Genomic DNA, 55988 nt, shown 5'->3' on the forward strand with positions numbered 1-55988 from the left:
TCGCGGGGGGAGAGCTCGATCCATTCGTAGCCCAGCTCGGCCACCACGGCGGGGAGTTCGAGCAGGGGGATGTCGCGGATCATGTACGGGTCGAGGGCGATCTTCACGTCGAGTGCTCCTTGGTGGTGTCATCGGCTGTGGGATGCGAGGGGCCGCCGTAGTCGTCCCTGTTCCCGGAGTTGGGTCGTCGGGGGCTTCGCGGTGAGCCGACGATGGTGTCGATGTCGCGGCCACCGCGCCCGCGAGCGGGTCGGAGTCCGTCACGTCGGCGTCGACCACGTGCACGCGCTCGGAGCCGAAGCCCGCCACGGCCTCTTGCAGTGGCTCCGGACGGCGGCCGGGGACCGCCACGCGCGCTCCCCACTCGAGGAACGCACGTGCGGTCGCCCGGCCGATGCCGTTACCGGCTCCCGTGACGAGGACGATCCGCCCCTGGTAGGGACAGGCGGCCCAGGTGATCACGACGGCAGCGACTCCCGCAGGGCCGCGTCGGCCGCCTTGAGTACTTCGGCGGCCGCGGCGACGCCCTCGACCGGACCGAGTTCGGTGTCCTCGTGCTCGATGTTGACCATCATGTCCGGGTCGACTTCGTGGAGGGCGCGCAGGAACTCGGTCCAGTAGGCGACATCGTGCCCCTTGCCGAGGGCGACGAAGTCCCAGGCGGAGTTCTTGGGCCACTCGTTGGCCCATTCGTCGCCGCCGAGGTTGGTGCGCGGCTCGTCGGGGGACAGGCGCCGGAAGCTGTTGTCGAGCACCCCGTTGAGGACGGCGTGCTCGGGGTTGACGCGGACGTCCTTGGCGGCGGCGTGGAAGACGAGCTCGCCGAGGTGACGGACGACCGCGACCGGGTCCATCTGCTGCCAGAACAGGTGCGAGGCATCCAGCTCGACGCCCACGTGGGTCGCCCCGGTGAGGTCGATGAGCTTGTGCACGTCGGCGGAGTTGAACACGACGTTCTGCGGGTGCAGTTCGAGGGCGACCTTGACGTCGTGGTCACGGGCGAGCCGGTCGGTCTCGCGCCAGAAGTCCGCGACGATCTTCCATTGGTGATCCAGCACGTCCAGTGCCGCGGAGTTCCAGGCGTTGACGATCCAGTTCGGGCGGGTGGCGCCGGGCTCGCCGCCGGGCAGGCCCGACATCGTGACGACGCGGTGCTGTCCGAGCCGCTCGGCCAGGCGGATGGAGCGGCGGACGTCTTCGGCGTGCTTCTCGCCGATGGCGGGGTTCGGGTGCAACGGGTTGCCGTTGGCGTTGAGGCCGGCGATGGAGACGCCTGTGCCCTCGAAGAGGCCGAGGAAGTCGTCCCGTGCGGTGTCGCTGACGAGGATGTCGTCGAGCGTCGGCACGTGCATGGCCGGCAGGAAGCCGCCGGTGTTGATCTCGATGCCCGTCAGGCCCAGATCGGCGATGACCTTGATCGCCTCCGGCAGCGGCCGGTCGTGCAGGATCGCGTTGTAGAGGCCCAGCTTCATCGTGTGTTTCCTCAGTCCTTCTCTTCGGCGTCGAGGTGGGGAGAGCCGGGTCGGGTCACTGGATGGTGACGGCCTTGCCGCCGGCGTCGGCGGAGGCGACGACCGCGTCGAGGACGCGCAGGTTGTGCAGCCCGTCGGCGAGGGTGGGGCAGGGTGGCAGCCGGTCCAGGCCCGCGATCTGCTCCAGGAAGGCCCGGGCCTGCCAGACGAAGAACTCGTGCTGGCCGTGGCCGACGCTGGGGAAGTCCATCGGCAGGCCGCCGGCGATGTAGGGGTGGCCGGGGCCGACCACCACCCGTCGGTAGCCGTCCACGGGGTCGGAGGCCGTCGAGTCCGCGATGGTGAACTCCGCCGGACGCGACAGTTCGAAGGTCGCCGCGCCTCCCTTGGTGAAGACCTCGAAGCCCAGGGAGTTGGCCAGCCCACGGGCGATGCGTGAGACGGAGAAGGTGCCGACGGCGCCGGAAGCGAATATCGCGGTGAAGGTGGCGATGTCCTCGTTCTCGACGGGCTCACGCTGCTCGCTCACCTGTACATCGGCCGAGTGCCCGACCGCGGTGCCCAAGGGCACGGGCCGCTCGTGCACCTGGATGGACAGCACGGCCCCCTGCACGCTCTGCACCGGTCCGCAGAAGTACTCGCCGAGATCGATGAGATGGCTGCCGATGTCCGACAGCGCTCCGGAGCCGGGGCCGCCCCGGTAGCGCCAGCTCATGGGCGCGTCCGGGTTGTGGCCGTAGTCGCACCAGTAGTGCCCGTTGAAGTGCTGGGCCGGCCCGAGCGAGCCTTCGAGCACCTGCTGCCGAATGGCGTTGACGGCGGGGGAGCGGCGGAAGGTGAAGCCGGTGGCCGCCACCAGGCCGGTCCCTTCGGCCGCCGCCACCATGGCCTGGGCGTCGGCCACGCTCGGCGCGAGCGGCTTCTCGCACAGCACGTGCTTGCCCGCTCCCAGCAGGGCCTCGACGATCTCGCGGTGCAGGTGGTTGGCGACCACGACGCTGACGGCGTCGATGTCGTCGGCCTCGACGATGGCCTGCCAGTCCGTTTCGGCCCGCTCGTAGCCGTAGCGGCGGGCGGCCTCGCGGGCGAAGGGCTCGTGGGCGTCGGCGACGGCGACCAGGCGCACCTCGGGCAGTCCGGCGCCGTACAGAGTCGCGGCCTGCCGGTAGCCGTTGAGGTGGGCCCGGCCGGCCATTCCGGCTCCGATGACCGCTACCCCGATCGGCCTTGTGCTCATGGTGATTCCTCTCCGGCGCGCCGCCGCACCGTGACTAGGGGGACGTGGGACCGAGCGTCATGGGTCCCGGTTCCGGTACCGTCCCGGCACAGTCGGCCATTACCTCGTTTAAAACGCTTTAAGTGCTGGTACTATCGGCGGCGTCGCAGACAGATGTCAAGGGTGTTGCCGCAAATACGCGGGAGGTCGTGTGGACGAGCTCGGCTCCGTTGCCCCCATGGGCGCCAATGGTGCGATTCCGCGTCCCCGGCTGGAGGACGTCGCCGCGCGCGTCGGCCTGTCCACGGCGTCGGTGTCGCTGGTACTGCGTAACGCGCCCGGTCCCAGTGAACGCACCCGGCAGCGAGTCCTGAAGGCGGCCGCCGACCTCGGCTACCGTCCCGACCGCACCGCCAGCGCCCTGGCCAGCAGGCGCAGCCGGCTGCTCGGCGTCATGATCGACGTCCACAGTGCCTTCCAGGCCGAGTTGGTCGAGCACCTGCACACGGCCGCCGAGGAGGTCGGCTACGACCTCGTCCTGAGCACCCAGACCCGGACCCGTGACGAGAACACGGCAGTCGAGACGCTCCTGGCCTTCCGTTGTGAGGCGCTGATCCTCATCGGTCCGGTGGCTCCCGCCTCCGTCCTCGCCGAACTCGACCGCAAGGCTCCGGTCATCTCGCTGGGTCGCCGGATCACCGGGGCCGGTCTCGACGTCGTACGCAGCGCTGACGACGCCGGAGTCGGCCGGATCGTCGACCACCTGGTGGGTCTCGGTCACCGCGCGATCGCGTACGTCGACGGCGGGAAGGGTGTCATCGCCACCGACCGTCGCCGCGGATACCGGCGCGCCATGCGCCGCCATGGTCTCGACGCGCAGATCAGGATCCTCCACGGGGACGTCACCGAGGAGGCCGGGGACAAGGCCGGCCGGCATCTCCTCGGCGACGGCGAACTGCCGACCGCCGTCGTGACGTTCAACGACCGCAGCGCCGTCGGCCTGCTCACCGCCTTCCAGCGAGCCGGGGTCGACGTCCCCGGCGATGTCTCCGTCGTGGGTTATGACGACGACACCCTGTCCCGGCTGACCTGCTTCGATCTGACCACGGTCAGCCAGAACGCCGAGGAGCAGGCCCGTCAGGCCGTCCTGGCCGCTGTCGAACGCCTTGATCGGGGCCGCACCGAGCCCCGTGAGATCGTCCTCGCCCCCTCCCTCGTCGTTCGTGGAACCACGGCGCGGCCGCGCTGATCCCGTTTCGAACCGCCTTGCGTGAGCTGGTCGTGGTGCCCCGCCGCTCGCGGGGTGCGGCCGCGCGGGGCGGCAAACGCATGGCCGATACAGCTTTTCGCGAGTGAATAACGGCGTGGCGTCCATTTCTGACCAGAACCTTGACACCTTTCCGAAACAGAAGCATGCTCTGGCCATCACTTAAAGCGATTTAAAGGATCGCGGAACCCTTAACCGCCACTCAGTCCGGCGTCGCGCTGACGGGCGCCGCAATACCCCCGCGACGAGCCGTTCCACTCATCGCCGACACCGCTGTGCCCGATCGAGCGGAACACCCGGTGCCGCGAGCGTGCCGGTCCTCCCCGCGCATGCGTGCGAGCCGGTTCGCATCCACCACCACACCCCGAGACAGGCCAGGCTCCGATCACGCCCCGCCTGGCATCACACGAAGGAGCACCCCAGCACATGGAACGCACGCAAACCCGGCGGCCTTCCGGTCGTCGTCTCTCCAGAAGAGGCCTGACCGTGGTGAGCCTGCTCGCCATGGCGGCCACCGCGCTGACCGGGTGTGCCAGCGGCAAGTCCTCGGGCGGCGACGGGGGGCAGTCCACGGCGCCGGCCGGGGGCGGAGCGGCCGCCGCCAAGAGCAACGGCAAGAACTCCATCATCGTCATCGGTGGCAAGTCGGACGACCCGTTCTTCTCCGCGGTCAAGCGTGGTGTCGAGGACGCGACGAAGCTGGTGAAGGCGGGCGGCGGCAAGGTCACCTACCTGGGCCCGGCGAACTACGACAACCTCGGCCCCGACGTCGCGAAGCTGACGCAGACGGCCATATCGCAGAACCCGTCGGCGATCCTGGTGCCGGACTGGGTGCCCGGGAACCAGGACTCCGCGATCAAGCAGGCCATCGCCAAGGGCATCACGGTGTTCATCTACAACTCCGGTGGCGTCGAGGCGGCCAAGAAGGTCGGCGCGGTGAAGTACATCGGCTCGGACGACTACGAGGCGGGCAAGGCGGGCGGGGCCAAGTTCGCCGAAGAGGGCGCCAAGCACATCCTGTGCGTCAACACCGTGCCCGGCTCCGCCAACCAGGAGGCCCGCTGCAAGGGCATCAAGGACGGTGCCACGAGCAAGGGCTCCTCGTCCAAGCAACTCCCGCTGCCGTCCTCCAACTTCGGCAACCCGTCCGCCGTCACACAGGCGATCAAGGGCGCGCTGCTGAAGGACAGCAGCATCGACGCCGTGGTGACGATCGGTGTCGGGGACGCCGACAGCGCCGCCGCCGCGATCAAGCAGGCCGGCGTCGGAAGCAAGGTCAAGCTGGGAACCTTCGACCTCTCGCAGAGCCAGCTCGACCGGATCAAGGCCGGCAACCAGCTGTTCGCCATCGACCAGCAGCCCTACCTGCAAGGTTTCTACGTCGTCTCGGTCGCCAACCAGTACCTGTCCTACGGCGTGCTCCCGCCGCAGAACCCGCTGCTGACCGGGCCTCTCCTGGTCACCAAGGACAACGTCGACGCGGCGCTCACCGGCGCCAAGGCCGGCGTCCGCTGACCCACCCGACGGTGCCGGGTCCGGCCCGGACCCGGCACCCCCTCCCTGAGTCCTGCCTCGCGGCACATCCGGATCCACGAAGGTGACACCATCCCGATGACAACCTCACTTCCCGACACGACGGCCGGGACGAAGACAGCCGTCGTCCAGCCGAAGCAGTCCGAGAGCCGGCTGAGTCAGCTGTGGCACCGTCCCGAGGCCGGCGCGCTCATCGGAACCATCAGTGTCTTCGTCTTCTTCGCGATCTTCGGCGGGGAGAAGTTCCTCGCTCCCTCGGGCGCGGCGAGCTGGCTGAACATCGCCGCCGAGCTCGGCATCATCGCCATCCCGGTCGGCCTGTTGATGATCGCCGGTGAACTCGACGTGTCCGTCGGCTCGGTACTGGCCGGCAGTTCGATGACCCTGGCCATCGTCTCCGGGCACTGGGGCGCCCCGATGATCGTCGGCATCGTGTGCGCGCTCGGCCTGGGTCTGCTGACCGGGCTGCTCAACGGGATCATCGTCACCCGGACCAACGTCCATTCCCTGATCGTCACGCTCGCCACGCTGTCCGGCATGGCCGGTCTCACCCTGGGCCTCTCCCGCGTCACGACCGGCACCACCAGCGTCCCCATCAGTCCCGACCCGCTGTCCAAGTCGCTGTTCGGGCAGCTGATCGGCGGCCAGTTCGAGGTCGCGATCTTCTGGTGGATCGGGCTGGCGGTGCTGGTCGCGGTGATGCTCCAGGCGATGAAGTACGGCAACTGGATCTTCGCGATCGGCGGTGACAAGGAAAGCGCCCGCGCCACCGGCATCCCGGTCAACCGTGTCAAGATCGCTCTCTACATGGCGAGCGGGTTCGGTGCCGCCCTGGTCGGGGTGATCCAGACCATCCTCTACAACGGCGCGCAGGTCGCCAACGGCCAGTCGTTCGTCTTCAACTCCATCATCGCCGTGGTCATCGGCGGTGTGCTGCTCACCGGAGGCTACGGCTCGGTGTTCGGGGTGGTGCTGGGGACGCTGACGTTCGCGATCGTCAACCAGGGCATCTACTACACCGGCTGGAACTCCGACTGGGCCAGTCTGATCCTCGGCATCCTGATCCTGACCGCGGTGCTGATGAACAACACCTTCCGCCGCCTGGCCCTGTCCTACAAGCCCCGCACCGCGAAGAAGGCCTGACCATGACCACCCCTCTGCTCCGTCTGACCGACGTCAGCAAGTCCTTCCTCGGCACCCACGCGTTGCAGGACATCTCGCTCGAGGTGGAGGCCGGAAAGGTGTTGTGCCTGCTCGGCGACAACGGCGCCGGCAAGTCCACCCTGATCAAGATTCTCTCCGGGTTCCACAAGCCCACCACCGGCACCATCGAGGTCAACGGGAAGCCGGTCACCTTCGACAGTCCCCGCGACGCCAGTGCCGAGGGCATCGCCACCGTGCATCAGTTCGGCGGGACCTTTCCGCTGATGGGGGTCGGCCGCTGCTTCTTCGTCGGCGCCGAACCGACCAAGGGCTTCGGCCCGTTCAGGCTGTTCGACAAGAAGCTGGCCGGCGAGATCGCCGTACGCGAGATGCAGTCGCTGGGCATCACGCGGGTCACCGACGGCAACCGTCTGGTCGGCAGCCTGTCCGGTGGTGAGCGCCAGGCCCTGGCGATCGCGCGGGCCGTGTACTTCGGCGCCAACGTCCTCATCCTGGACGAGCCCACCGCCGCCCTCGGCGTGAAGGAGGCCTCCCACGTGCTGCGCATCATCATGCAGGCGCGTGCCAAGGGCGTCGCGGTCATCCTCGTCACCCACAACGTCCGGCACGCCATGATGGTCGGCGACCACTTCGCGGTCCTCATCCGCGGTCAGAAGGCCGATGACTTCCGCAACGGCGAACGCACCCGGGAAGAGATCACCGACCTGATGGCCGGCGGCGAGGCCATGGCCGACCTCGAAGCCGAACTCACCCAACTCCAGACGGACGCCACCGCCTGATCGTCCCACGGCCTCCCACGCCGAGAGCCGCCCAGGGCACCAGCCCTGGGCGGCTCTCGGCGTGCGCGACGGGCACCTGGCCCGATCACCCTCACGGTGAAACGGCGTCGGCCGTCTGCTTCCAGGAGCGGACGGCCGAGCGGTGTCGTTCTTTGTCAGCCGGCCTTCACGCGGTGCCGCCGTAGAAGGCGGGCCGGGGCTTCATGTCCGTCGCCACGATGCGGCCCGACTGCCGTGCCTCGACCGTGGCGTTGGAGATGACGGTCGCCGCGTAACCGTCCCAGGCGGACGGGCCCGTGGGCTCCTCGCCCGCCGCGATACCGGCGATCCATTCGCGGAACTCGGTGTCGAAGGCGTCCACGAAGCGGCCCACCCAGTCCATGAGGACCGCCGTACTGTGTTGCCCGGCGGTGCGCACGCCGACCGCCGCGGGGTCGGGCAGTCGGACGAGCCCCTCCTCGCCGACGGTCTCGCACTGGATGTCGTAGCCGTACTGGCAGTTGACGAAGACCTCAAGATCGATGCGGATGCCCTTCGCGGTCTCGAAGAGCATGATCTGCGGGTCCTTCAGGTGCGGATGCCGGCGGCTCGTGGAGCGCGGCAGGACCACCTGGGCGGATACGATCTCGTCGTCGAGGAGCCAGCGCAGGACGTCGATCTCGTGCACCGCCGAGTCGAGCGCGGCCATGTCGGTGTGGTACGACTCGGGCACGGTCGGGTTGCGGTGGGCGCAGTGCACCACCAGCGGCTCGCCGATCCGGCCGGAGTCGATGACCTGCTTCATCTGGCGGTAGCCCGGGTCGTAGCGGCGCATGAAGCCGACCTGGACGAGGCGCTGGCCGTGGGCGCGTTCGGCGTCGACGATGCGCAGGCAGTCCTCCGCGGTCGTCGCGAGGGGCTTCTCGCAGAACACCGGCTTCCCGGCCGTGACGGCGTCGAGGACGTGCTCGGCGTGGGTGGGGCCCCAGGAGGTGACGAGCACGGCGTCCACGTCGTCCGCCGAGATCAGCTCGGCCCCGGTCGAGAGTGCTCGGGCGCCCACCCGGGCGGCCGCCTCCTCCGCGCGGGCGGCGTCGATGTCGGTGACCGCGGTCACCCGGGCGCCGGTCACGGTCTCCGTGAGCCGGCGGATGTGTTCCTGACCGATCCAGCCGGCCCCGATCACTCCTACGCGCACCGTCATGAGTGTTCCTGTTCCTCGAAGAAGCGTCCCCGGACACTTAGTGCGCACTTAGAGCGCTTTAAAAGAGTGTTCCAAATCGAGTACGATGCCGCCAGGAAAATGACATGTCAATAGGTTGTCGCAGCGGGGATTCGGGCAGTCCCGCGGGTGTCAGCCTGTGGGCATGCCGATCTGCTCCCGTTCCACCGACGAGCCCGGCCGGCCGTTCGGTGAAGGTGTCCTCCGCCGCGTTGACCAGTTGCAGGCCGTCGCCGGTCAAGGCCAGCAGCGACGACCGGCGGTCCGACGGGTTCGGTTGCCGGACGAGCCATCCCTGTTTTCCAGACGGCCGATGCCTTCGCTGGTCGCTCCGATACCGATGGCGAACTCGGCGGCCAGGTCCGCCACGCGGGACGCGGGGTGGTCACGGAGGTGGCGCAGGAACTCGAACGGTGAGGTGGCGATGCCGTGCCGCTCCCGGAGGGCCTCGTTGAGGGCGTTGTACGGACGTGTCTCGCAGCGGACGAGGTCGTCGAAGAGGCCCGGAAGGCCGGCAGCGCGTGCATGAGCAGGGAACAGCGGGCCATGATCGACGCGATGGTGCGGCAGCCCAGGGCCCGAGGGGCCTCGGTCGGTCGAGGAGATCCGGGCCGGGTTCAGGGCGATGATGGCCGAAATGATCGTCCCGGACGGCATCCGCACCACGGACACGACGCTCGGTCCCCGCCCCGCGCTGCTCGTCGAGCCGACCGACGGGCCATGCGCAGGGACGATCCTGTACTTCCATGGCGGCGCCTACGTGTGCGGTTCACCCCGCACCGCGCTGTCGCTGACGGGCAATCTCGTGGCCAGGACCGGGTTCAGGGCCTTGTCCCTGGAATTTCCGCTCGCTCCCGAGCACCCGTTCCCGTCCGCCATCGAAGACACGCTGAGCGCCTACCGGGCACTGCTCGACAGCGGCGAAGACCCTTCGGCCATCGCGTTCGCGGGGGACTCCGCCGACGGTGGCCTCACCGTCACCACGTGCCTTGCCGTCCGCGACGCGGGCCTCCCGATGCCTGCGGCGATCGTGGCGTTCTCGCCCGGACTCGACGCCACCCGGACCGGAGAAAGCATGGACTCCAAGGCCGGCCTCGACCCGTTCTTCACGCGCGAGACCCTGGGGTACACGGGGGCCATGTACCTCGCGGGGCAGGACCCGCCCCAACCCATGCTCAGCCCGGCCGTCCTCGCCGACCCGACCGGCCTCCCGCCGATGCTCCTTCAGGCGGGCACCAACGAGTTGCTCCTTGACGACTCCACGCGCATGGCCGCACGCGCGAGAGCCGCCGGAGTCGACGTCGTCCTCGACATCACCGCCGACGTACCCCACGTGTTCCAGTCGTTCGCCGGCGTCCTCGACGAGGCCGACGACGCACTGGACCGCGCGGCCCTCTTCCTCACCCAGCACGTCCGCACCCCGGCGATGCAAGAAAACCCCTAGGCGTCGACGATGCCCGCGTCGTGAGCGAGAAGCCCGGCCTGGGTGCGGTTGACGCAGCCCAGTTTGTCCAGCATCCGTGAGACGTAGCCCTTGATCGTGGCCTCGGAGAGGTACAGCCGTGCCGCGATCTGGGCGTTGGACAGGCCCTCGCCGAGACCGGCCAGCACCTGGAGCTCCCGCTCGGTCAGTGAGCCGGTCAGTTCGCGGGCGCGGTCACGGGCCGAGAGGCTGTCCGTGGAGGCGGCGATGAGCCGGCGGGCGGCGGAGGGCGACAGGACGGTGTGCCCGTGGGAGGCGGTCCGTACGAGATGGATGAGCTCCTCCGGCGGGGTGGACTTCACCAGGAAGCCGGTCGCCCCGGCGCGCAGCGCCCGCAGCACGTACTGGTCGGCGTCGAAGGTGGTCAGCACCACGATGTGCGGGGGGTCGGCGAGCTCGTTGATGCGCTCGATGGCGGTCAGCCCGTCCATGCCGGGCATGCGCAGATCCATCAGGATGACGTCCGGGCGGCTGCGCCGGACCGCCTCGATACCGGCCGCGCCGTCGTGCGCCTCGCCGACGACCTCGATGTCCGGGGCGGAGCCGAGAATGGTGCGCAGGAACCCGCACACCATGGGCTCGTCGTCCACCACCACTACCCGAGCCACGCTCATACCTCCGTCTGTGCGGTCGGGACGAACGCGGGCAGCGTCGCCTCGAGGCTGAACCCGCCGTCCGAACAGGGTCCGGCACGCAGCGTGCCGTGCACCACCTCGATGCGCTGCCGCAGGTGCGCGATGCCCAGACCGGATCCGGTGGCGGCGAGGGCGCTGCGGTGCCGGCCGGCCGGGGGAGTGTTGCGGACGGTCAGCCGCACGTGTGCGGTGTCGTACTCCACCCGCACCCGCACGCGGGCGCCGGGAGCGTGCTTGCGTACGTTGGTCAGCGCCTCGCGCAGCACGCGGTAGGCGGTGCGCCCGACCACCGGTGAGGCCAGCGCCGGGTCGCCTTCCTCGATCAGCTCGGTCGGTATGCCCACGGCCACGGACTCGGCGACCAGGTCGGCGAAGCCCGCCACCGAGGGGGTCTGGTCGCCCTGCGGCGCAGTGCGCAGAATGCCGACTAGGTCCCGCAGTTCCTCCAGCGCCTGGCAGCCCGCGCTGCGGAGTTCCTCGGCCGCCTGCCGGGTCGCCGCATCCGGTGCCGTCACCTTCAGGGCACCGGCCTGGAGCACCATCAGGCTCACCCGGTGGGTGACCACGTCGTGCATCTCACCGGCGAGCCGGGCGCGTTCTTCGGCGCGGGCCTGCTCGGCCAGCAGATGACGCTCCCGTTCCGCGCGCTCGGCGCGCTCGACCAGGGCATGCACCAGCCTGCGGCGGGCATCGAAGTACAGCGCCAGCAACGGCCCGACCCCGGTACGCAGCAGCCCGACCATCACGTTCGTGACGGACGGATCCCAGGGCCGCATGACGACGAGGGTGAACGCGGCGAGCGCGAGGTACGCCGTCCGGCGGCTTCGCCGGTAGAACAGCGGGCCGTAGGCGGCCAGCATGGTGGACAGTGGCGCCCATACGTTGCCCGGGTGGGCCGGCTTCAGTACACCCGCCGGTGAGATGAGCAGGGTCACCGCCAGCGTGAACGCGCCGAGCACGCCGACGACGGTCAGCGGGGCGATGCGGCGGAGGGCGAGCGAGGCGCAGGCGAGCGCCTGCACGCCCAGCATGACCCAGGCGAGCGTGCCCGGGTGGCCGGGCCACCAGGTGGCGCCGGTCAGTGTCGTGCCGGTGTCGAGCAGCACGAAGGCGGCCGCGACCGTCACGTCCACGGCGAGCCGGTGCCGGCGGTGCCACGGTCCGTCACACGCCCCCCGGTCGTCGCTCATGACGCTTACCGTAGGGCATCCGTCTCACGGCCCCGCCCCGGCCGGCAGGACCGCATACCTCCGCCTCGCGCGGCCCCTACGAAAGTCGTATGCCGAGCCTCGTGAGCAAGCCTTCGTCGGGTGAGGAACCAACCGCTCGCCCTGCCGCGCGGCGCGGGCGCCGCCTGGAATGGGGGCATGGATGCGACAGGCAACACCGCCATGACGACTCCCCGGCTCGGTCGCTACACGATCGACGCGGACAACTCGTCCATCTCGTTCAAGAGCAGACACGTTTTCGGCCTTCTGCCGGTGCGCGGCTCCTTCTCGGTCCACGGTGGCACCATCGAGGTGGCCGAGCCGCTTTCGGCCTCGCGTGTGCTCGCGGAGGTCGACGCGGCGAGTTTCCGCACCGGCCACGCCCAACGGGACACCGCCGTACGGTCGGTGAAGTTCCTCGACACCGACCGGTACCCGCTGATCACCTTCGCCTCCGACCGGGTGGACGCCACCAGGACCACGGTCTCGGGCACGCTGACCGTCTGCGGAGCCTTCCGGCCGGCACGCCTTTCGATCGCGCGCTGCGAGGTGCTCGCGGATGCCTTCACCGTCCACGCCACCACACAGGTCGACCGCACCGAGTTCGGTGTGACCGCCGCTCGTGGCATGGCCGGTCGCCATCTCGATCTGACATTGGAGATCCGTTGCGTCCGCACCTGACACCGAGGGGCGCGTACCGAGCGTCGGGAGGCGGCCATGACTGACGCGGTGGTGGTGGAAGGCCTGCACAAGCGGTACGGCACCGTACCGGCGGTGCGCGGGGTGAGCTTCACCGTCGAGCACGGGGAGATCTTCGCGCTGCTCGGCCGCAACGGGGCGGGCAAGACCACCACCATGGAGATCCTGGAGGGGTTCCGGGGCCGCGACTCCGGCCGGGTCGACGTGCTCGGTCTGGACCCGGGAGAGAAGGCCACCGAGCGCACCCTGCGCGAGCGGATCGGGCTGGTGCTCCAGGACATCGCGGTCGAGCCCTATCTCACCGTCCGCGAGACGATCGCCCGCAACGCGGGCTACTACCCCGCGCCCCGCGACATCGACGAGGTGATCGGCCTGGTCGATCTCGCCGGGCTGGAGAAGAAGAAGGTCCGGACGCTCTCCGGCGGCCAGAAGCGCCGCCTGGATCTCGCCCTCGGCCTGATCGGCAACCCCAGTCTGCTCTTCCTCGACGAGCCGACGACCGGATTCGACCCGAACGCCCGCCGGGGCGCCTGGCAGGTGATACGGGACCTGCGCGACGCGGGAACCACCATCCTGCTCACCACCCACTCCATGGAGGAGGCGCAGGAACTGGCCGACCGGCTGGCGGTGATCGCCGACGGACGGATCGTGGCCGAGGGGACCCCCGCGACCCTGGGCGGACGCGACAGCGCACGGGCCCTGATCCGCTTCGCGCTGCCGCCCGCAACGACCGTAGCCGATCTGCCCGTTGCCGCCACGCCCTGCCAGGACCAGGACGGCCTGGTCACCGTCGAGTCCGCGGAACCGACGGTGACGCTGCACCGGCTCACCGACTGGGCGCTGCGCCGCAACACCGTGCTCGCCGGGCTGAGGATCGACCGGCCGAGCCTGGAGGACGTCTACCTGCGCCTGACCGACCACCACCACGACGCGCCGAAGCACACGCCGGACAGGAGCACACCGTGAGCCTCACCGCTCCCCGCACCGCGGCCGGGCGGCCGTCGAACCGTGGCCTGCGCCTGCTGTGCCATCAGATCCGCTACGAGCAGCTGTCGTTCTGGCGCAATCCGCAGAGCGCGTTCTTCACGTTCGTGTTCCCGGTCGTGGTCATGACGATCTTCGGCGGGCTGTTCGGCGACATCGGCAAGAGCGAGTTCTACTACGGGCGATCCGCTCTCCAGTACTACGTGTCCACGATCGCCGCGGTGTCCGTGCTGGGCTCCTGCTACAGCCAGTTGGCGATCGTGCTCGCGACGCGACGGCAGAGCGGAATACTGAAGCGGGTCCGGGCCACCCCCCTGTCCGCCTCCGCGTACTTCGTGGGTCTGCTGGCGCACTGCATCCTCGTGAGCGTCGCCGACGTCCTGCTCATCGCGGCGGTCGGCAGGCTCTACGGCGTCCCGCTGCCCGCCGCCTCGCAGTGGCCCGCGCTCGCGGTCTCCGTGGTGCTCGGCGCGGCCGCCTTCTGCACCCTCGCCGTCGCGGTGGCCTCACTGATCCGCAACGCGGAGGCGGCGCCTTCGGTCGTGCAACTCGTGCTGTTCCCGCTCGTGTTCATCTCCGGCACCTACATGCCGATCCACTCCGCCGCGCTGAACGACATCGCCGGCGCGCTGCCCGTGAAACCGTTCAACGACGCCCTGCTCCGCGCCTTCACGACACACCACGCCGGTCTGCCCTGGCAGGACTACGGCGTCCTGCTGCTGTGGGGGGCGGCCGGCGCCGCGGTGGCCGTCCGACGGTTCCGCTGGGCCCCACGTGCCGAGTGAGGGGTCATGCTTCGTCAGAGGGTGGGGAGAAGGCCGCCGTCGGCCGAGACGGTGCGAGCACCGCGACAGCCCCGGCCTCATGCTCGCCCTCCTCGGGCACGAGGCCATGCGTCGCCTGAGGGACGCCCACACCGCCAACGGCCTCACGCCACGGCAGTTCCACATCCTCGGGCTGCTCCACGATCGTGGCCCGCTGGCCCAGACCGACCTGGCCGCCGAGACGGACACCGCGGCCAGCGTGCTCGTCACGCAGCTCAACCCCCTGGAGGCCGACGGGCTGGTGACGCGCACGCTTGATCCCCGTGATCGGCGCCGTCACCTGGTGGTGCTGACCGAAACGGGCCGGCAGCGGCTGCGCACCGCGGCAGCCGCCCAGCAGGAAGTCGAGGACGAGCTCTTCCGCTCGCTGAACGACTCCCAGCGCTCGCGGCTGACACAGCTCCTCGTCCTGGTGCGAGACGACCTGACCGACGGCAACGAGCGCTGCGGCACCCCGACTTCCCTCGACAGGAAGACGTCGTGACTTGGTGGTCACCCGGGCTGTGGCGTCGGATGAGGATTACGCGCGGGGCTTCTCCGGGCGCGCTTTGTCCGTCATGAGCCAGTCATGGACCGCCGCGGTGGTCGCCGCCGCCGCTGTGACTATGCGCGGTGCACGGTGACGCCGCCGAGGAGGCCCCAGGCGTCGATGCGGACCGTCGGGCCGCCCGGCTCGCTCGGACCGTCGTCCTTCACGCCGCCCAGGCGCAGCCCGTGGACCTCCACCCGGACCTCGGGGCGGACCTTGAGGCTGACGCCGCCGATCAGGCTCAGCTTGGTGATGCGCAGTTCGGCGCCGTCGGGGATGTCGATGTCCGTGAGGTCGACGTCGGCGCCGCCGATGAGGGACGCGGTGAGGGTCCGCTCATGGAGCGTGGCTCCGTCCAGGCGGTGCCCCCCGAGGAGGCTGACCTTGACATCGGTCTTCTGCGGGTTGTCCCCGTCGCTCTTCGTCATGGGAGGGACCGTACAGGCGGAGGCACTTGGTCCCGCAGTGTCCGCCGTCCAGTGCTGCGCATGACAAGTGTCATGGTTGTGGGCGACGATCTTGCCAGCCCATGGCCAGGATTTTGTTCGGAACAGAAACATTACACATACACTCACTTGCGCCTCCCACGCGCACCGGCACGGCGCACATACGTGCCAATGGAAGACCGCAAGGACAATCATGAACAACAGGCGCAGGCAGCAATTGCTTCAGTCCGTCGCGCCCCTGCTCGCCGAGGGCGAGCAGGTCGAACTCACCTCTCTGGCCAAGGTCGGCTCCGTCTCCGTGAAGCGCCGGGTGATGACCACCGCGCTGGTCGGCGTCCTCACCGCGGGCACGGTCATCGCCACGGTGCAGCCGCGTCCCATGTACTGGGCGCTCACCGACCGGCGTCTGCTGTTCTTCGACGCGAAGACCACGACGGGCCGACCGGGCAAGCTGCTCATCGCCCTGCCGCGCGAGTTGATGTCCGCCGCCCCGGTGAGCAAGGCGTTGCTCGGCCTGGGAGTGCAGACGGTACTCACCGTCGAGGGGCAGGAGCAGGGCCTGAAGCTCACCTTCCCGCCCGCCTACAAGGCCGCAGGCCGGGACCTCGCCTCGCGCGTCGCCGTCGCGGCCTGAGCCGCCGTCCGCAACGGCCATGTCCCGACGGTCCGTGTCCGGAAGGTTGACACCGCCTCGAAGGTCGCTGACCATGTGAAGACTGTGGGAGCGCTCCCATGTCGGGTGCGCTCCCCGCGTACCGGCTCCCCCCACCGCACACGCACGCCTGCTCCGCGCACCCCCGTCGTCCCCCACGTCCAGGTCGTGCGGCACCGCCCGCCCGGGCGGCCAGGCCCCTTGCCGCGTGGCCGCAGGGAAGGTGATCATGCGCATGACTTCGAGAGCCGTGCTCGCGGCCGTGGTCCTGCTGATGGCCGGAGCCGGCCCGACGGCCGTGCCCGCCGTGGCGACCGCCTCACCGGTCGCGGCGCCGCGGGCCGCCGCGGCCGGTGACGGCCCCGCGCTCAGCGTCGACGCCACCACCGGCCGCCGCGCCATCGATCCGCACATCTACGGCATGAACTTCGCCGACGAGCCCCTGGCCGCCGAGCTGCGGCTGCCGGTCCGCCGGTGGGGCGGCAACGCCACGACCCGCTACAACTACAAGCTCGACGCCTACAACGCGGGCGCCGACTGGTACTTCGAGAACCTGTACTACAACAACGACACCTCGAAGCTGCCGGACGGCTCGGAAGCCGACAAGTTCGTCGAGCAGAACCGCCGCACCGGCACCGACACCGTCATGACCGTGCCGATGGCCGGCTGGACGACCGCGGCCCGCAACAGCGCCTGCGGCTTCGGCATCGCCAAGTACGGAGCCCAGCAGGGCAGCGACGCCCAGTGGCGGCCCGACTGCGGCAACGGCGTGAAGACCGACGGCACGAAGGTGAGCGGCAACGACCCGGCCGACACCAGCACCGCCATAGGCGCCGACTTCACCAAGGGCTGGGTGCAGTACCTGGACAAGACCTACGGCGCCGCGAACGACGGCGGGGTGCGGTTCTACAACCTCGACAACGAGCCCGACCTGTGGTGGAGCACCCATCGGGACGTGCACCCGACCGGACCCGGCTACGACGAGATCCGCGACACGACGTACGCCACCGCGGCCGCCGTCAAGGACGCCGACCCGGCCGCGCAGACCCTCGGCCCGGTCGGCTGGGGCTTCAACTCCCTGATCTACTCGGGCCTCGACCAGAAGACCTGCAACGAGCAGGGCGGCGACTGCTGGTCCAACCCGCCGGACCGGGCCGCCCACGGCGGAGTCCAGTTCGCCCCCTGGTACCTCCAGCAGATGAAGGCGTACGAGCAGACCCGCGGCCGCCGCATCCTCGACTACTTCGACGAGCACATCTACCCGCAGCAGTCCGGGGTGTTCGGCGGCAGCGACGACGCCGCGACCCAGGCGCTGCGGCTGCGCTCCACCCGGCAGCTGTGGGACCCGACGTACGTGGACGAGAGCTGGATCAACCAGGCCGTCCAGTTCATCCCGCGGATGCGCTCCCTCGTCGACGCCGATTACCCCGGCACCAAGCTCGCCATCACCGAGTACAACTGGGGTGCCCTGGACAAGATCGACGGTGGGCTCGCCCAGGCCGACGTCCTCGGTATCTTCGGGCGGGAGGGCCTGGACCTGGCCACCCTGTGGGACCCGCCCAAGTCCACCGACCCCGGGGCCTTCGCCTTCCGGATGTACCGGAACTACGACGGCAACGGCGGCTCCTTCGGCGACACCTCGGTGCACGCGGCCAGCGCCGACCAGGACAAGCTCGCCGTCTACGCGGCGGAACGCGGCTCCGACCACGCGCTGACGATGATCGTCGTGAACAAGACCACCGGCGACCTCACCGCGCCCGTGTCGGTGACCGGCCGTACCGCACCGGCCTCGGCCGCACAGGTCTACCGCTACGGGCAGGACGACACCACCGCGATCAAGCACCTGGCCGACCAGCCGGTGTCCGGCGGCGCCTTCACCGCCACCTTCCCCGCGTACTCCATCACCGAGTACGTGCTGCCCGCCGGGTCCTCCACGGCCACACCGCCCTCCGCCCCCGGCACCCCGACCGCCACGTCCGCAGGCTCGGACCGGGCGACGCTGAGCTGGACGGCCTCCACCGCCGGTTCCTCCCCGGTGGCGAGCTACCAGGTGTACTCCGGCGACCCGGCCACGACCGCACCGGTCGCCACGGTCGACGCACCGGCCACCTCGGCCACCGTCACCGGCCTGTCGCCGTCCACCACCTACACCTTCCGGGTCGTGGCCAAGGACACCGCCGGCCGCAGTTCCCCGCCGTCGTCCCCGCTGCGGGTGACGACGGCGGCCGCCCCGGCCTCCGCCTGCACGGTCGACTACAAGGTGATCAACGACTGGGGCACCGGCTTCACCGCCGCCGTCACGATCACCAACAAGGGCACCGCTCTCGACGGCTGGCAGCTCGGCTTCACCTTCACCGGCAACCAGAAGGTCACCCAGGGCTGGAACGGCACCTGGAGCCAGAGCGGCACCGCGGTGACCGTCAAGGACGCCGGCTGGAACGCCGCCCTGGGCACGGGTGCCTCCGTCGGCGTCGGCTTCAACGGCGCCTACACGGGCACGAACGCCGTACCCAAGGGCTTCACCCTCAACGGCAAGTCGTGCACGGCCCCCGGCACCGCGGCGGCGGCACGCGTCACGGCGGCGGTCGGACATGCGCCCGGCAGGCACGCCGTGCGCTGACGGTCCGGTCGTGCCGTCGCACTACGCCTCGCCCGAGTGCTCCTGACGTTCCGGAGACATGGCCGTGAGTGTGAGCAGTGCGCCTTCGGCACCGCCGAGCGGGATCCGCTGGGTCGTGCGTGCGCCACCGATCGCGAGCCAGGGGTTCTCGTCGGTGCCCGGGTGGAGCACGAACTCGGGGAAGTCGCTGCTGTGGAGGTGCAGGCGCAGCCGATGGCCGGGGCGGAGCCGGTATCCGACGTGTCCGAGGGACAGCGTCAGGCGCCGGCCCGGCGTGTCGATGTGCACGCGGCCGTGGGCGACGAGTTCGGCCTCGCCGTCCGGGTGGACGTCCAGCAGCTTGGCGAAGAGATCGGTGGAGGGCCCGGTCGTGGAGAGTGTCAGCTGAAGGGAGACCGGGCCTGCCAGGTCGAGCGGAGCCTCGGTCGGTTCGGCGTCGAAGACCAGGACGTCGTCGCGCTTGGACCAGTCGTGCAGACGCGGGTTGGTATGCAGGTAGGCGAAGGCGTTGGGGGCGGCCGAGGGCACCGGGTCCCCGGGGTCGTGGATCCAGCTCGCCGTGCCGGTGCCCTCGGGCGGGGCCGGGCTGAGCAGACCGGGGGTGTTCCCGTCGGGGGCTTCTGTCCCGGCGGCCAGATGCAGGGTGAGCGCCCGGCTGCCGGCCGGCGGCCAGACCGTCCCCGTACGGAAGTCGCCCTCCTCCCCGTGGACGAGGTACCAGCGCACGCGCGGCAGGTCGGCGGCACTGCCTCGGTGCCGCAGGAAGACGTCGAAGAAGTCCAGGGCGGGGTCGAGGTAGCCGGGCAGGAGAGCGCGGAACGCCTCCTGGTGGAACGCGTGGTCGCGCGACCCGTCGTCGTACGGTGCGCCCGACAGGTGGTAGTTCTCGTGGTCGATCGCGTCGATCAGCAGGTACTGCTGGTTCGCCCAGTCGGAGCGGCGAGCGAGTTCCTCGATGTCCCGCCAGTGCCAGGGGGCGCAGTTGTCGTACCAGCCGACGGTGTGCAGGACGGGGACGGCGCGGTGGTCGAAGGGGTGCCCCTCCGGCCAGCGGCGCAGCCGGACCTCCTGGGGGAAGGCCACGTCGAAGGAGGGTGAGCGGCGCCCGAGGGTCCGGAAGAACTCCTCGAACGGGGCTATCAGCGGGCGGCGGCCGGGGTCCGGCTCCCATTCGTAGGTGTCGGGGCCCACGTAGTGCGTGGCCATGTAGCCCAGGTGGATGCCCATTTCGACGTCCCGCGTGCCGTCGGCGTTGTCGACGACCTGGCCGAGTTCGGTGCCGGTCACGCGGGGCGCGATGGCGCGCAGCGCGCGGTGCCCGCCCGCCACGGCGGCCCACTGGGTGTAGCCGTAGTACGAGTCACCCCACATGCCGATGATCCCGTCGGACCAGGACTGATGGGTGATCCACTCGATGGTGTCGTAGCCGTCGTGGACCTCGTTGACGAACAGCAGGGTCTCGCCCTCGGAGCGGAACTTGCCCCGCACGTCCTGGACGGCGACGCGGTAGCCGCGCCGGGTCAGGTACCGGGCGATGAGCGGCATCGAGGCGTACGTCCCCGACTTGTCGTACGGCAGCCGGACCAGGATGGTCGGGCCGGGCTCGTCGACCGCGTCGCCGTCGGGGAGGTAGACGTCGGTGGCCAGGCGGACGCCGTCCCGCATCCGGACCCGGAACGGCAGGGCGGAGGGGTCGACGGGTGCGGGCGTGACGGTCTCGAAAGGCACGTTCACGGGGCAGCCTCACATGCTGTCGTGGGGTGGAGTCGCGGGCGGGCAGCCCGACGGATTCGCACACAGTGGCACCGCTGTATTAGATTTTCAATACCGACAAACAAAAGCCGGGCATCAGGAGTCCGATCGTCGTGGTGTGCGATGCTTCAGCCCGTCTGATGCTCGGATCACGGATCACCAGGGAGGCACATCAGTCATGGGGCGCCCGAGTCTGGCCGCCGAGCGGCGGCAGCAGGTGCTGGAGGCGGCGAGCCGATGCCTGGCCAGGAACGGGCTGGCCGGCGCGACGCTGGAGAAGATCGCCGAGGAGTCCGGGCTGAGCCGCAGTCATGTCCGGCACTACGTCGGCAACCGGGACGACCTGCTGCTCGCGCTCGTGGAATGGGTGCAGGAACGCGATGACCGGGCCTTCGCCGCCGCCGTGGAGCAGGCGCCGCCCGAGCACCGCCTCGGGGTTGCGATGGACCATCTGTTCGGGCCCTGGTTCTTGGGTGCGGGCGACGAGAGCGCGGTGATCCTGGAGCTCATCAGGGCAGGTCAGAGCGATGAGAAACTTCGTGAGGCCATGATGTCCGGCTACCGGTTGATGCTGGGTGCGATCGATTCCGGGCTGGCTGCCGAGTTCCCGGACAGTGTGCCCAGCGCGCGGCGCGGCACGGCGTACGGCCTGCTGTGTCTGGCGCTCGGCAACGCCGTGATCTCCGACCTGGATCGACCGCTCGGGTCGGGCGGGCTGATCCGCGTGGCGGGCGAGGCGCTGGTGGCGCAACTGGGTGCCGTCACGTCGGGTGGGGCGTCCCGGGGCTGACGCGGGGGAGTGGGGCGAGGAAACCTCGTCGTTACTTTGTCTTCATTGACAAGGTATTCGAGCCCTGTCACTGTCAGGGAACCGCGAAGAGCGGGACGGGCCCTGTGTCGGCCTTCCCCGGCCTCATGCCGCACCGCACCCTTCCCTGGGAGGCTTTTGTGTCCCCGAAGCACCGCGCATCCCGCTTGCCCCTCCTGGCCGCCGTCCCCCTGCTGGGGCTCACGGCATGCACCGGCGCACAGTCGGCCGGCTCCCAGGGGAGCGCCTCTTCCGGCGCCTCACCCATCGTGGACGTGACCACGGCGGCCGCCAAGGGCGACATCGGCACCCTCCACTGGGACCTGCCCACCGGGGAGCCCGCAAGCCTGGACTACGCGCACGCCGGGGACTACAGCTCCAACCTGATGGTCGCCAACCTCTGCGACACGCTCGTGCGGATGAAGGCCGACCTCTCCTACGCCCCCGGCCTGGCGACCTCCTGGAGCAACCCGAACCCCACCACCCTGGTCTACACGATCCGCAAGGGGGTGAAGTTCTGGGACGGTTCGCCCCTCACCGCCACCGACGTGGCCTACAGCCTGAACCGCAACCTCGACCAGAAGGTCGCCTCCAACAACTTCCCCAACTTCGTGAACGTCACTTCCATCAAGGCCACGGGCCCGCTCGAGGTGACGGTCAGGTTCAAACAGCCGGACGAGCTGTTCAACAAGGAGATGGCGGCCACCTCCGGCGTCATCGCCAAGGCCGACTTCATCAAGGAGAAGGGCGCCTCCTACGGCAAGGGCGCGAACGGCGTCATGTGCACCGGCCCGTTCAAGCTCGCCGACTGGAAGGCCAACACCAGCATCCGGCTCGTGCGCAACGACGCCTACTGGGACAAGGCCTTCCGTGCCCGCGCGGCCACGGTCACCGTCTCCTTCGTCGCCGACACCACCAACCTGACCCTCGGCCTGAAGTCCGGCCAGCTCGACGGCGCCTTCGGTGTGCCGGCCGCCGCCATCCCCGCCCTGACGAACACACCGACCGGCGCCATCCACCGGGGCTCCGGACTCGGCTCGTACCAACTGGCCCCCAACGGCACGCCCGCGGGCAAGGACGAACACATACGCCTGGCCCTGCTCAAGGTCATCGACCGCGAAGCCCTCGCCACCGCCGTCTTCCACAACAGCGCCACACCGCTCTACACCTTCATCCCGCCGTCGGGATGGGACGCGAAGGCCAGACAGACCTTCCGGAGCGCGTACGACGAGCTCGCCAAGCCCGGTCCCGGCGGTGATCCGGACGCGGCCAGGAAGGAACTCGCGAAAAGCCCCCTCAAGAACTCCACCGTGACCATCGGCGTCCAGGCCGGGGACGCCACGGAGGTGACCACCGTGACCCTGATCCAGGAGCAGGCGCGCAAGATCGGGCTCAAGGTGCAGATCAAGCAGATGCAGCCGCTCCAGTTCAGCACGGCCTTCTACGACCCGAAGGCACGGGCCGGGATCGACTTCCTGCTCACCAAGGGTTTCCTCAGCGTCGCCGACCCGCTGGACTACCTCGCCCTCGGCCCGGTGCCGGACGGCCAGTTCAACTGGATCGGCTGGAACGACGCCAGAACCGCCGATCTGATCGGCACGGCCCGGAAGACGACGGACGCCACCGAGCGCGCCGAGTACATCGTCCAGGCACAGGCCCGGTACGAGGCAGTCGCCTGGTCCGTCCCGCTGCTGAGCATCAACGAGGTCACCTACCTCAACAAGCGCGTCACCGGCGCCCCGCTCACCACCGCCGAGATCTTCCAGCCTTCCCTCGCCGTCATCGGCTCGGCCAACTGAAGGGGCTTGCACCATGCGCGCGGCACTCCGCACCATCACGGGCGCCCTGCTGACCCTGTTCGTGTCCAGCCTGGTCATCTTCGTCGCCCTGGCGGCCTCTCCGGGCGACGCGGCCTCCCGGCTCGCCGGCTCCAGGGCCACCGCCGCGCAGATCGCGGCGATCCGCCACACCCACGGCCTGGACCAGCCCCTGCCCCTGCGCTACCTCCACTGGCTGGCAGGCTGTCTGCACGGCGACTTCGGAACCTCGCTCCAGTACCAGCAGAGCGTCTCCTCGCTCCTCGCACCCCGCGTCGGCCAGACCCTGGCCCTGGTCGGCCTGACCGCGCTGTTCATCCTGATCGGCGGGGTCGGCGCCGGGATCCTGGGAGCGGTGAGCCGACCCGGCTCCGTCGTGCTCCCCGTCCTGTCCGGGGTCGGAGTCGCCGTCCCGTCCTTCGTCGCGGCGGCCCTGCTCGTCCAGGTCTTCGCGCTCTGGCTGGGCTGGCTGCCCGCGATCTCCACCGGCGTCGGCGGACTGCGCGGGCTGGTCCTGCCCGCCCTCGCGCTCGCCCTGTCCTGGGCGGCCTACCTGGCCCAGGTCGTGCGCGCCGCCCTGCGGGAACAACTCGGCCAGGAGCACGTGGCCATCGCCCGCTCCCGGGGACTGAGCCCGGGCGGAGTCTTCCGCCGGCACGTGCTGCGCAACGCGGCGCCCGAGATCACCACGGTGTCCGGACTCGCGGTCGCCGGCCTGATCGCGGGCACGGTCGTGGTGGAGCAGGCCTTCGGTATCGGCGGCATCGGCTCGTTCCTGGTCCAGTCCGTGGCCGGCAAGGACAGCAACGTCGTCCTGGCGATCAGCCTGCTGATGGTGGCCGCCTTCATCGTCACCACCACCGCCACCGACCTTCTGCACCGCGCGCTCGATCCGCGGATCCGTGGCGCGGCCAAGACCCGCGAAAGGCAGGCCCGATGACCGCGACAGCACTCCCACTCCCCGCGGAAAGTCCCGGATGGCCCGGACGGCGCGGCCGCGTCGACGCCGTGTCGGCCGTGCTCGGCACCGCTCTGGTCCTCCTCGCCCTCGCCGCCGCGCTCGCCCCGCTGATCGCCCCGTACGATCCGGCGGCGACCGACATCCTGGCCGCCAACTCCGGTCCCTCCCCAGCCCATTGGCTGGGAGCCGACGACCTCGGCCGCGACGTCCTGTCCCGGCTGCTGTACGGCGCCCGCCTCAGCCTGCTCGGCCCCACGCTGATCATCGCGGCGGCCACCGTCCTCGGCACCGCTCTCGGTGTCGCATCCGCATGGCTGGGCGGCTGGTTCGACGCGATCACCACCCGGGTCCTCGACTTCTTCTTCGCCTTCCCCGGCCTGCTGCTGTCCGTCCTGGCCGTCGCGATGATCGGCACCGGCTTCCTCGCCCCGGTCACCGCGCTCGCCCTCGCGTACACGCCGTACATCGCACGCGTCACCCGCACCATCGCCGTACGCGAACGCAACCTCCCCTACATCGAGGCCTTGTGCACCCACGGCCTCGGCGGCTGGGCCATCTGCCTGCGCCACCTGGCCCCGGCCGTGTGGCCGGTGATCCGCGCCCAGGCCGCGATCGCCTTCGGCTCGGCGCTCGTGGACCTGGCTGCGGTCTCCTACCTGGGCCTGGGCGTCCATCCACCCTCCGCGGAATGGGGCCTGATGGTCGCCCAGGGCCAGTCGGCGCTGCTCGGCGGCGCACCCTGGCAGTCGCTGTCCGCGGGACTGCTGATCATCGTCGTCGTGCTCGCCGTCAACACCATCGGCGAACGGGCGAGCGACTCGGACCCGGCAGGAGTACGCGCATGAGAGCGTCGGTCAAGGAAGAGGAACTGCTCGACATCACGGGCCTTCGAGTCGGCCTGGCCGACGGAAGGACCGTCCTGCACGATGTCTCCTACGCCGTGCGGCCCGGTGAATCCCTCGGCCTGGTCGGCGAGTCCGGGTCGGGCAAGTCCATGAGCCTCAAGGCCGTGCTGCGCATGCTGCCCGCAGGGGCCCGTACAGAAGGCGGCGTCACCTTCGACGGACGCTCCGTGACCACCATGAACCCGCGCGAGCTGCGTGCCTTCCGGGCCGGCGAGGTGGCGATGATCCCGCAGGATCCGCGCGCCGCCGCCAACCCCGTGCGCACGGTCGGCGACTTCCTCACCGAAGTCCTGGTGCGGGCCCGTGGTGTTGCGCGCGGGCAGGCCACCGAACAGGCGATCCGGCATCTCGCCGACGTCGGCATCGCCGACGGGGAGCATCGGCTCCACCAGTATCCGCACCAGCTGTCGGGAGGTCTGCTCCAACGGGTGATGATCGCCGCGGCCCTGGCCGCCGAACCCCGGCTGCTGCTCGCCGACGAGCCCACCACCGCCCTCGACGTCACCACGCAGCAGGAGGTGATGGCCATCCTCGACGAGCAGCGCCGCCGGCATCACCTGGCCATGGTGCTGGTCACCCACGACCTCGACCTCGCGGCGGCGGTCACCGACCGCATCGCGGTGATGTACGCCGGCACCATCGTCGAACTCGCCCCCTCCAAGGGCCTGCACCACCACGCCCGACACCCCTACACCGCAGGCCTGTTGCGTTCCCGCCCGGCCATCGGCACCCGAGCTCGCCCGGTCAGCCTCCCCGGCCGGCCCCTGTCGGCCTTCGAGGCCGGGCCGGGATGCGTCTTCGCCGACCGCTGCGCCTTCGCCGAAGAAGACTGCCGCACGCAGCGGCCACGGCTCGAAGCGCACGGAACGCACCTGGTCGCCTGCCACCGCGCGGCCGAACTCACCGCCGCCGGAAGCCTCCTGGAGACGACGTCATGATCGAGACGGTCCTTCCCGCACTCGAAGCCACCGGCCTGCGCAAAGAGTTCCCCGGCGGCCGGATCGCGGTCGACGACGTGTCCCTGACCCTCCCGCCCGGTGGATCGATGGGCGTCGTCGGCGAGTCCGGTTCCGGCAAGACGACCGTCGCCCGGATGCTGGTCGGTCTCGAGACCCCGACAGCGGGCACCATCCAAATCGACGGCGAGCCGCTGATCACGGGAGGGCCCACGCGCCTCGGCCGCGCCGAGCGCCGCCGTCGCGCCTGCCGGATCCAGCTCGTCTTCCAGGACCCCTACACCTCCCTCGACCCGCGCCAGACCATAGGCCAGGGCATCGACGAGCTGTTGCGCCTGCATGAACCCGACCGCGACCGGCGCCGCACCCGCGCCACCGATCTCCTCGACCAGGTCGGCCTGGACGCACGTATGGCACGTTCGACGCCCAGCGCCCTGTCCGGTGGCCAGCGTCAGCGGGTGGCCATCGCCCGCGCCCTGGTCTCCCGGCCGAAGATCCTCGTCCTGGACGAGGCCGTCTCCGCGCTCGACGTGTCCATCCAGGCGCAGGTGCTCAACCTGCTCGCCGACCTGCGCGACGAACTCGGCATCGGCTATCTCTTCGTCACCCACGACCTGGCCGTCGCCCAGCAGGTCACCGACGAGCTGATCGTGATGCACCAGGGCCGGGTCGTCGAGCACGGCACCACCGACCAGGTGCTCACCGCGCCCGAACACCCCTACACCCGCGACCTGTTGGCAGCCGTCCCGCGCGAGGGCTGGCTGCCGACACGTCGACCGGCAACTCCTGGCTGAACCCGATATCCGCTTGCACAGCAACATCACTGCGGGTCAACGTCGTCCGACACCTGACGATGGCAGAGAATGATGACCATGCAGACCCACTCCGTCGACCACGAACTCATCCAGGCCGCGGCAGACGTCGCGCGCACTCGATGCCGGGGCGACAACCACACCATGGCAGCCGCGGCCCGCGCCCGGGACGGCCGGATCGTCACCGCGGTGAACGCGTACCACTTCACCGGAGGCCCCTGCGCCGAACTTGTCCTCATCGGCACGGCGGCCGCCCAGGGCGCCTACGAGCTCGACACGATCGTCGCCGTGGGCGACCGCGACCGAGGGGTCGTTCCCCCGTGCGGTCGATGCCGCCAAGTCCTTCTCGACTACTTTCCCGCCCTCAAGGTCATCGTCGGTGAGAACGAGCGCATCCGAACCGTCCGCATCACCGACTTGCTGCCCGAAAGCTACGTCTGGGCCGACCACCAGCTCGAGGCCGAGTAGACCGAAGGTCAGGGCAGCACGACGATCTTGCGTCCCTGGCCGGCGGCGAACCGGTCCAGCGCCTGGGGGTACTCCGCCAGCGGCAGCCGGTGGCTGATGAACACCTGCGGATCGAGCACCCCGGCCGCGAACAGTTCCGCCGCGCGCTCGTAGCTGTGCAGTACCGCCATGGAGCCGGTGATCGTGATCTCCTGGTTGTAGATGCGGTACGGCGAAATGGTGGCCGTCGTCGCGTAGTCGGAGACACCGAACTGGAGAAACGTGCCGGCCTTGGCGACCCGCTCCAGGCCGTCCTGGATGGCCGCGGCGTTGCCGGTCGCGTCGACGACCACGTCCCAGCCGGCCGGCCGCCCCAACTCGTCGGCCGAGAGCGCGGCTTGGGAACAGCCCAGCTTCTCGGCCGTCGCCAGCCGTTCCGGGTTGACGTCGACGACATCCACCGAAGCGGCACCGGTGCGCTTGGCCAGCTCCAGCATCATCAGGCCCATCGTCCCGCTGCCGTAGATCAGCACATGGGAGCCGAGCCTGGTGTTGAGCACGTCGTAGCCGCGCACGGCACAGGACAGCGGTTCGATCAGCGCCGCGTCCTGGACGTCCACATGGTCCGGCAGCCGTACACAGTTGGCGACGGGCGCCACGGCGTACTCGGCGGCGCCACCCGCAACGGTCACTCCGATCGCCTGCCACCGGTCGCAGAGGTTGTTGCGGCCGGCCCGGCAGTAGCGGCACTCGTTGCAGTACAGCGACGGGTCCACGGCGACCCGGTCGCCGATCGCGAGTTCGGTGACCTCACTGCCGAGGCCCACGACCTCCCCGGCGAACTCGTGGCCCGGCACGACCGGCAGGGTCGGTGCGAACTCGCCCTGGAGGATGTGCAGATCGGTTCCGCACAGCCCGCAGGCCGCCACCTGGACCACGACCTGGCGCGGCCCGGGAGTGGGGTCGGGCACCGTGGTGACGGTGACCTTGCCGGGGGCTTCGATGACAGCGGCTTTCACTTGACTGCTCCTAGGGACAGGCCGCGGACCAGTTTGTCCTGGGCGGCGAAACCGGCGATGAGGACCGGCAGGGAGACCAATGTGGCGGCGGCGCAGAGCCGGGCGAGGAACAGGCCCTCGCTGGTGATGAAGCCGACGAGGAAGACGGGCGCGGTCGAGGCGTTGGTCGCGGTCAGGTTGACGGCGAACATGAACTCGTTCCAGCTGAAGATGAAGCAGATCAGCGCGGTGGCGGCGAGTCCCGGCATGGCGACCGGCGCGACGATCCGCCACAGCACGGTGAGCAGGTTGGCGCCGTCGACCTCGGCGGCCTCCAGGATCTCCTTGGGCACCTCGGCGAGGAACGAGCGCATCATCCACACCGCGATCGGGAGGTTCATGGCGGTGTAGAGGACGATCAGCGTCCACACGTTGTCCAGCATCCCGGCGTCCTTGACGATCAGGTACACGGGCAGCAGGGCCGCGATGGCCGGCAGGAACTTGGTGGACAGGAAGAAGAACATCACGTCGGTCCACTTCTGGACCGGCTTGATGGACAGCGCGTAGGCCGTCGGCACCGCCAGGGCGAGCACCAGCAGCGTCGAAATCACGCTGGCCATGGCCGAGTTGAGGAGGAAGGGGGTGATGTCCCGGCTGAACAGCAGTTTGTACTGGTCGAGGGTGAGGGCGGCGAAGGGGGTCGGCGGGTTGGTCGCCGCGTCCGCCTCCTGGTGGAAGGAGGTGAGCACCATCCATGCCACCGGGGCGAAGAACGCCAGCGTGGCGAGCCAGGCGACGAAGGTCCACATCGGCGACAGCTTCGGCGCACCGCCGTGGTCGTCGCGGCGGCGGATGAGCTTCCTGAGCCTTGCGCCGGGCGTGGCGACGGCTGCGTGAGTCATCGGGACACCTCCTCGCGGAACAGCGACGCGATGGTGCGCAGCGCGAAGGTCGCGATCACGATCGAGCCGAGCACGACGACCACCCCGGCGGCGGCCGCCTGGCCGTACTCGTACTTGCGGAACATGGTCAGGTAGATCTCGTAGGGCAGGTTGGTCGTCTGCGAGCCGGGGCCGCCCTGGGTGATGGTGTAGACCGCGTCGAAGGTCTGCACGACGTAGATCGTGCCGAGCAGGACGCCCAGTTCGATGTACTGGCGCAGGTGGGGCAGGGTGATGTGGCGGAAGGTCGCCATGGCGGACGCCCCGTCGACGCGGGCCGCCTCCAGGACGTCACCGGGCTGCGCCTGAAGGCCGGCGAGGAGGATCAGCATCATGAAGGGGGTCCACTGCCAGACCAGTGAGACCACGACGGCGGGCATGGGGTAGGAGGACACCCAGTCGATCGTGGGGCCGTTGGCGGCTCCGAAAAGCCGGTACACGGCGTTGAGGGTGCCGTTGAGCAGGCCGTAGTCAGGGTTGTAGATGGCGTGCTTCCACAGCAGCGCCGCGGCGACCGGCATGACGAGGAACGGCGCTATGAGCATCGTCCGTGCCAGACCGCGGCCGAGGAACCGGCGGTCGAGCAGCATCGCGAGGCCGAGGCCGAGGACCACGCTGATCAGCACCACCGACGCGGTGAGCACGATGGTGTTGAGTACCGCTGTGCGCAGCCGCTCGTCGGTGAAGACGAACTTGAAGTTGGACAGGCCGATGAAGTGCCGGTCGCCCGGCTTGAGGATGTTCCACTGGAAGGTGGAGATGACGAGCGTGGCCACGAAGGGCAGTTGCGTGACGATGATCGTGAAGATCAGCGCCGGGAGCAGCGGGATGCGGCGCCGCCACTTGCCGGCGCCGGCGGACGTGCGCGGGCGGCTGGGCGGTGGTGCTGTCTTGGGAGGAGCGGTGAGCGCGGTCATGGGTGATTCCTCTGCCGGTGACGGCCGGGGTGGGGGAGGGGGCCCGGCCGGGGGGAGGACCGGCCGGGCGGTTCGAGCGGGTCACTTGTAGTTCTTGGCGACGTCCTCGGCGAGCTTCTGGCCGTCGTTCAGCGCCTTGTCCACGCTGGTCTTGCGGGCGATGGCTGCGGAGATCTCCTGGGTGACCTTGGTCCCCAGGTCCTGGAACTCGGGGACGGCCACGTACTGGATGCCCACCGTCGGCCTGGGCTGGACGCCCGGGTTGGCCGGGTCGGCTCCCTCGATGGACTTCAGGGTGATGTCACCGAACGACGCCGCGGCCTTCTGGTACTGCGGAATCTCGTACGTGCTGGCCCGCTTGCCGGCCGGGACGCGCGCCCAGCCGAGCTTCGCGCCGACCAGGTTCTCGTACTTCTTGCTGGAGGCCCACAGCATGAACTTCGAGGCGGCGTCGGCCTTCTTCGTGGTCTTGGGCATGGCCCACGCCCAACTCCACAGCCAACCGCTGCTCTTGGTCTCGACGGTCGGTGCGTAGGCGTAGCCGACATGGCCGGCGATCTTGCTGGCGCTGGGGTCCTCCAGGGAACCGGCCGCGCTGGTCGCGTCGTACCACATCGCGACCTTCTTCTGGCTCATGGCGTTGAGGCACTCGGTGAAGCCGGACTGCGCCGCTCCAGCCTCTCCGTGCTTCTTGACCAGGTCGACGTAGAAGTTGGTCGCCTTCTTGAACGCCGGGCTGTTGACCTGGGCCTTCCAGTCCTTGGTGAACCAGGTGCCGCCGAAGGTGTTGACCACGGAGGTCAGCGGCGCGCCGAGCTCGCCCCAGCCGGCCAGACCGCGCAGGCAGATGCCTCGCATGCCGGGCTCGGCGCCGTCGACCTTGGCGGCGATGCCGGCGATCTGCTGCCAGGTCGGGTGCTCGGGCACCGTGATGCCCTTCGCCTTCATGACGTCCTTGTTGTACATGAGGAAGGACGACTCGCCGTAGAACGGCAGGGCGTAGAGGTTGCCGTCGGAGCCGGACAGGGAGGTGACCATCGGCTTGAGCAGGTCGGCCTTGTCGAAGCTCGCGTCCTTGTCGGCGTAGGAGCCGAGTTCGTGCAGCCAGCCGTTCTTCTGCCAGATGGGCACCTCGTAGGCGCCGATGGTGGCGACGTCGTACTGGCCGGCCTGGGTGGCGATGTCCTGGGTGACCTTGTCGCGCAGTTCGTTCTCGGGAAGGATCGTGAAGTTCACCTTGATGCCGGTGTCCTTGGTGAAGGTGTCCTTCGTGAGCTTGGCGATGTCCTCCATCTGCGGGTTGCCGACCATCAGCACGTTGATGCTCTTGCCGCCGCCGGAGCCGGAGGAGCCGCCGGCCCCGCTACAGCCGGCCAGCAGTGAGCTCGCGGCCGTGGCCGTGACGAGGACATGGGTCATTCTTCTGGTGCGCATGACTGACTCCAGTGGGTGTTTCGAGGGCGTGGGGAACCAGGCCCCGGACGTGCGGGGCGGTGGGATACGGAGATGAACCGCGGCTCAGACGCGGATGACTTCGGGGCCCAGCAGTGAGTAGCGGTGAGCCTCGGAGGCGGGCAGGCCGGCGTCGGTGACGATCGCCTCGAACTCGGTGACGTCCGCGAAGCGGCAGAAACTCACGGCACCGAACTTCGTGTGGACCCCGGAGAACACCCGGCGCCTGGCGGCCCTGAGCACCTGGGCCTTGACCTCACTGACGGCGGGATCCGGCGTGGTGAGTCCGTACTCGCGGGAGATGCCGTTCGCGCCGACGTACGCCAGGTCGATGACGAAGCCGGACAGCATGCGGGTCGCCCAGTGGTCGACCGTGGCCAGCGTCCCGCCCCGCACCCGGCCGCCGAGCAGCAGCACGGTGATGTTCTGGGCGGAAGCCAGGTCACCCGCGGTGGCCAGGGAGGAGGTGACCACGGTCAGTGGCCGGTCGCGGGGCAGGGCGGCGGCGATGAGCTGCGGGGTGTAGCCCTCGTCGACGAAGACGGTCTCGGCGTCCCCCAGCAGCGCGGCCGCGGCGGCCGCGATCCGGGACTTCTCGGGGACGTGCATGGTGGTGCGGAAGGCGAGCGTGGTCTCGAAGCCCGCGCTCTCCACGGGATGGGCGCCGCCGTGGGTACGCCGGACCAGCCCGTGGTCCTCCAGCAGGTTCAGATCGCGCCTCACGGTCTCCTTCGAGACCCCGAGATCGGCGGCGAGCTTTCCGACGTCCACGGATCCAAAGCGGCGTGCTGTTTCCAGGATTCCGCGTCTTCGTTCCTCGGCGTCCACGGTGACACCTCCGTTCACGCTCCGCGCGTCGTGACTGCGCCGGCTCATTCCCGGAGCCCTACCCGTCGGGGTCCCGGTGGCCAAATTTCTACAAGGCGATCGCCCCTGGTGGCCAGGTTCGCCGTAGAGCGCTTCATGACCGAATGTGCCCGTTTTCCAGGACGGGGAGCCCCTGGACGACACCGTGGAGGGCTCCAGGACGTGGGAGGCCGCTGCCCGCCAGCCGACCGATTCGTGCCCGTTCGCTGCCTGTTCTCCCGAACGGATCCGGACATCCGGCTGGGATCCGGCCCCGCTACCCGGTCTCTCCGCCGTCGCGCGGCCGGAGGATTCCCGCTCTCGACTCGTTCTCCTTGATGCCCCGGGCCTCCTGGCCGCCGCCAGAAGGCCCGGGGCGGAACGTTGTCAGACGGCTCTGACAGCGGGTTCCAGGCCGGGCTTGTCCGCCGGCGGCCGGGGGTCGTCGTGATGCCTGAACAGTTTGCTGGGCCACCACATCCATCGACCCACGTCCAGGGTGAGCGCGGTGACCAGCACCGAGCGGACGATCATGGTGTCCAGCAGCACACCGAAGGCCACCGCGAACCCGAGCTCGGCCGCGAAGACCAGCGGCAGCGAGGCCATCGCCGCGAAGGTGCCGGCCAGTACCAGGCCCGCTGAGGTGATCACACCCCCGGTGGCGGACAGGCCCGTCAGCGCCCCGCGCCGGGTGCCGTACAGCAGTGCCTCTTCGCGCACCCGGGTGACGAGGAAGATGTTGTAGTCGATGCCCAGGGCGACCAGGAACACGAACGTGAGGAGCGGGAAGGAGGCTTCCGCCCCGGCGAAGTGGAACACGTGGTCGAACGCCAGACCGCTCACGCCGAGGGCCGCGCCGAACGACAGCACCACCGTCGCCATGAGCAGCAGCGGTGCGACGATCGCTCGCAGCAGCAGCGCGAGGATGAGGAACACCAGGACCAGCACGACGGGGATGATCACCTCGGAGTCGCGGGCGGCCGCCTCTTGTGTGTCGAGAATGACCGCCGTGTTGCCACCGACTCGGGCATCCGCACCCTCGATCCCGTGGACCGCGCTTCTGGCCCGCTCGACGGTGCGCATCGCGGCCGTGCTGCTGGGGTCGTCCTCGAGCTCCCCGAGCATGAAGGCCTCGCCATCCTTGATCATCGGCGTCGAGACGGCGGCGACTCCCGGGACGCCGGACAGCGCGGACCTCACCTGCTGCACCGAGGCGCTCTTGGCCACCACGTAGACCGGGTCACCCGACCCGGCCGGGAAGTGTCTGGACTGGATCTCCTCGCCGACGGCCGTCTGTGGCTTGTCGGTGAACTGGTCCTTGTTGGAAAGCCCGTCGGCCTTCAGCCCCAACGCCCCGATCGCCATGGCGCCGAGGACGAGCGCGGTGCCGATCCACACGATCCGCGGTCGGCCGGAGACGGCGGTGCCGACCCGGGTCCAGATGCCTTCCCCGGCTGCCCCGGCCGATCCGTACGACGGCTTCACCGGCCAGAAGATCCAGCGGCCGCAGATGACCAGCAGGGCCGGCATCAGGGTGACCATGGCCAGCAGCCCGACGAGGACGCCGACGGCACAGGCGGGCCCGAGTCCCTGGGTGGAGTTCAGGGTGGCCAGGGTCAACAGCATGAGGCTGACGGCGACGGTCGCGGCGCTGGCGATGATCGCGGGACCCGAGCGGTGCAGAGCCTGGGCCATCGCCTCGTGCCGGTCCTCGTGCCGCCCCAGCTCGTCTCGGTACCGCGAGATGAGCAGGAGCGCGTAGTCGGTGGCGGCGCCGAACACCAGCACGGTCAGAATGAAGCCGGTCTGCTTGTTGACGGTGAGTCCGGCGTTCTTCGCCAGCAGGTAGATCACCGCTTCCGACGTCACGAGGGCGCCGCCCACGGTCAGCAGCGGCAGCAGCGGGAGCACCGGGCTGCGGTAGGTGAGCAGCAGGATCACGACCACCACCGACGCGGTGATCGTGGTCAGGCCGCCTCCTGAGCTGAAGGCCTTGATCGAGTCGGATGCCTGGCCGGCCGGTCCGGTGACGTGGAACCCGAGGCCGCCCGTGTTCCGTTCGCCGACGTCGCTCATCGCGTCGACGACCTTCCCGATCCCTTCCCATCCCGTCTTGTCCTTGTGGATCTGGACCACGGTCTGGATGGCCTTGCCGTCCTGGGCCTTCACGGGACCCTGCGGCTGCCCCACGACGTTTTCGATGCCTTTGAAGGCTTCGGCATCGGCGCGGGCCTTGGCCATGTCGGCAGAGGTGATGCCCTCGGGCCGGTCGTAGATCACAATCGCGGGCAATGTGTCTGCGGGCTGGAACTTCTCGGCCCGGTCGACGACGCTGGTCGACTCCGCGTTGCCGGGCAGCCAGGCCGAGTTGTCGTTGTTCTCGACGTCGCCGAGCTTGCCGGCCAGCATCAGGGCCGGAACCAGCAGCGCCGTCCAGAGGAGCAGGACGACCCACTTCGCCACCCTGCCACTGGGCAAGGACGCCATCTTTCGCAGCATTGGATTCCCCCGTGTTCAGCCGACGTGAGAGAGCTTGTCGGGGTTGGCGATGGCGTAGATCCCGCACACCTGGTCGCCGTCCGGAGTGAGGTCGAGAACGAGGACGGCGAACGGGGTGTCGCCGGCGAACAGCAGCGCTGACGGGGCGCCGTTGACACGTCGGTAGGCGATCTCCAGCCCCGCGCCGGAGTGGGGCGCGAGGGCGGCGAGCAGCCGGGCGACCTTGTCCCGGCCGTGGAGCGGCCGCAGACCCCCCGCCGCCTTGCCTCCGCCGTCGCCCCACAGGGTCACCTCCGGCGCCAGGATCTGGAGGAGGGCCTCCAGGTCGCCGCCGAGCGCGGCGGCCAGGAATCGTTCGGTGACCTGTTGCCGGACCTGCGGGTCGGGTTCGTAGCGGGGGCGCCGGGCGTGGACGTGCTCGCGGGCGCGATGGGCGAGCTGGCGTATCGCCGAGGGACTGCGGCCGAGGATTCTCGCGATCTCGGTGTGGGCATAGCCGAACACCTCGTGCAGGACGAACACCGCGCGTTCCAGCGGAGTGAGGGTTTCCAGGACCACCAGCAGTGCCATCGACACCGACTCGGCGCGCACCGCCGCATCAGCGGCGTCGTCGGGGGCGGGCGTGTCCGTGAGGGGGCCGACGAGCGGCTCGGGCAGCCATGGCCCGACGTAGGCCTCACGGCGGCGGCTGAGGAGGGCCTGGTGGGAGAGGGCCCCGTTCACCGCGATCCGCACCAGGTAGGCGCGCGGGTGGTCGATCCGCTCCGTGTCGGGTGCCTGGCTTCTGGACGTCCACGACAGCCATGTCTCCTGCAACACGTCCTCCGTGTCGGCAACGCTGCCGAGCATGTTGTAGACGATGGAGAACAGCAGCTCTCGGTGGTCGTTGAACACCTGTGTCGCAGTGTTCGCCACTGGGTCTGGCGGGGTGTCGGACATCGCAGGGCCTCCCGTCGCGGTCGCATTCCGAACTCAGAGGCAGCCAGGCACCCGGAGTGTGACATCCACTCACGAAATGTGATCCACATCTCACCGATGGCCCGCGGTGCCATACGGACACCACGGCGGCAGGGTCAGTCGGGCGGTGCCGACAGATGGATCAGGATGCCGCACACCTCGTCCACGATCTCCCGGGCCTCCGTCTCGTCCTCGCAGTCGCCCAGCTCGCGCGCGGCCCCGCCGATGACGGTGGTCAGTACGCTCACCCGGACCCGGCCGGCGCGTCGCCGCTCGTCCACCTCCAGCAGCCGGGCGTTGCGTCGTACCCACGCGCGGTCCCACTGGCGGCGCAGCGCGTCGAAGCCGGCCGGGCCGTCGTCCTCCGTGAGGAGCCTGGCGAGCCTCCGGTTGTCCCAGGCGCCCCCCAGATACGCCCTGGCTCCGGCCACGAAGAGGGCGATGGGGTCGTCCACGCCACGGCTGCGCTCGACGGTCAGCGTTGCCGCGGTCCGGTGCTCCTGTTCCTCCCGGAACTCCTCCCACAACGCGAGGTAGAGCCCTCGCTTTCCGCCGTAGTGCTGGAAGAGACTGCCCACCGGGATGCCGGAGCGCGCCGCGATCTCGGTGAGACCGGCGTCGGTGTAACCGCGCTCGGTGAACACCTCCAGGGCGGCGTCCAGCAGCGCACGCCGGACCGTTCCCCGCTGCCCGGCGTGCTCCTCCGACACGATGCCGCTCACTGGCAGTCCTCACCTTCGCCGGCGCCGTCGCGGATGGCGAGGGCGACCAGTAGTTCCAGGAGGTCGGCGATCCGGCGCGGATTTCGGCCGGTGCGTTCCTCGATGCGGCGCAACCGGTAGTGCGCCGTGTTGTGGTGCACCCGCAGCCGGTCGGCGGCCAGCCGCAGATTGAGGTCCGCCTCCGCGAAGGCCCGTATGGTGGTCGCCAGCGTGTCGCCCCGTCTGCGGTCCTCCTCCAGCAGCACACGCACCCGGGGATCGACCAGTTGGCGGGCGAGGTCGTCGGCGCGCAGCGCCAGGTAGTCGAACGGGGACAGCCGCGGCAGCGCCGCCACCCCGCCGCCGCTCGGCACCAGGTCGAGAGCGGCCCGCGCCTCCTCGTACGCGCGCGGCAGTTCGGACGCGCCGCGGGCGACCGTGCTGATGCCCATGCAGAGCAGGGTGCCCTTCCGCGCGAGTCGCTCCTGAAGAGCCTCGAAGTGGGCGCATACGTCGTCAGCGTCCATGCCGGCCCGGAGCACGGGTACGGCCACCACCTCGCCGTGGCGCACGACGACCAGGGTCCGGCCGGCCCAGGGCCCGGCGACACTGATCGACGCGCTGGTGGCATACCCGTTCTCGGCCGAGGTGTGGTCCCCCGTGCGCGTGTCACCGACGCAGACCGCCACGACCGCCATCATCGGCGAGCGCGGTCCGATGCCGTACGCCTGTGCCGCGGCGAACAGCGGACCGCGCGACGGTGCCACGCCTGCCAGCAGCTGATCGAGGAGATCCCGGCGCTCCCGGTCCGCGTCCGCCACCACATGCTGCTGGTACTCGACGTACGCCTGCGCGGCATGGGTGCTGGCGTAGTCGACGTACCGCATCAGCGGGGTGACGAGGGACAGCGCGGCCTGCTGGGCCTCGGCGGACGTACCCGCGCAGTCCAGCAGCGCGTCCCACATCACTTGCCGGCCGACCCGGAAGGCACTGATCCAGTCCTCCAGCGCGAACCCGGCGCGTGCTCGGCGCATGGCTGCCGCCCGGCTGAAGACCAGGTCCTCGGCAGCGATGTCGCGGTCGCCGACCAGCGCCGCCAACTGCATCCGGTAGTGCTCCAGCACCTGTGCCCGCACCTCGTCGAAGAACCGGTCGTCCTGGAGTGCGTACGACGGGATCTCCGCGCGCATCACCTCGACGGCGGTCTCCGCCACCTCCTCGACCCGGTCGTGGACGGCGTGCAGGATCCGCCACCGCTCCCGGCGGAGCGGTTCGGAGAGCTGGGAAGCGCCCAGGGCGGGACCGCGAGGCATGGCGCCGATCGTCGCCGTCCACCTCGTGCTCCGTCAACAGGCTCGGTGTGAGACATCCCCCGGCACCTGTGCGCGGCGCACAGTCCGGCGACCGAGAACTTGGGTGTTCACACCCAATGTGCGGCCCGAACGCCCCCACCTACTGTGACGCTCGCCCACCCCCCCCAGCACGTCGGAAGGGGCGTCACTCATGCTCGCGGTCGACGGTATCACCGTGCGCTTCGGCGGGATCACGGCACTGGACGGTGTCGCGTTCACCGTCGAGCCGGGCACCGCCGTGGGGCTCATCGGTCCGAACGGAGCCGGTAAGACCACCTTGTTCAACTGCCTCACCAGGCGCTGCACTCCCGACGGGGGAGAAGTGCGGTTCGAGGACGAGGACCTGCTGGCCCTCCCCCCGCACACCGTCGCCGGGCGCGGCATCGCCCGCACCTTCCAGAACCTGGGCCTGTTCCCGCGGCTCACGGTCCGGGAGAACGTCATGGTCGGCGCCCACAGCCGGGGGCACACCGGACACCTCGCCGCGGCGCTCCGGCTGCCCCGCGTCCGGCGGGAGGAGAGGGAACTGCGTGACCAGGCGGACGACTTGCTACGACGGCTCGGTCTGGCGGACGTCGCCGACCACCCCGCCTCCGGGCTGCCGTTCGGCACGCTCAAACGCGTCGAACTCGCCCGGGCGCTCGCGGTACGGCCCCGGCTGCTGCTGCTCGACGAACCCGTCAACGGGCTCAGCCACGGCGAGGTCGGCCAATTCGCGGATCTGGTCCGGTCGGTGCGCCGGGATTTCGACCTCACGCTCGTGGTGGTCGAACACCACATGGGGTTCGTGATGGGGCTGTGCGACAAGGTCGTGTGCCTCGACTTCGGCCGCAAGATCGCGGAGGGGACGCCGGAGGAGATCCAGCGCGACCCGGCGGTCGTCGAGGCGTACCTGGGGGCGGCCGCATGACCGAGCCCACCACCAGCCGCACCGAGACAGCGGTGAACGCGGAGCCGGACTTCCTGAAGGTGGCGGGCCTGCACGCCGGATACGGCCAGGCCCGCGTGCTCCAGGGCCTCGACTTCTCCGTCGCCCGCGGTGAGGTGTGCGCGATCCTCGGACCCAACGGCGCCGGCAAGACCACGACGCTGCGGGCGCTGTGCGGCATGGTCCGCGGCCGCGGCTCGGTGACCCTGAACGGCACGGAACTGCTGGACCGCTCGCCCGAGCAGGCCGCCCGGCTCGGTGTGGCACACGTACCCGAGGGCCGGGGCACCTTCAACGACCTGACCGTCGAGGAGAACCTGCGCGTCGGCGCCCACCTGCGTACCGGTCTTCGGCGGCGCGGCCGTGCCGAGCGCGCGGCCGTGGCGGCCGACCTGGAACGGATCTACGACTACTTCCCCCGGCTGCGCCAGCGGTCGCGTCAGGCCGCCGGCAGCCTCAGCGGCGGGGAGCAGCAGATGCTCGCCATCGGCAGGGCGCTGATGCCGCGGCCCTCGCTGCTGCTCCTGGACGAGCCGTCCCTGGGGCTCGCGCCACTGGTCACCCGTGAGCTGTTCGAGATCGTCCGTGCCGTCAACGAGGAGGAACACACCACCGTGGTCGTCGTCGAGCAGAACGCCCGGCTCGCGCTGGACATCGCGCACCGGGCCCATGTACTGGAGGCCGGCCGCCTGGTGCTGTCCGGACCGGCCGCGCGGATCCGCGAGGACGGGCAGGTCGCCGAGGTGTACCTCGGTGTCTCCGTCCGCTCCGGGAAGGCCGGGTGAGCGCCGTGACCGATCTCCTCCAGCAAGTGGTGGAAGGACTGGGCTCCGGCGCGGTGTACGCCAGTCTGGCGCTGGCCCTGGTACTGATCCACCGGTTCACCGGGATCGTCAACTTCGCGCAGGGCGAGCTGGCCATGCTCTCCACGTACGTCGCCTGGCAGCTGGTGGCGTCCGGGATGCCGTTCTGGCTGGCGCTGCCGGTCACCCTCGCGGTGTCCTTCGCCGGCGGCATGCTGGTCGAACGGATCGTCATCCGCCCAGTGCGGGGCGCGCCCGAGCTGACGGTCGTCATCGTCACGGTCGGCCTGTTCATCTTCGTCAACGCGCTGGCCGGCCTGATCTGGTCGTTCACCGTGAAGGACTTCCCGCAGCCGTTCCCCGACGGCGGGCTCGACCTGGCCGGGGTGCGCGTGGACTGGTCGACGCTCGGGATCATCGGCGTGGTGGCCGTCGTGATGGGGCTGCTGTATCTGCTGTTCCAGCACACCTCCATCGGCCTGGTGATGCGGGCGGTCGCCTGCAACCCGGCCTCCGCCCGGCTGTCGGGCATTCGGGTGGGCCGGGTGCTGATGCTCGGCTGGGGGCTGGCCGCCACGGTCGGCGCGGTGTCGGGCGTGCTCGTCGCCCCGGTGCTGTTCCTGGAGCCCAACATGATGGGCGGGGTACTGATCTACGCCTTCGCCGCGGCCACCCTCGGGGGCTTCGACAGCCCGGTCGGCGCGGTCGTCGGCGGCCTGTTCGTGGGGGTCGCCGAAACGCTGACCGGGGCGTACGTGGACGTGATCGGTGCCGACCTGAAGGTGGGCGTCCCCCTGGTGATCATTCTGGCGGTGCTGCTGGTGCGGCCCCAGGGCCTCTTCGGACGGGCGGCGGTGGAGCGCGCATGAGCACGGTCACCGCAACACTCGGCACGGACCGCGCACGCCACCTGGGAGCCGCGCTCACCGTACTGCTCGCGGCAGCGCTCACCGTCGGCGCGCCGTTCTACTTCGCCCCCTTCCAGGTCTTCCAGCTGACCATGGTGCTCCTGTACGCCGTCGCGCTGGCCGGTCTGAACCTGCTGGTCGGTTTCGGCGGGCAGATCTCGCTCGGGCACGGCGCGTTCTTCGCGGCGGGGTCCTACACGGCGGCGGTCATGCTCGACCGGTACGACACCGGCCACCTGGCCACGCTGCCGGTCGCGGCCGCCGGATGCTTCCTGCTGGGCCTGGGGTTCGGAGTGCCCGCGCTGCGGCTGCGCGGGCTGTACCTGGCCCTGGTCACCCTCTCGTTCGCGGTGTTCCTGCCGCCCCTGCTCAAGCGGCTCGAACCGGTGACAGGCGGGTCGATGGGCCTGACCGTGGACAAGTTGCGGCCGCCCGCGTGGAGCGGTCTGGCCGAGGACCAGTGGATGTACTTCGTGGTCCTCGCCGTCACCGCGGTGGCCCTGCTGCTCGCCCGCAACCTGCTGCGGTCCCGCGTCGGCCGGGCACTGCTCGCCGTGCGGGACGACGAGAGCGCCGCCGAGGTCTTGGGCGTGCGGCTGTCGCTGCACAAGACCCTCGCCTTCGCGTGGAGCGCGATGTTCGCGGGTGTCGCCGGGTGTCTGTACACCTGGGTGATCGGTTTCGTCTCGCCGGACTCCTTCAGCTTCGTGCTGTCCATCACCCTGCTGGCCGGCCTGGTGGTCGGGGGGCTCGGCTCGCTGTACGGCCCCCTGCTGGGGGCGGCGTTCGTGATGTACGTGCCGAGCGTCTCCCAGGACGTCAGCGAGGCGGCACCGGGAGTGGTGTTCGGCCTGCTGATCATCACGGTGATGTTCGTGGCCCCGACGGGACTGGCCGGTCTGCCGGGCCGTGTCCTGGGCGCTGTCGCCCGTCGCCTGCCCCGCACCACCGCCACCCCCGAGCGGACGCCCGAGACCGCACCCGATGCGGAACCGGAGTCCCGGGCCGGATCGGGACCCGCCACGACCCCCGCCCCTGCCGACCCCGCAGTTGCCGACGCCGAACCAGTGGGCGCACCGCCCCGTACGGAAAAGGAATGAATCACATGCGCAAGACGACCGCTCTGCGGGCCGCCGCGGCCGTGACCGCCGCCCTGCTCACCGCGACCGCCTGCAACAGCCGACGAGGACAGGACGCCCAGGACACCGCCGCCGGTGGCGCGTGCAAGGGCCAGCAGACCACCGGCATCACCGACAGCACCATCAAGCTCGGCGGGATCTACCCGCTGTCAGGCCCCGCCTCCGCGTACGGCACGATCAGCAAGGGCGTCGCCGCCTACTTCAAGTACGTCAACGACAAGGGCGGCATAGACGGCCGCAAGGTGCAGTTCATCGTCCGCGACGACGGCTACCAGCCGCCCAAGGCGGTCGAGGAGGCCCGCAGACTCGTCGAGCAGGAGAAGGTCTTCGCCGTGTTCCAGACCCTGGGCACCCCGTCCACGGCTGCCGTCTGGGACTACCTCAACCAGCAGAAGGTGCCCCAGCCCTTCGTCGCCACGGGTGCCTCCGTCTGGGGCACGGACGACAAGCACCCCTGGACCATCGGGTGGCAGCCCAACTACGTGGCCGAGGCACGGGTGTACGCGAAGTACCTCAAGGACGACCGGCACAAGGCCAGGGTGGCGGTCCTCTATCAGAACGACGACTTCGGCAAGGACCTGCTCGGCGGGTTCAAGAAGGCCGTCGCAGGCAGCGGCGTCAAGGTGGTCGCCGAGGAGAGCTACGAGGTCACCGACCCGTCCGTGTCGGCACAGATGGCGAACCTCGCCCGCTCCAAGGCGGACGTGCTGCTGGACGTCACCACCCCCAAGTTCGGCAGCCAGGCCCTCGCCGCCGACGCCAGGAACACCAGGTGGAACCCGCTGCACATCGTGAACAACGTGGCCTCGTCCGCCGCCGTGCTCCAGCCCGTCGGGTTCAAGAACGTGCAGGGCGTGGTCTCGGCGACCTACTTCAAGGACCCCGCCGACCCGCAGTGGGCGAACGACCCCGAGATGAAGACCTACACGAACGCCCTGCACAAGTACGCCCCGGACGCCGACCCGGCCAACCAGTTCAACGCCTATGGCTGGGCCGTCGCCTCCAGCCTGCACAAGGCCCTGGACGCGATGAAGTGCCCGACCAGGGAAGGGCTGAGGGACGCGGTGCGCAACCTGAAGGACGTGAAGGTGGGCCTGCTGCTGCCCGGGGTCACCATGTCCACGGGCCACGGCGACGCCTTCCCGCTCGAGACGATGCAGCTGATGCGGTTCAAGGGCGAGCGGTGGCAGCTGTTCGGCAAGCCGGTGGACACCCGCGAGGAGTTCGGCCCGCTGACGAACTGAACCGGCGGGGGCGGTCCCGGTCGATGCCCTCAACCCTGAGGACCGCCCCCGCCCCGTCGACCGGCGGCACGGCGGACAGGCGCCACGTGCTCAGACGGCGCTCAGCCCCCCGTCCACCACCAGGCTCTGCCCGGTGATGTAGGAGGCGCGTTCGGAGAGCAGGAACGTGACCGCCTCCGCCACCTCCCAGGCGGTGCCCTGGCGTCCGAGCGGTATGCGGCTGAACGAGGTGGCACGCGACGCCCGCCGGGCCGAGGCCTCGCGTCCCATCGGAGTGTCGATCAGCCCCGGGACGACCAGGTTGGCGCGGATCCCGCGCGCCCCACCCTCCTTGGCGACATGGCGGGTGAGACCGAACAGGCCTGCCTTGGAACTGTCGTAGGCGGGTGAGCCGGTGGCCGCGCGCAGCCCGGCCACGGAGCCGACGAAGACGATCGAGCCCCCGTCGGCGATCACGGGCAGTCCGTACTTGGCGGCGAGGAAGGGAGCGCTCAGATTGAGCGAGAGCACGCGTTCCCACTGCTGCGGTGAGGTCTCCGCCAGGCCCACGCCGAGGCCCATGCCGACGTTGACCACGAGCGCGTCGAGCGCGCCGAGTTCGCGGAGGGCCTCGGCGACCATGGCCGAGGACTGGCCGGGATCCGTGGCGTCACCGACCACGGGGAGGCCACGGACGCCCTCCTCACCGACCAGCGCGGCGGTGGCCGCCGCGGCGGAGGGGGAGACGTCGGCGCAGGCCACGGAGGCTCCCTCGCGGGCGGCGAGCACGGCCACCGCCCGCCCGTTGCCCACCGGGGCCTTCGGATCGTCGGTGGGGCGGGTGCCCGCGCCGATGACCAGGACGCTCCGGCCGGCCAGGAGGCCGACGGGGTGGGCCGCTTCGTTCCGGGACTCAGGCATCCCCCTGTGCCCCTTCCGTCGCGTCCGAGCCGGTTGTGGTGGGCGTCGGCAGAGTCTCCGTCTCAAAGCCGGGTTCGAGCCGGGTCCCGGCAGAGTTCAGGAAGAACGCGACCATGTGGTATTGACCGACGAGCATGGTGACCTCGATCAGCTGCGCCTCGTCGTGGTCGGTGGCGAGCGCGGACCAGGTGGCCGCGGACAGGCGTGCGTCCCGGTGCAGTTCGTCGGCGGCACGCAGCAGGGTGGCGTCGGCCGGTGTCCACCCCGGGGCGTCCGGACCCGCGCCGACCCGCCGGATCTCCTCGTCGGTGACCCCGGCGGTCCGGGCCAGCGGCACATGGCGCCCCCATTCGTAACCGGCCCGGGTGTTGCACGCGGTGCGCAGGATCAGCAGTTCCCGGGTCCGGGCCGGAAGACGGCCGTCGCGCAGCAGATGGCTGCCGAACGGCAGGAAGTACCGGAAGAGGTCGGGGTGCCGCACCAAGGTGGTGAAGACGTGGGCGACCTGGCCGTCGGCGTCCCGGGGGATCGGGGAGAGCAGCTCCCGGGTGGACGGGTCCCAGCGGTCCTCGGGCAGGGGCGCGAGCCGCGGCCCGGTGTCGGCCGCGGCCGAGGGGGCTCGGTGATGGTGCTCGTCGGTCATGACGGTCTCCGCTTCGGTCGTCAGGGTGGGGCGGTGGTACGAGGGCGGGTCCGGGCGCGGCCGCTCGGCGTCTTGCCGTGTGTGCGCCGGTGCGCTCCTTCCGCCGTCGTGCCACTGTGCTTTCGGCGGCGGGGGGTTGTCGACGGCTTCCCGGCCAAGGCCGGAGGTCGGCATATTGTTGAGGTGTACAACGGTCGGTACCGGAGGGGCGCAGGTGAGGTCCATGCCCGTACAGTCGCGTGCGACGGCGCCTCTCGAACGGGTCATCGCCGCCATGGCCGCGCAGCAGTGGCACCTGGGCGGGCGCCTGCACGCGGATCTGGCGGGCCACATCCCCTCCTACCGCGCGGTCCCGCGGGAACTCCTGGACGAGATCTGGCATCGGCACTTCCAGCGGGCTCTCACGGTGCTGCGAGCGGGGACGGTGCCCGCGCCGGAGGACTTCGACGAAGCCGATGTGGCCCGGGACCGGGCCGCCCGGGGTGTGCCGCTCAGCGACGGGCTCCGCGCTTTTCGCCGGGCGCTGAGCGCGATACGGGATCTGTTCATCGCGGAGGCGACCCGACGCGAGCTGGACCCCGGCCTCATCGTCGACCGCACCAAGTGCCTGTGGGAGCTCGCGGACGTCGCGAGCCTGCGGATCACCGCCGTCCACCGGCAGGCGGAGGTCGCCTCCGCCCTGCTCGACGCCCGCCGCCGCGCCGACTTCCTTCGCGGGTTGCTCCACGGGACGCTGAGCACGGCGGAGATCCACAGCGGTGCGGCGATCTACGGACTGGACCCGTCGCGGCCGTACCGGGCCATCAGGGCTGTTTCGAACGGCGACGTCGCTCCGGACGCGCTGGAACGCTCCCTGGAGTTCCACGGCCGCAGGCACGGACGAGGAGCGCTGTTCATCGTGCTGGACGAGGCGGTCGCCGGAGTCGTCGAGGCAAAGCCGGAGCTCGGTGACCTGGAGGTGACGGCGGGGCTCGGTCCGCCGACGGACCTGGCCGCGGCGCACCGCTCTTTCCGCGCCGCCGGCAGGCTGCTGGAAGCCGCCCGTGCGTACGCTCTGCGCGGTGTGTACGACCTGAGCGACCTGTCCTGGCGGGTGGCCGTCGTCGCCGAACCGGAACTCGCCGAGCTGCTGCTCGAACGCTATCTGCGCCCACTGGAGGCGGAGGGGGAGTTCGGTGCGCTCATCGAGGAGTCGGTGCGGGGATACCTGGAGAAGGGACGGCGCATCCGCGAAGTCGCCCGCGGCGCACACGTCCACGTCAACACCGTCCGCTACCGGCTGCGTCGTTTCGAGGAGCTGACCGGCACCAGCCTGGACGCTCCGGACACCGCGGTGGAGCTCAGCTGGGCGCTGGCGGCACGCGAGCTCAGGACATCCCCACGCGAGCTCTCGGGTCCGGACTCGCCGTCGATCATGCGCTGACCGCGCCTGTGGTCCTCGTCGATCCGCGCGATCTGCCGGCGGCAAAGGACGAGGTCCTCTCCCGCCTGGACGACCTGGTCACCCTGCTGTCGGCCGAACAGGAAGCAGTCAGCGAACCGCCCGTGGGCGAGCAGGTGGTCGGTGCCACCTGGCTGTACGCCGTGTACGACCCGATCTCCCGCCGGTGCTCCGTGGCACGCGCCGGTCACCCGCCGCCGGTGGCGACCGCTCCCGACGGCCAGGCGGCTCCGCTCGATCTGCCCGCCGACCCACCACTCGACCTGGGCGGACTGCCGTTCGAGGCGCCCCAGCGACGATGTCGCGTCCTGGCGTGGTCACCAACGTCCATCGGTACGCCGGCGGCCCTGCGACCTGGCTCAGACGGCCGAACGCTGGGGCATCCGCTACACCCGCGACGGCAGGGCCATGCGGACCGGACAACCACTGACCGGCACACTCACCTGACCGCCTCAGGCCGCGCTGAGCCCGCGCCCTCAGTGCCCGGCGGACTCCTCGGGACGCGCGTGGCGCGGCAGGAGGAACGAGAGCAGGAAGGTCAGGGCGAGCATGCCGTCGACGATCCACAGCACCATCTTCATGACGGAGCCGAATCCGCTGCGGAAGGCCGACGACGCGGTGGCCTTCAGCGCGTCGGGGATCCGGGCACCGGCCTGCGGTGAGGTCACGGCGGACCGGGAGTCCTTCTCCAGGCGCACGCAGGACGCCGGGGTCGCGGCTGGATCCTTGGCGACGGCGCGGTCCGAGGCGCACTTGCGCAGGTCCGCCACTACGCGCTCCTGAACGGTGGGCGCCACGTGCGCGGCGGCCAGTCGCCCTCGCAGGCCGGCCGAGTGGTGGTCGACGGCGGTGGCGATGCCGCCGCCCAGCAGACCGAAGAACACGGTGCCCAGGAGGGCCACGCCGAAGGCGCCGCCGAGCTGCTGTATCGCGGTCATCGTGCCGGACGCCGAGCCCGTCTCGTGCTGTTCGACACTGGCGAGCACGATGTCGAAGAACGGTGCCATGAGCAGCCCCATCCCGATGCCGGTGACGAGCAGGGCCGGCAGGAGCTGCCAGGGTCCGACGCCGCCCCCCACCATGTCGAGGGTCAGCCACACACCGAACACGCCGACCGCCATGACCAGCGCGCCCGCCTGTAGTACGGCACGTCCGAACCGGGCGACACCTTGAGCGATCCCGAAGCCGACGATCATGCCGCCCGACCAGGGCACCATCACCAGTCCGGCCTTGAGCGGCGAGTAGTCGAGGCCGATCTGGGTGTAGAGGTTGAAGACCAGCATGAAGCCCTGCATGGTCGAGAAGAAGACCAGGCCCAGAATCATGCCGCCGCTGAATCCACGCTTGCGGAAGAGGCTCGGGACGACCAGCGGATCCTGGCCGGCCTTGCTGCGGCGCGACTCGTACGTGCCGAAGGCGATGAAGACGGCCACCGAGGCGGCCATCATCACGAACGCCCACACGGGCCAGTCGTACTCACGGCCCTGGACCAGCGGGAAGATGATGAGCAGCGCGGCCAGCGAGACCAGGACCATGCCGGGGATGTCCAGGCGCGGCTTGCTGCCGGACAGGCCCCTCGGCAGATAGCGCAGGGCACCGAGGAAGGCGGCGGCACCCAGCGGCAGGTTGATCAGGAAGATCATCCGCCAGCCGGTGCCGAAGTAGTCGGCGTCCACGAGCCAGCCCGCCAGGATCGGCCCGCACACCGCGGACAGTCCCATGACCGGGCCGAACATGCCGAAGGCCTTCTGCGACTCCTTCGGCGGGAACATCTCCTTGATCATGCCGAGGCCCTGCGGGAGCATGACCGCGCCGAACAGGCCCTGTACGACACGGGCGGCGATCAGCATCTCGGGTGACACGGAGACCGCGCAGAGCAGCGAACCCACAGTGAAGCCGGCGGCCCCCACCAGGAACATGCGGCGGCGCCCGTGAATGTCCCCGAGCCGCCCTCCGGTGACGAGCCCGACGGCCATCGAGAGGGTGTACGCGGCGGCGAGCCACTGCAGAGTGGAGGCGCCGCCGCCGAGGTCGGCCCGCATGGAGGGGCCGGCGATGTTCGTGACGACGGCGTCGAGGAGATCCATCACCTCGGCGGCGAGGATCACGAAGAGCGCAGCCCAGCGCCACCGGTAGGGCGCTGGCGAATCGGTGGACGTCTCGACGGACGCGACACCGGTGGTGGACATCGGAACTCCTCGCTGAAGGACGCGCCGCGGTGGCGCCGCGGGCGCGGTGGGACGGATGGACGTACTGGCCGCCTCGCCGGCACGGCCAGGAAAGGCGGACGACCGGACACGCGGGAGAACACCGTTCACCGTACCAGAACAGTGCTCACCGGGAGAACGGTGTTCATTAAGATATAGCGCAATGCCGTTCCCCTGACAAGATATATCGCGTCTTCGCCCTGTGCTGCGCACGGAAGGAGAACACTGTTCTCCCGGCGCCTAGACTGTCCTCATGACCGACGCGGCCGCCGACACCCCCGCATCTCCTCCGCCGTCCCCCTGGGACCGTGAGCGCCCCGCTCGTGCCCGCGTCGCCCCGGCGCGCACGCCGCTGTCACGCGAGCGGGTCGTCGAGGCCGCCTTCACCGTGCTGGACCGCCAGGGCCTCGACGGACTGTCGATGCGCCAGGTGGCGGCCGAACTGGGAGTCGCGGTCTCCGCCCTCTACGCCCACGTCAGTTCCAAGGACGATCTCCTGGAGCTGATGTACACCCGGCTCTTCACCGGCTTCGAGATGCCCGAGCCCGCGCCGGAGCGGTGGCGGGAGCAGGTGCGGGACTACGCCCGCTCCGCACGGCACCGCCTGCTGTCCCACCGGGACATGGCCAGGATCTCCATGGCCCACGTCCCCTTCACCGCCGAACTGCTCCCACATGTCGAGGCGTTGCTCGCCGTCTTCCGTACCGCCGGACTGCCCGACCGCATCGCGGCGGAGGCCGGGGACCTCATCTCCACCTACATCGACGGGTTCGTCCTGGAGGAGGGCATGTGGCAGGACCGCGCCACGGGGCACGACGGTGACGGTTCCTCTCTGGCCCGGCCCGACTGGCGCGAGATGGCCGGCAAGATGCAGAACTACTTCGCGTCGCTGCCCGCGGAGGACTTTCCCCATCTGCGAGCCCTGTCCGGGCTGATGGTGACGGGTTCCTCCGAGGAGAGGTTCGACATCGGTCTGGAGATCATCCTGCGCGGCCTGGCGAGCTACCTGCCCGAGTCGGCGGCCGGCACGAGTCCGGACGCGCGCCGGGCTTCGGGCACCACCTGATCCGCGGCACCACATCCACGCGCGCACCCGCGGCGGGCCGGTCGCGACTACTTCGTGCGCAGCATGAGGGCGTAGCGGGTGTTGTCCCCGTACACACCGCTCTCGTCCCCGCGGACGCCGAACCGTTCCTGGAATCGGGTCACCGCCTGTCGGACCTCCGTGCCGAAGCGGCCGTCGATCGCACCGCCGTCGTAGATCTGCGGGATCTGGAGCAGGCGTACCTGCAACTCGTACACCCCATGGCCGCTGTCGCCCTCGCGCAGTACCCCGGTGCCCGGGATCTCGGGGAGCCAGGTGTCGCCGGGCAGGGGCCGTTCCGGTTGCCCAAGGGACGCGGGCGGCGCCGTCCGCGCGGAATGCTCGTTCGTGAGCAGCGAAGAGGCGAGGAACAGGCCACTCACGGCCCCCAGCCCGAAAATTCCGGCGATCCGGTTGTGCCGCCGGTCGGTGAACCGCCGATGTCCTCGGCTTCCCTCCGGTAGGGGTGGCCGGTCGGGCCCCGGGCGTGGTGGCGGCTCATGGGGTGGGGCGACGGGAGGCGCCGTGTGGGGAGCGGAGCGCCGAGGGCCGTCCGTCGGGGGAGTGTCCGGAGGCGGGCCGGCCCCGAGACGCACGCTCACCGGCGGAGGCCCAGGGGCGGGGCGCTGTGCCGACGGCTCGGGCCGATTCGGGCCTGCGTCGCTCGCGGCGGGCTGCTCTCCCGCCGCCCGGTGTACGCCGCGCGACCACAGCGGCTGCACCTCTGCGTCCTGCGGAGCCCGGCGCAGGTGGCCGGCGCGCCACTCCGTCCGCGGCGGGTACGCGGGGGGCGCGGTGGGCACCGGGGGGACCGGGGGCGGCGGGGGGACCGGTGGCGCCGGGGGATACGAGGGCACCGGGGGAGGCGAGGGGAGACTGCCCGGATCTGCGCGGTGGCCGCCCACCAGCGCTTCGGCGAAGTAATCGAAGGATCTCGGCGGACTCGCCGTTCCCTGGCTTCCGTCCGCCACGTGAAGCTCGGCGCGCGCGGCGTCAAGGGCGTCCAGGATCGCCCGGAAGGAGTCCTGGATATTCTGCGCGGCGTCACGCTCCGAAGCGAGGGAGGGCTGTGGTTCGGGGCCGTCGCGGTCCATCGGCAGTCCTCCTCGACCCACGTCCGTGGGACACCCGTTTCCTTCTACGGGATACGCAGCCCGTCCAGGGTTGTCTCAATCCGCTGGAACCTGTCGGCCGCAACCGGTAGGCGCTGAAGCGCTCGCCCGGTGCGCCCCGGGTGCCGACGGTCACTCACCCGGCGTCCTCGCGCAGCGCGTTGTCGATCTCGCCCAGCGCATGGGTCAGCCGGGCGTAGTCCCCGGTGTCCAGCGGGTCGACGAAGTACCGCTGGACGACGCGGGCGTGGACATCAGCGGCCTGGAGGAAGGCCGTACGGCCCTGCGTGGTCGGTTCGACCAGAGCCACTCTGCGGTCCTCGGGAGACGGCAGGCGGCGGACCAGCCCGGCCTCCTCCATACGGTCGATCAGACGGGTGGTGCCGCTGCTCGTGAGCGTGAGGTCGTCGGCCAGCTGTCGCTGCGAGACGTCTTCGCCGGGCTGTCGGCAGAGTCTGATCAGCACCTCCATCATCGTGTGGCTGATACCGCACTCCTGCCGCAGTGCTGTGTCGATCCGCTGCTCAAGACGGGTGGCGGACTTGATCAGCAGCCCGAAGCCGCGGACGAGCTCGCTGTTGGCGGCACGGGCGGCGGCCTCGTCGTCCGTCCGGATCGTGTCGTTCACCTGGCTGAGCCCTCCAGTCCGTGCCGACCCGGGGAGGGCCAGTGCCGCGAGTTTACTGTCTCATCACCTACTGATGTCTCAATTGCTGACTAGTCAATTGCTGACTGCTCAATGAAACTCTATGGTGGGCGCGCGCCACCTCACCGGAGAAGCCAGGGAAGAGGGAGAGACCAGTGGACCTGCAGTACTGGCTGGGCCGAGCCACCGATGCGATACAGCAGTGGGCCGACACCTTCGGCCCCTACCCGGCACACGCCTCCGTCCTGGTCGAAGACGACAGGTTCGCGGAGGCGTTCGAGGAGTTCACCGGGCGGCTCGGCGACAACTACCCCTTCTTCCACCCGCGCTACGCGGGGCAGATGCTCAAGCCCCCACACCCCGCCGCCGTGGTCGGCTACCTCACCGCCATGCTGATCAACCCGAACAACCACGCCCTGGACGGCGGCCCCGCCACCGCCCGGATGGAACGCGAGGCCGTCGCACAGCTGGCCACGATGTTCGGCTACGACGCCCACCTCGGCCACCTCACCACCAGCGGCACGATCGCCAACCTCGAAGCACTCTTCGTCGCCCGCGAACTCCACCCCGGACAGGGCGTCGCCTACAGCGCCGACGCCCACTACACGCACGGCCGCATGTGCCATGTCCTGGGCATGAAGGGGCACCCGGTCCGCACCGACGACCGGGGCCGCATGGACCTCGACGCCCTGGAGGAGCTGCTGCGCACCGGCGACGTGGGCACCGTCGTCCTCACCACCGGCACCACCGGACTCGGAGCGGTCGACCCGGTCCACGAGGCCCTGGCACTGAAAGAGCGCCACGGCGTCCGCATCCACATCGACGGCGCCTACGGAGGCTTCTTCACCCTGCTGGCCGGCGCCGACGGTCCGGAGGGCCTCCCGCCCGAGCCCTGGCGGGCCATCGCGCAGTGCGACTCGATCGTCGTCGACCCGCACAAGCACGGGCTCCAGCCCTACGGCTGCGGCGCCGTTCTCTTCCGCGACCCCGAGGTGGGCCGCTTCTACCTCCACGACTCGCCCTACACCTACTTCACCTCCACCGAGCTCCACCTCGGAGAGATCAGCCTCGAATGCTCACGGGCGGGAGCCTCCGCTGCCGCCCTGTGGCTCACCTTCCGGCTGCTGCCCCCCACCCCGCAGGGGCTCGGCCAGGTGCTGGCAGCCGGCCGGCGCGCCGCGCTGAACTGGGCGGAACTGATCACCGCATCGGACGTCCTGAAGCTCTACCAGCGTCCCGAGCTGGACATCGTCAGCTACTTCCCGGTCGTCGAACCCGCCGCTCTGACCGGCATCGACGCCGCCTCCGCCCGCATCCTGGCCGACGGTATGACCGGCCCCGACCCGGTGTTCCTGAGCACCCTCAAGGCCGACCGGGAGGCGTTCACCGCACGCCACGCCGAGATCACCGCCGACGCCCAAGGCGCCCGGGTCCTCCGCAGCGTCCTCATGAAGCCGGAGTCCGAGCACCACGTCAAGCACCTGCACGCCCGAGTCGAGGAGATCGCACGGGCCCGATGATCATCCTGCGCGGCTCCTGCTCCGGTCAGGCGAGCGTCACTTCCACCGGCAGTTTCTTGATGCCGTTGACGAAGTTGGAGCGCACCCGGGGCACCTCACCGGCCAGGCGGATGTCGGCGAGGCGGGGGATCAGCTCCTCGAACATGATCCGGATCTCGGTACGGGCGAGCAGGTTGCCCAGGCACAGGTGCGGGCTGCCCTTGCCGAAGGTCACGTGGTCGTTGTCCTGCCGGGCCACGTCGAAGTCGTACGGGTTGCCGAACACCTCCTCGTCGCGGTTGCCGGAGGCGTACCACATGACGACCTTGTCGCCCTCCTTGACGCGCTTGCCGCCGAGGTCCACGTCCCGGGTCGCGGTGCGCCGGAAGTGGTAGACGGGGGAGGCCCAGCGCAGGAACTCCTCGACCGCCGCCGGGATCAGGGACGGCTCGTCCCTGAGGCGGGCCAGCTGCTCGGGGTGCTGGAGGAGGGCCAGCATGGAGTGGGTGATGGTGTGGCGGGTGGTTTCGTTGCCCGCCACCACCAGGAGCAGGAAGTAGTTGTCGAAGTCCTGCGGGGAGAGCGGGACGCCGTCCCGCGGGGTGGTGTTGACCAGCTTGGACACCAGGTCGCCGCCGGCGCCGCCGCGCCGCCGCCGGGCCAGTTCGCGCCCGTACTCGAAGACCTCCAGGGAGGCGGGGGAGCGGAAGGGCAGATCGCGGTACTTCTCGCTCTCCTCGCTGTGCAGCAGGACGTCCGCGTAGTCGGGGTCGGTGTTGCCGATGATGCGGTTGCCCCAGTCGATGAGCCGCTGGTTGTCCTCCGGGGGGACGTCGAGGAGGCGGGCCAGGACGTTGATGGGGAAGTCGGCGGAGACCTCCTTGACGAAGTCGAACGTGCCCTTGGCCAGGGCCGCGTCCAGGGTCCGGGCGGTCAGGCCGCGGAGGAAGTCGGTGTAGCTGCTGATGACGCCGGCGCCGAACTGGCGCTGGATGACGCTGCGCAGGGCACGGTGGCGGACGCCGTCCAGCTCCAGGATCGAGGCGCGCTTCCTGATCTGGTCCTCGTCGACCTCCTCCAGGTTGACGAACCTGGTGGAGGTGAAGGTCTCGGCGTCCCGGTCGACGCGCGCGATGTCGGCGTGCCGGGTCACGGCCCAGAAGCCGGAGTTGGGGGCGTCCTCGGGCTGCCAGTGGACCGGGTCCTCATGGCGCAGGGTGTGGAACATGCGCCAAGGAGTCACCCCGTCGGTGAAGTTGTCCAGGTCGGCGAGATCGACGTCCGCGAGCGGCAGCGGCTCGGGCACGTCGGTGGTCCGGGTCTCGGTCGTCATCGTCAGGCTCCCAGGGATCACAGGTGGTAGGCGTACTCGGTGAACTCCCAGTCGGTGACGTGCCGTTGGAAGCGTTCGACCTCGTTGCGCTTGTAGGAGAGGTAGGAGTCGGTGAAGCCCTTGCCGAGCAGCTCGGCAAGGGCGGTGTCCGCCTCCAGCGCGTCCAGCGCGGCGGACAGGTCCATGGGCAGCACGGCCGCCTTCGCGGTGTCGTAGCCGTAGCCCTCCAGCGGGGCGGGGGGCTCCTCGCCCGCCAGGACACCCAGGAGCGCGGCGGCGGCGGTCGCGGCGATGGCCAGATGGGGATTGGCGCTCGCGTCGCCGAGCCGCAGTTCGAGCCGGGCGCCGGAGCCCCGCTCGGGCGGGACGCGGACCATCGCGCTGCGGTTGTCCATGCCCCAGTCGATCAGCCAGGGGGCCAGGGTGTCGGGGCCGAAGCGCTTGTACGAGTTGACGGTCGGGTTGAGCAGTGCGGCCAGGGCGGGCGCGTGGGCGAGGACACCGGCGATCGCGTGCCGGGCGGTGGCCGACAGACCGTAGGCGCCGGAGGGGTCGTCGAAGGCGTTGCGGCCCTCGGGGCCGGTGCAGGAGAGATGCAGGTGGAAGCCGGAGCCGCCCGCGTCGTTGAACGGCTTCGCCATGAAGGTGGCGAGCCTGCCCTCGCGCCGGGCCAGCTCCTTGATCGCGGCCTTGAAGCGGAACGCCCGGTCGGCGGCGGAGAGGGCCTCGGAGTGCAGCAGGTTGATCTCGAACTGCCCGCCGTCGAACTCGTGGTTCCCGCTGAGCACCCCGAGGCCGAGGTCGCGGACGTGCCGCAGGGTGCGCAGCAGGTGGTTGTCGGGGTCGGCGCGCAGGCCGGCGGTGTAGACGACGCCGGGGGTGCCGGCGTAGCGGCGCCAGCCACCGTCCGGTTCCGGATCGCACAGGAAGTACTCCAGCTCGGGTCCGACGACCGGGCTCAGCCCGTGCTCCCGGCAGCGGTCGAGGACCGAGCGAAGCAGGTCGCGTGGCGACTCGGGGGCAGGTGCCCCGGTGGCGGGGTCGACGACATCGGCGAGACAGGCGGCCACCCCGGGCTCCCAGGGCAGCGCGACCAGGGTCTCGAGGTCCGGCCGTACGCAGATGTCCGGAAGACCGGCGTCCAGACCGCCGCTGACCGGGACCACATCCCCCTGCGGACTGGTGTGGTAGACGGCCCGGCAGAAGGCCAGCCCGTGCTCCATGGCCCGGGGCAGCTCCTCCAGGAGCACGTCACGGGCCCGGTCCGTGCCGATGAGGTCGGGGTACGTCACCCGGACGACGTCGATGCCGTCGGCGGCGAGCCGGTCCATGTGCCGGCGGACTTCTGACAGGTCTTGATCGCTCACCGTTGTCTCCTCGGACGGACGTCGGGGCACCGCCTCGCGGACCGGGGATCCGGGAGGCGGGTGGTGGGGGAGATGAGGGCCGGGGCGCGATGACGCGGGAGTCGTCCGGCCTGTTGTTTGAAACCAAACGGTAAGGAGGGGTGTGCCTTGCCGCAAGGGGGCGACGGCAAGAATTTATCCATACGGATAGCTATTGACCAGGGGGTGGCGCCTGCCTACCTTGTTTGAAGCCAAACGAGTCCGGGGTGCGGCTCATCGCACCCCGTTGGCAGGGCCCGGCCGATGTGACCGGCCGGGCCCACTTCTCCCTCCCCCTTCGCTTCCGCTCCCTCAGGAGGACCGGCCATGAAGGTCGTCGTCGACATGAACAAGTGCCAGGACCACGGACAGTGCGTCTTCGCGGCCCCCGACGTCTTCTCGCTGGACGACGCGGGCCACCTGGCGTACGTCTCCGAACCGGACGACGCGCTGCGCGACGAGGTCGAGGAAGCGGCCGACGTCTGCCCGCTCCAGGCCATCCGGATCGAGGCCTGACCGTGAACGCGCGCATCGTCGTCGCCGGCGCCTCCATGGCCGGCCTGCGCGCCGCCGAGCAACTGCGTGCGGCGGGCTGGAGCGGCGCGATCACCCTCGTCGGCGACGAACCGCACATGCCGTACAACCGGCCACCCCTGTCCAAGGAGGTCCTGGCCGGCAAGGCCCCCTTCGAGACCCTCGCCTTCCGGCCGCGCGCGAGCGTGTCGGACGTCGAATGGCGGCTGGGCACAAGGGTCGTCACCGCCCGGCTGGGCGAGCGGACGGTCCGGCTCGACGACGGCGGTGCGCTGTCGTACGACGGACTGGTCGTCGCCACCGGTATGCGACCCCGGCGCCTGAACTGCCCGGGACCGCCCGTCGGCCG

The 55988-nt window shown here is 70.2% G+C and carries 52 protein-coding genes and 3 pseudogenes (1 of these 55 running past the window's edge); 29 read left to right on the top strand and 26 right to left on the bottom strand.

The window, feature by feature from the left end; all coding sequences use genetic code 11:
- From ABZ915_RS42900 to ABZ915_RS42915, 4 genes and pseudogenes are all read right to left on the bottom strand, one after another.
- Positions 1–107: pseudogene (locus ABZ915_RS42900) on the bottom strand (sugar phosphate isomerase/epimerase); the annotation flags it as partial.
- A gap of 133 nt (positions 108–240) precedes the next feature.
- A pseudogene (locus ABZ915_RS42905) lies at positions 241–462 on the bottom strand (SDR family NAD(P)-dependent oxidoreductase); the annotation flags it as partial.
- Positions 459–1472: a sugar phosphate isomerase/epimerase gene (locus ABZ915_RS42910; RefSeq protein WP_361815000.1), complete on the bottom strand. Its 1014-nt coding sequence runs from the start codon at positions 1470–1472 to the stop codon at positions 459–461. The pseudogene ABZ915_RS42905 and the gene ABZ915_RS42910, both read right to left, overlap by 4 nt.
- A 55-nt stretch (positions 1473–1527) precedes the next feature.
- A complete protein-coding gene (locus tag ABZ915_RS42915) occupies positions 1528–2709 on the bottom strand; it encodes a Gfo/Idh/MocA family oxidoreductase (RefSeq protein ID WP_361815003.1) in 1182 nt (393 codons plus the stop codon).
- Positions 2710–2926: 217 nt separating this feature from the next.
- Between ABZ915_RS42915 and ABZ915_RS42920 the strand changes: the two genes are divergently transcribed.
- From ABZ915_RS42920 to ABZ915_RS42935, 4 genes are all read left to right on the top strand, one after another.
- The gene (locus tag ABZ915_RS42920) at positions 2927–3937 is read left to right on the top strand and encodes a LacI family DNA-binding transcriptional regulator (RefSeq protein WP_361815233.1); all 1011 of its coding nucleotides are present in this window, start codon (positions 2927–2929) and stop codon (positions 3935–3937) included.
- Positions 3938–4381: 444 nt separating this feature from the next.
- A complete protein-coding gene (locus ABZ915_RS42925; protein WP_361815006.1) occupies positions 4382–5470 on the top strand; it encodes a sugar ABC transporter substrate-binding protein in 1089 nt (362 codons plus the stop codon).
- A gap of 96 nt (positions 5471–5566) precedes the next feature.
- A complete protein-coding gene (locus tag ABZ915_RS42930; protein ID WP_361815009.1) occupies positions 5567–6631 on the top strand; it encodes an ABC transporter permease in 1065 nt (354 codons plus the stop codon).
- A gap of 2 nt (positions 6632–6633) precedes the next feature.
- A complete protein-coding gene (locus tag ABZ915_RS42935) occupies positions 6634–7431 on the top strand; it encodes an ATP-binding cassette domain-containing protein (protein WP_361815012.1) in 798 nt (265 codons plus the stop codon).
- 166 nt (positions 7432–7597) lie between these two features.
- Here ABZ915_RS42935 and ABZ915_RS42940 read toward each other — a convergent pair whose 3' ends face one another.
- Both ABZ915_RS42940 and ABZ915_RS42945 read right to left on the bottom strand, forming a co-directional pair.
- Positions 7598–8614, bottom strand: a complete 1017-nt coding sequence (locus tag ABZ915_RS42940; protein WP_361815015.1) for a Gfo/Idh/MocA family oxidoreductase — start codon at positions 8612–8614, stop codon at positions 7598–7600.
- A gap of 255 nt (positions 8615–8869) precedes the next feature.
- Positions 8870–9298, bottom strand: a complete 429-nt coding sequence (locus tag ABZ915_RS42945; RefSeq protein WP_361815018.1) for a hypothetical protein — start codon at positions 9296–9298, stop codon at positions 8870–8872.
- Between ABZ915_RS42945 and ABZ915_RS42950 the strand changes: the two genes are divergently transcribed.
- Complete coding sequence (locus tag ABZ915_RS42950) at positions 9270–10076, top strand: alpha/beta hydrolase (RefSeq protein WP_361815021.1); 807 nt, start codon at positions 9270–9272, stop codon at positions 10074–10076. The genes ABZ915_RS42945 and ABZ915_RS42950 overlap by 29 nt on opposite strands.
- Here ABZ915_RS42950 and ABZ915_RS42955 read toward each other — a convergent pair.
- Positions 10073–10729, bottom strand: a complete 657-nt coding sequence (locus ABZ915_RS42955; protein WP_361815024.1) for a response regulator transcription factor — start codon at positions 10727–10729, stop codon at positions 10073–10075. The two genes, ABZ915_RS42950 and ABZ915_RS42955, sit on opposite strands and share 4 nt — an antisense overlap.
- Positions 10726–11940, bottom strand: coding sequence for a histidine kinase (locus ABZ915_RS42960; protein ID WP_361815027.1), 1215 nt, complete (start codon positions 11938–11940; stop codon positions 10726–10728). The genes ABZ915_RS42955 and ABZ915_RS42960 overlap by 4 nt, the downstream gene beginning before the upstream one ends.
- Before the next feature lie 177 nt (positions 11941–12117).
- Between ABZ915_RS42960 and ABZ915_RS42965 the strand changes: the two genes are divergently transcribed.
- The 4 genes from ABZ915_RS42965 (at position 12118) to ABZ915_RS42980 (ending at position 14949) form a co-directional block, all read left to right on the top strand.
- Positions 12118–12639, top strand: coding sequence for a YceI family protein (locus ABZ915_RS42965; RefSeq protein WP_361815030.1), 522 nt, complete (start codon positions 12118–12120; stop codon positions 12637–12639).
- A gap of 36 nt (positions 12640–12675) precedes the next feature.
- Positions 12676–13623, top strand: a complete 948-nt coding sequence (locus tag ABZ915_RS42970; protein ID WP_361815033.1) for an ABC transporter ATP-binding protein — start codon at positions 12676–12678, stop codon at positions 13621–13623.
- On the top strand, positions 13620–14426 hold the full coding sequence (locus ABZ915_RS42975; protein ID WP_361815036.1) for an ABC transporter permease: 807 nt from the start codon (positions 13620–13622) through the stop codon (positions 14424–14426). Before ABZ915_RS42970 ends, ABZ915_RS42975 begins: the two co-directional genes overlap by 4 nt.
- Positions 14427–14505: 79 nt before the next feature.
- On the top strand, positions 14506–14949 hold the full coding sequence (locus tag ABZ915_RS42980) for a MarR family transcriptional regulator (protein WP_361815039.1): 444 nt from the start codon (positions 14506–14508) through the stop codon (positions 14947–14949).
- A gap of 119 nt (positions 14950–15068) precedes the next feature.
- On the opposite strand, the gene ABZ915_RS42985 is transcribed toward ABZ915_RS42980, so the two are convergent.
- A complete protein-coding gene (locus ABZ915_RS42985) occupies positions 15069–15422 on the bottom strand; it encodes a hypothetical protein (protein ID WP_361815042.1) in 354 nt (117 codons plus the stop codon).
- A 211-nt stretch (positions 15423–15633) separates the two neighbouring features.
- Here ABZ915_RS42985 and ABZ915_RS42990 point away from each other — a divergent pair, with 211 nt between their 5' ends.
- Both ABZ915_RS42990 and ABZ915_RS42995 read left to right on the top strand, forming a co-directional pair.
- A complete protein-coding gene (locus ABZ915_RS42990; protein ID WP_361815045.1) occupies positions 15634–16074 on the top strand; it encodes a hypothetical protein in 441 nt (146 codons plus the stop codon).
- Positions 16075–16327: 253 nt separating this feature from the next.
- Positions 16328–18712 (top strand): glycoside hydrolase family 44 protein, encoded by a 2385-nt coding sequence (locus ABZ915_RS42995; RefSeq protein ID WP_361815048.1) that lies wholly within the window; start codon positions 16328–16330, stop codon positions 18710–18712.
- A gap of 21 nt (positions 18713–18733) precedes the next feature.
- On the opposite strand, the gene ABZ915_RS43000 is transcribed toward ABZ915_RS42995, so the two are convergent.
- Positions 18734–20446 carry a CocE/NonD family hydrolase gene (locus tag ABZ915_RS43000; RefSeq protein ID WP_361815051.1) on the bottom strand — a complete coding sequence of 571 codons (1713 nt, stop codon included), beginning with the start codon at positions 20444–20446 and terminating at the stop codon, positions 18734–18736.
- Between the two features lie 196 nt (positions 20447–20642).
- Here ABZ915_RS43000 and ABZ915_RS43005 point away from each other — a divergent pair, with 196 nt between their 5' ends.
- The 7 genes from ABZ915_RS43005 (at position 20643) to ABZ915_RS43035 (ending at position 27191) form a co-directional block, all read left to right on the top strand.
- On the top strand, positions 20643–21254 hold the full coding sequence (locus ABZ915_RS43005) for a helix-turn-helix domain-containing protein (RefSeq protein ID WP_361815054.1): 612 nt from the start codon (positions 20643–20645) through the stop codon (positions 21252–21254).
- A 293-nt stretch (positions 21255–21547) separates the two neighbouring features.
- The gene (locus ABZ915_RS43010; protein ID WP_361815057.1) at positions 21548–23071 is read left to right on the top strand and encodes an ABC transporter substrate-binding protein; all 1524 of its coding nucleotides are present in this window, start codon (positions 21548–21550) and stop codon (positions 23069–23071) included.
- A 13-nt stretch (positions 23072–23084) separates the two neighbouring features.
- A complete protein-coding gene (locus ABZ915_RS43015) occupies positions 23085–24029 on the top strand; it encodes an ABC transporter permease (RefSeq protein WP_361815060.1) in 945 nt (314 codons plus the stop codon).
- Positions 24026–24895 (top strand): ABC transporter permease, encoded by an 870-nt coding sequence (locus tag ABZ915_RS43020; protein WP_361815063.1) that lies wholly within the window; start codon positions 24026–24028, stop codon positions 24893–24895. The genes ABZ915_RS43015 and ABZ915_RS43020 overlap by 4 nt, the downstream gene beginning before the upstream one ends.
- Positions 24892–25893 (top strand): ABC transporter ATP-binding protein, encoded by a 1002-nt coding sequence (locus tag ABZ915_RS43025; protein ID WP_361815066.1) that lies wholly within the window; start codon positions 24892–24894, stop codon positions 25891–25893. Before ABZ915_RS43020 ends, ABZ915_RS43025 begins: the two co-directional genes overlap by 4 nt.
- Positions 25890–26705: an ATP-binding cassette domain-containing protein gene (locus ABZ915_RS43030; RefSeq protein WP_361815069.1), complete on the top strand. Its 816-nt coding sequence runs from the start codon at positions 25890–25892 to the stop codon at positions 26703–26705. Before ABZ915_RS43025 ends, ABZ915_RS43030 begins: the two co-directional genes overlap by 4 nt.
- 72 nt (positions 26706–26777) lie before the next feature.
- Positions 26778–27191: a cytidine deaminase gene (locus ABZ915_RS43035; protein ID WP_361815235.1), complete on the top strand. Its 414-nt coding sequence runs from the start codon at positions 26778–26780 to the stop codon at positions 27189–27191.
- An 8-nt stretch (positions 27192–27199) separates the two neighbouring features.
- On the opposite strand, the gene ABZ915_RS43040 is transcribed toward ABZ915_RS43035, so the two are convergent.
- From ABZ915_RS43040 to ABZ915_RS43080, 9 genes are all read right to left on the bottom strand, one after another.
- Positions 27200–28189 (bottom strand): zinc-dependent alcohol dehydrogenase family protein, encoded by a 990-nt coding sequence (locus ABZ915_RS43040; protein WP_361815072.1) that lies wholly within the window; start codon positions 28187–28189, stop codon positions 27200–27202.
- Positions 28186–28977: a carbohydrate ABC transporter permease gene (locus ABZ915_RS43045; protein ID WP_361815238.1), complete on the bottom strand. Its 792-nt coding sequence runs from the start codon at positions 28975–28977 to the stop codon at positions 28186–28188. Before ABZ915_RS43045 ends, ABZ915_RS43040 begins: the two co-directional genes overlap by 4 nt.
- Positions 28978–29066: 89 nt before the next feature.
- Positions 29067–30026 carry a sugar ABC transporter permease gene (locus ABZ915_RS43050; protein WP_361815075.1) on the bottom strand — a complete coding sequence of 320 codons (960 nt, stop codon included), beginning with the start codon at positions 30024–30026 and terminating at the stop codon, positions 29067–29069.
- Between the two features lie 81 nt (positions 30027–30107).
- Positions 30108–31460 carry a sugar ABC transporter substrate-binding protein gene (locus ABZ915_RS43055; RefSeq protein WP_361815078.1) on the bottom strand — a complete coding sequence of 451 codons (1353 nt, stop codon included), beginning with the start codon at positions 31458–31460 and terminating at the stop codon, positions 30108–30110.
- An 84-nt stretch (positions 31461–31544) separates the two neighbouring features.
- Positions 31545–32354 carry a DeoR/GlpR family DNA-binding transcription regulator gene (locus tag ABZ915_RS43060; RefSeq protein ID WP_361815081.1) on the bottom strand — a complete coding sequence of 270 codons (810 nt, stop codon included), beginning with the start codon at positions 32352–32354 and terminating at the stop codon, positions 31545–31547.
- 357 nt (positions 32355–32711) lie between these two features.
- Positions 32712–34823, bottom strand: a complete 2112-nt coding sequence (locus ABZ915_RS43065; protein ID WP_361815084.1) for an MMPL family transporter — start codon at positions 34821–34823, stop codon at positions 32712–32714.
- Positions 34824–34838: 15 nt separating this feature from the next.
- Positions 34839–35762, bottom strand: coding sequence for an RNA polymerase sigma factor SigJ (gene sigJ / locus ABZ915_RS43070; protein ID WP_361815087.1), 924 nt, complete (start codon positions 35760–35762; stop codon positions 34839–34841).
- 134 nt (positions 35763–35896) lie between these two features.
- Positions 35897–36502, bottom strand: a complete 606-nt coding sequence (locus tag ABZ915_RS43075) for a TetR/AcrR family transcriptional regulator (protein WP_361815089.1) — start codon at positions 36500–36502, stop codon at positions 35897–35899.
- Entirely contained in the window at positions 36499–37794 is a 1296-nt protein-coding gene (locus tag ABZ915_RS43080; RefSeq protein WP_361815091.1) for a helix-turn-helix domain-containing protein, read from the bottom strand. The genes ABZ915_RS43075 and ABZ915_RS43080 overlap by 4 nt, the downstream gene beginning before the upstream one ends.
- A gap of 190 nt (positions 37795–37984) precedes the next feature.
- Between ABZ915_RS43080 and ABZ915_RS43085 the strand changes: the two genes are divergently transcribed.
- From ABZ915_RS43085 to ABZ915_RS43105, 5 genes are read left to right on the top strand one after another with little or no spacing between them, the layout of a single operon-like run.
- Entirely contained in the window at positions 37985–38743 is a 759-nt protein-coding gene (locus ABZ915_RS43085) for an ABC transporter ATP-binding protein (RefSeq protein WP_361815094.1), read from the top strand.
- A complete protein-coding gene (locus ABZ915_RS43090; protein WP_361815097.1) occupies positions 38740–39546 on the top strand; it encodes an ABC transporter ATP-binding protein in 807 nt (268 codons plus the stop codon). Before ABZ915_RS43085 ends, ABZ915_RS43090 begins: the two co-directional genes overlap by 4 nt.
- Positions 39543–40433, top strand: a complete 891-nt coding sequence (locus ABZ915_RS43095; protein ID WP_361815100.1) for a branched-chain amino acid ABC transporter permease — start codon at positions 39543–39545, stop codon at positions 40431–40433. Before ABZ915_RS43090 ends, ABZ915_RS43095 begins: the two co-directional genes overlap by 4 nt.
- On the top strand, positions 40430–41572 hold the full coding sequence (locus tag ABZ915_RS43100) for a branched-chain amino acid ABC transporter permease (RefSeq protein ID WP_361815103.1): 1143 nt from the start codon (positions 40430–40432) through the stop codon (positions 41570–41572). The genes ABZ915_RS43095 and ABZ915_RS43100 overlap by 4 nt, the downstream gene beginning before the upstream one ends.
- 5 nt (positions 41573–41577) lie before the next feature.
- Positions 41578–42855 (top strand): ABC transporter substrate-binding protein, encoded by a 1278-nt coding sequence (locus ABZ915_RS43105; protein ID WP_361815105.1) that lies wholly within the window; start codon positions 41578–41580, stop codon positions 42853–42855.
- A 90-nt stretch (positions 42856–42945) separates the two neighbouring features.
- On the opposite strand, the gene ABZ915_RS43110 is transcribed toward ABZ915_RS43105, so the two are convergent.
- Both ABZ915_RS43110 and ABZ915_RS43115 read right to left on the bottom strand, forming a co-directional pair.
- Complete coding sequence (locus ABZ915_RS43110; RefSeq protein ID WP_361815108.1) at positions 42946–43755, bottom strand: SDR family oxidoreductase; 810 nt, start codon at positions 43753–43755, stop codon at positions 42946–42948.
- Positions 43748–44398 (bottom strand): carboxymuconolactone decarboxylase family protein, encoded by a 651-nt coding sequence (locus ABZ915_RS43115; RefSeq protein WP_361815110.1) that lies wholly within the window; start codon positions 44396–44398, stop codon positions 43748–43750. The genes ABZ915_RS43110 and ABZ915_RS43115 overlap by 8 nt, the downstream gene beginning before the upstream one ends.
- Before the next feature lie 223 nt (positions 44399–44621).
- Between ABZ915_RS43115 and ABZ915_RS43120 the strand changes: the two genes are divergently transcribed.
- A complete protein-coding gene (locus ABZ915_RS43120; RefSeq protein WP_361815113.1) occupies positions 44622–45821 on the top strand; it encodes a helix-turn-helix domain-containing protein in 1200 nt (399 codons plus the stop codon).
- A 47-nt stretch (positions 45822–45868) separates the two neighbouring features.
- Positions 45869–46126, top strand: a pseudogene (locus tag ABZ915_RS43125) (SpoIIE family protein phosphatase); the annotation flags it as partial.
- A gap of 189 nt (positions 46127–46315) precedes the next feature.
- Here ABZ915_RS43125 and ABZ915_RS43130 read toward each other — a convergent pair.
- Positions 46316–48028, bottom strand: coding sequence for an MFS transporter (locus ABZ915_RS43130; RefSeq protein ID WP_361815116.1), 1713 nt, complete (start codon positions 48026–48028; stop codon positions 46316–46318).
- Positions 48029–48299: 271 nt separating this feature from the next.
- Between ABZ915_RS43130 and ABZ915_RS43135 the strand changes: the two genes are divergently transcribed.
- Positions 48300–49112: a TetR/AcrR family transcriptional regulator gene (locus ABZ915_RS43135; protein WP_361815119.1), complete on the top strand. Its 813-nt coding sequence runs from the start codon at positions 48300–48302 to the stop codon at positions 49110–49112.
- Between the two features lie 47 nt (positions 49113–49159).
- On the opposite strand, the gene ABZ915_RS43140 is transcribed toward ABZ915_RS43135, so the two are convergent.
- Together ABZ915_RS43140 and ABZ915_RS43145 are read right to left on the bottom strand one after the other, a co-directional pair.
- Entirely contained in the window at positions 49160–49513 is a 354-nt protein-coding gene (locus ABZ915_RS43140; RefSeq protein ID WP_361815122.1) for a peptidoglycan-binding domain-containing protein, read from the bottom strand.
- A gap of 865 nt (positions 49514–50378) precedes the next feature.
- Positions 50379–50870 carry a MarR family transcriptional regulator gene (locus ABZ915_RS43145; protein WP_361815125.1) on the bottom strand — a complete coding sequence of 164 codons (492 nt, stop codon included), beginning with the start codon at positions 50868–50870 and terminating at the stop codon, positions 50379–50381.
- A 173-nt stretch (positions 50871–51043) separates the two neighbouring features.
- On the opposite strand from ABZ915_RS43145, the gene ABZ915_RS43150 reads away from it, so the two are divergent.
- Complete coding sequence (locus tag ABZ915_RS43150; protein WP_361815128.1) at positions 51044–52408, top strand: aminotransferase class I/II-fold pyridoxal phosphate-dependent enzyme; 1365 nt, start codon at positions 51044–51046, stop codon at positions 52406–52408.
- Between the two features lie 25 nt (positions 52409–52433).
- On the opposite strand, the gene ABZ915_RS43155 is transcribed toward ABZ915_RS43150, so the two are convergent.
- Positions 52434–53720 (bottom strand): cytochrome P450, encoded by a 1287-nt coding sequence (locus ABZ915_RS43155; RefSeq protein WP_361815131.1) that lies wholly within the window; start codon positions 53718–53720, stop codon positions 52434–52436.
- Between the two features lie 17 nt (positions 53721–53737).
- Entirely contained in the window at positions 53738–55087 is a 1350-nt protein-coding gene (locus tag ABZ915_RS43160) for a glutamine synthetase family protein (protein ID WP_361815134.1), read from the bottom strand.
- 345 nt (positions 55088–55432) lie between these two features.
- On the opposite strand from ABZ915_RS43160, the gene ABZ915_RS43165 reads away from it, so the two are divergent.
- Together ABZ915_RS43165 and ABZ915_RS43170 are read left to right on the top strand one after the other, a co-directional pair.
- Positions 55433–55621, top strand: a complete 189-nt coding sequence (locus ABZ915_RS43165) for a ferredoxin (RefSeq protein ID WP_361815137.1) — start codon at positions 55433–55435, stop codon at positions 55619–55621.
- A 2-nt stretch (positions 55622–55623) separates the two neighbouring features.
- Positions 55624–55988: the 5' portion of an FAD-dependent oxidoreductase gene (locus ABZ915_RS43170; RefSeq protein ID WP_361815140.1), read on the top strand. It continues 844 nt past the right edge of the window; 365 of the gene's 1209 nt are visible here — the first part of the coding sequence; it begins with the start codon at positions 55624–55626; its stop codon lies beyond the right edge, outside the window.

The organism is Streptomyces sp. NPDC046915 (genome assembly GCF_040644935.1).
In the GTDB taxonomy this organism is placed as follows: domain Bacteria; phylum Actinomycetota; class Actinomycetes; order Streptomycetales; family Streptomycetaceae; genus Streptomyces.

Bases quoted from the DNA above. Each gene is read 5' to 3' on its own strand.
- ABZ915_RS42910 (WP_361815000.1), bottom strand. From the start codon at position 1,472: ATGAAGCTGGGCCTCTACAACGCGATCCTGCACGACCGGCCGCTGCCG.
- ABZ915_RS42915 (WP_361815003.1), bottom strand. From the start codon at position 2,709: ATGAGCACAAGGCCGATCGGGGTAGCGGTCATCGGAGCCGGAATGGCC.
- ABZ915_RS42920 (WP_361815233.1), top strand. From the start codon at position 2,927: ATGGGCGCCAATGGTGCGATTCCGCGTCCCCGGCTGGAGGACGTCGCC.
- ABZ915_RS42925 (WP_361815006.1), top strand. From the start codon at position 4,382: ATGGAACGCACGCAAACCCGGCGGCCTTCCGGTCGTCGTCTCTCCAGA.
- ABZ915_RS42930 (WP_361815009.1), top strand. From the start codon at position 5,567: ATGACAACCTCACTTCCCGACACGACGGCCGGGACGAAGACAGCCGTC.
- ABZ915_RS42935 (WP_361815012.1), top strand. From the start codon at position 6,634: ATGACCACCCCTCTGCTCCGTCTGACCGACGTCAGCAAGTCCTTCCTC.
- ABZ915_RS42940 (WP_361815015.1), bottom strand. From the start codon at position 8,614: ATGACGGTGCGCGTAGGAGTGATCGGGGCCGGCTGGATCGGTCAGGAA.
- ABZ915_RS42950 (WP_361815021.1), top strand. From the start codon at position 9,270: ATGATCGTCCCGGACGGCATCCGCACCACGGACACGACGCTCGGTCCC.
- ABZ915_RS42955 (WP_361815024.1), bottom strand. From the start codon at position 10,729: ATGAGCGTGGCTCGGGTAGTGGTGGTGGACGACGAGCCCATGGTGTGC.
- ABZ915_RS42960 (WP_361815027.1), bottom strand. From the start codon at position 11,940: ATGAGCGACGACCGGGGGGCGTGTGACGGACCGTGGCACCGCCGGCAC.
- ABZ915_RS42965 (WP_361815030.1), top strand. From the start codon at position 12,118: ATGGATGCGACAGGCAACACCGCCATGACGACTCCCCGGCTCGGTCGC.
- ABZ915_RS42970 (WP_361815033.1), top strand. From the start codon at position 12,676: ATGACTGACGCGGTGGTGGTGGAAGGCCTGCACAAGCGGTACGGCACC.
- ABZ915_RS42980 (WP_361815039.1), top strand. From the start codon at position 14,506: ATGCTCGCCCTCCTCGGGCACGAGGCCATGCGTCGCCTGAGGGACGCC.
- ABZ915_RS42985 (WP_361815042.1), bottom strand. From the start codon at position 15,422: ATGACGAAGAGCGACGGGGACAACCCGCAGAAGACCGATGTCAAGGTC.
- ABZ915_RS42990 (WP_361815045.1), top strand. From the start codon at position 15,634: ATGAACAACAGGCGCAGGCAGCAATTGCTTCAGTCCGTCGCGCCCCTG.
- ABZ915_RS42995 (WP_361815048.1), top strand. From the start codon at position 16,328: ATGACTTCGAGAGCCGTGCTCGCGGCCGTGGTCCTGCTGATGGCCGGA.
- ABZ915_RS43005 (WP_361815054.1), top strand. From the start codon at position 20,643: ATGGGGCGCCCGAGTCTGGCCGCCGAGCGGCGGCAGCAGGTGCTGGAG.
- ABZ915_RS43015 (WP_361815060.1), top strand. From the start codon at position 23,085: ATGCGCGCGGCACTCCGCACCATCACGGGCGCCCTGCTGACCCTGTTC.
- ABZ915_RS43020 (WP_361815063.1), top strand. From the start codon at position 24,026: ATGACCGCGACAGCACTCCCACTCCCCGCGGAAAGTCCCGGATGGCCC.
- ABZ915_RS43025 (WP_361815066.1), top strand. From the start codon at position 24,892: ATGAGAGCGTCGGTCAAGGAAGAGGAACTGCTCGACATCACGGGCCTT.
- ABZ915_RS43030 (WP_361815069.1), top strand. From the start codon at position 25,890: ATGATCGAGACGGTCCTTCCCGCACTCGAAGCCACCGGCCTGCGCAAA.
- ABZ915_RS43035 (WP_361815235.1), top strand. From the start codon at position 26,778: ATGACCATGCAGACCCACTCCGTCGACCACGAACTCATCCAGGCCGCG.
- ABZ915_RS43045 (WP_361815238.1), bottom strand. From the start codon at position 28,977: ATGTGGACCTTCGTCGCCTGGCTCGCCACGCTGGCGTTCTTCGCCCCG.
- ABZ915_RS43050 (WP_361815075.1), bottom strand. From the start codon at position 30,026: ATGACCGCGCTCACCGCTCCTCCCAAGACAGCACCACCGCCCAGCCGC.
- ABZ915_RS43055 (WP_361815078.1), bottom strand. From the start codon at position 31,460: ATGCGCACCAGAAGAATGACCCATGTCCTCGTCACGGCCACGGCCGCG.
- ABZ915_RS43060 (WP_361815081.1), bottom strand. From the start codon at position 32,354: ATGAGCCGGCGCAGTCACGACGCGCGGAGCGTGAACGGAGGTGTCACC.
- ABZ915_RS43065 (WP_361815084.1), bottom strand. From the start codon at position 34,823: ATGCTGCGAAAGATGGCGTCCTTGCCCAGTGGCAGGGTGGCGAAGTGG.
- sigJ (WP_361815087.1), bottom strand. From the start codon at position 35,762: ATGTCCGACACCCCGCCAGACCCAGTGGCGAACACTGCGACACAGGTG.
- ABZ915_RS43080 (WP_361815091.1), bottom strand. From the start codon at position 37,794: ATGCCTCGCGGTCCCGCCCTGGGCGCTTCCCAGCTCTCCGAACCGCTC.
- ABZ915_RS43085 (WP_361815094.1), top strand. From the start codon at position 37,985: ATGCTCGCGGTCGACGGTATCACCGTGCGCTTCGGCGGGATCACGGCA.
- ABZ915_RS43090 (WP_361815097.1), top strand. From the start codon at position 38,740: ATGACCGAGCCCACCACCAGCCGCACCGAGACAGCGGTGAACGCGGAG.
- ABZ915_RS43100 (WP_361815103.1), top strand. From the start codon at position 40,430: ATGAGCACGGTCACCGCAACACTCGGCACGGACCGCGCACGCCACCTG.
- ABZ915_RS43105 (WP_361815105.1), top strand. From the start codon at position 41,578: ATGCGCAAGACGACCGCTCTGCGGGCCGCCGCGGCCGTGACCGCCGCC.
- ABZ915_RS43110 (WP_361815108.1), bottom strand. From the start codon at position 43,755: ATGCCTGAGTCCCGGAACGAAGCGGCCCACCCCGTCGGCCTCCTGGCC.
- ABZ915_RS43115 (WP_361815110.1), bottom strand. From the start codon at position 44,398: ATGACCGACGAGCACCATCACCGAGCCCCCTCGGCCGCGGCCGACACC.
- ABZ915_RS43120 (WP_361815113.1), top strand. From the start codon at position 44,622: ATGCCCGTACAGTCGCGTGCGACGGCGCCTCTCGAACGGGTCATCGCC.
- ABZ915_RS43130 (WP_361815116.1), bottom strand. From the start codon at position 48,028: ATGTCCACCACCGGTGTCGCGTCCGTCGAGACGTCCACCGATTCGCCA.
- ABZ915_RS43135 (WP_361815119.1), top strand. From the start codon at position 48,300: ATGACCGACGCGGCCGCCGACACCCCCGCATCTCCTCCGCCGTCCCCC.
- ABZ915_RS43155 (WP_361815131.1), bottom strand. From the start codon at position 53,720: ATGACGACCGAGACCCGGACCACCGACGTGCCCGAGCCGCTGCCGCTC.
- ABZ915_RS43165 (WP_361815137.1), top strand. From the start codon at position 55,433: ATGAAGGTCGTCGTCGACATGAACAAGTGCCAGGACCACGGACAGTGC.